Genomic DNA, 57,671 nt, shown 5'->3' with positions numbered 1-57,671 from the left:
CGCGCGGCCGGCGCCACCGAGCGGCCGTCAAGCTGCTCGTGTTCCATGGAAGGCTCCTCCCGGAGACGGACGCATCGATCGGTTCCCACGGCAGGCAGCGCCGTCCCGCGCGCGGACAATGGACGTCCAGAAGGCGGCCGGCTTTCCGTAGGCCGACATCTCCACCGAACAGTGTGGCCGTTCTGCCAGCACGCGAAAACCTCGGTGCCCGTCCGCACGCCGGAGGATGCCCGAACGGGCAGCCACCGGTTCACTCGCGGTGTTCAGCGTGGGATCAGCGGGAAATAAGGGCCGAACTCGTCGGCGAGGCAGAGGCGGCCGAGTTTGCGGTATTCGAGCGCGACCGCGGTGACGATCTCGCGCATGTCCACCACCTGGCCGTTCGCCGCGCCCAGGTAAGCCGCGGTCACCGCCGCGTTCCGGATGTCGCCGCCGGCCAGCCCGAACGCCTTCGCGCAGAACTCCAGGTCGACGTCGGTGGCCAGCGGCACCCCGGCGAGCATCCGCCGCCACAGGGCGAGGCGCTGCTCGGCGTCCGGCCGGGTGAACTCCGCGACCACCGACAGCCGGCGGCGGAACGCGTCGTCGAGGTTCGCGGCCAGGTTCGTCGCCAGGACGGCCACCCCGTCAAACGACTCGATTCGCTGCAGCAGGTAGGCGACCTCGACATTGGCGTAACGGTCGCGGGCGTCGGAGACCTCGGAACGTTTCCCGAACAACGCGTCGGCCTCGTCGAAGAACAGCACCGCGTTCAGCCCCTCCGCGCCGACGAAGATGCGTTCCAGGTTCTTCTCTGTCTCGCCGATGTACTTGTCGACGACCCCGGACAGGTCGATGACGTACATGTCGACACCGAGGGCGCCCGCGACGACCTCCGCGGCCATGGTCTTACCGGTGCCCGACTCTCCGACGAAAAGTGCGGTGACGGCCTCACCTCGCCCACCGCCGCGACGCAGCCCCCAGTCGTCGAGAACCCGGCCGCGGTGGGCCGCCCGTCCGGCCAGATGGCGCAGGGTGGTGAGGGTGCGCGGCGGCAGCACCAGATCATCCCAGCCGACCGCCGGGCTGATCCGGCGGGCCAGCCGCTCCAGCCCGGTGGCGTTCTGCGCCCGTGCCGCCGCCACCAGCCACTCGACCCGCGGCGGCGCGGCCGGCCGCGCCGCCTGCGACCCCTGTCGCTCCGGCGACGGCTGCGGCTCCGGCGGCTCCGGCAGCTCCGGCAGCTCCGGCAGCTCCGGCAGCTCCGGCAGCTCCGGCAGCTCCGGCAGCTCCGGCAGCTCCGGCGAATCGTGCTCCGGGCCGCCTTCCAGGACGCGGGCGGACAGCCGGGAGGCGGCGACCGCCCGGCGCACCTGGCGGGGCGCGAGCCGCAGGGACGCGAGCTCGGCGGGCATCGGCGCGCCCAGCTCGGCGGCCCACACCGCGGCCTGCGCGCCGGCCCCCAGCGCGAGCACGTCATCGATCAACGGCACCGGTCCGGGGGTCTCCGGATCCCACGCGCCCCGCCCGTACAGCACCACCGGCAGCGGCGGCAGCGTCCCATCGCCTCCGGCCGCGGCGCGGACCACCAGCCCGCGCGCCGCGGGGTCGAGCATTCCGGTTGGGCCGGCGACCAGTACGGCCCCGGCCAGTCGTGCCTCCCGGACGGCGGCAGCGAGCGTCGCCGCCACACCGCCGAACCGGTCGGCGGCCGGCACGGCACCGGAGCCTGAGCCACCGCCCGTGCCGATCTCCCCGCCCTCGCCCGCCCCGACGTCACCGCTGCCGGTGGCCCCTCCGGCCGGGTCCGCGACACGGGCCAGGCCCGGCGCGGAGAGATCCAGGCCGAGGGCGCGGCGCCCGGCCCGGCGGCAGGCGGACAGCGCGGCAGCGAGGCCGTCCGCACCGGGCGTGGTCCGCAGGTACACGAGCCTCGGGTCAACAAGCCCGGCGTCAACATGCCTGACGCCGTCCGGCCCCGCTTCGTCCAGCCCGGTGTCGGACGGCCGGGCGTCGGCCGCCGGACGATCCTGGCGCACCGGCGGGTCCGGCGGGCTCGGTGGGCTCGGTGGGCTCGGTGCCGTGCTGAGGAAACGGGCCACCCGCCGGACCACCGGATCGTCGACGTCCGGTGCGTCGGTCAGCACCTCGGCCAGCGCCGGGCCCGGGTCATCCACGCCGAGCAGGTGGGCGGTGACCCGGTCCGGCACGCGCAGCGACCTGGTCAGGAACGGGCGGTCGGCGTCCTCCACGACGAGCAGCCCAGTGGCGAGCAGCGGGGCGCCGGGCGCGCACCGGGCGCGGGCCGCGCCGTCGAGCGGCGAACGCCCGCACAGTTCCAGGGCGAGGCCGGGACTGGCCCGGCGGCGGGTCACGTCGTCGTGCAGATAGCCGTAGAGCTTCTCGAACCGGGCGTCCAGGTCCGGGGCCAGCGCGACCAGCAGGATGTCGACATCGAGCCCGCTCAGCCCGCAGCTGCCCGCGAGCTCTCGAAGCCGCAGCCGGCTGCCCCGCTCCCGCGCCGCCGCGGCGGCCCGCTCCACCTCGGCCGCGAGATCACCCGAACCCGCGTTCTGATCGCCTGGAGCGGGAACGGCCGGGTCGGGCGCTTCCGGCGGAGCTGGCGCGGCCTGGGTCGGGGTGCGGAGCAGGAGGGCGTCGATGTGGCCGTCGCTGAGGTAGAGGCCGCGGAAGGCGTCGTCGGGCTCCGGGTCGACGGCGCGCCGGGCGGCGACGGCGCCGCGGACCCGGGCCTCGACCACGGCGAGCCGGCCCAGCAGATCGGCCAGCGAGTCGTCCCCGTGCACGGTGGCGCTCAGAGCTCCTGGACGCGCCGGGTCCGCGGACCGGCGCCCGCCGGCCTGCTCCCGGGCGGTGGCGGCACGGCCGGCGCGCGCGGGTCGGTGGCCGAGGCGCGCAGGTGCACCTCGGGGTCGGCCGCGACCAGCCTGCGCACCGGTTCGACCCGGGCGGGGTCGAACGGCGCGACCACGACGAGGTCCAAGGAGGGTTTGAGCTCACCGCCGAGGGCGTTCCACACGTCGGCGATGCCGCGGTCCGCGCCGGTGGGCAGCGCGAGCTGCAGCAGCACCGGGATCGGCTGGTCGACCAGTGCCCCGCGCAGGTACTCGGCGGGCACCGCGTCGTGCCGCAGCAGGGCGGCGAGCAGGACGGAAAGGAGCCGGTGCTCGTCCTCCGGGCGGGACGTCCACGCGGTGAGCAGGTAGGACAGCCGCAGCCGGCGCGGCGGCGGCCGGCGCGCGACGATCCGGCCGGCGCCGTCCCGGACCTGCTCGAAGGCGATCTCGCGGCGCGCCACATCCTCCCGGATGTCGTAGAGGAACGCGTCGATGCACGGCCCACCGCGCCGGGCCGCCCATTCCCGGGTCGGAGCGTCGAAGAGGACCTCCGTGTCACCGCCGGCCACGGCTTCGGCGGCGAGCAGCGCGGCGAGCGTCGCGTCCACGTCATGGATCATCGCCTCAGACGGTGGCATCCGGGCACCGACCGCCGCAAGGACGCACCCGGCCCGTCCGCGCTGCCCGTTCGGGCTGCGTCTTCGGGCTGCGTGTTCGGGCAACGAGACGAGGCGAAACATCTGCGCGTGCGACGGTTCCGCCCGCCGCGTGATCGACGTAGCGTCGGCTCATGGCGAGGTACAACGCCGCGGACATCTACGGCTACGCCCGCGCGGCGGGTTTCACCCCGGACCAGGCGGTGACGATGACCGCCATCGCCCTGGCCGAGTCGGGCGGTGACAGCTCCGCCCACGCGACCCGCGGGGAGGACTCCCGCGGCCTGTGGCAGATCAACATGGACGCCCACCGCCAGTGGGCCGACCAGAAAGCCTACGACCCCGCGGTCAACGCGAAGCTCGCCTACGAGGTCTCCCGCGGCGGCCGGGACGTCTCGCCGTGGACCACCACCCACGGCCTGGATGACGCCCGTTACCTCGACTACCGGGCCCAGGCCGAGCGGGCGGCCCAGCTGGCCGGTGAAGGCGAGGCCCACGGCAACTGGGCCGGGACGGCCGGCTACGGCCATCAGCTCACCGCCGCGGGGGACGCCGGCGGCGGCCACCTCGACGAGACGACGGCCCGTTTTCTGCAGGCAGCGCTCGCGCAGGCCGGTGACAAGTACGTCTACGGGGCCGAGGCGCACCTCGACGACTCCGACCCGACCGCGTTCGACTGTTCGGAGCTGACCCAGTGGGCGGCCGCGCAGGCGGGTGTCGAGATCCCCGACGGGGCCGCGGCCCAGTACGAGGAGCTGCGCACCCACGGGCAGGAGATCTCCGTCGACGACGCGCTGCGCACCCCGGGCGCGCTGCTGTTCCGCGCCGACCCGAACGGCTACATCAGCCATGTGGCGATCAGCCTGGGTGACGGCCGCACGATCGAGGCGCGCAACTCGCGCCTGGGGGTCGGTGTGTTCGACAACCGCGGTGACTGGCTGAACCGGGCCGCGGTGCTGCCGGGGCTGTCCGGCCCGGTCGGCGCCGGGGCACCGCCCGGCGGGTACTCGAGCAGCTCCCTGGCCCTGGCCGGCGGGGTCGGCACCGAGGCCGGCGGGGCGGACAACGACGGCGACGGCCTCACCGACGCGCTGGAGAGCCAGCTCGGTACGGACTCCGCTGCCGTCGACAGCGACCACGACAACCTGTCGGACATCTACGAGCTGCTGCGCGTGGGCTCGGACCCGACGTCCGCCGACTCCGACCATGACGGCCTGCCCGACTCGGCCGAGCTCGCCCTCGGGAGCAGCCCCACGAACCCGGACAGCCTCGGTGCCGGTCACCTCGACGGGGCGACCGGGCCGACGGCGACGCTCGACAGCGATCACGACGGGCTCAGCGACGATCTGGAGCGGGTGCTGGGGACGGATCCGAGCCGGATGGACTCCGACGGTGACGGCCTGCTCGACGGTGCGGAGCACCAGCTCGGCCTCGACCCGCTGGCCTTCGACCACCTCGACCCCGCCGGCACCGATGCCGCCTCCGGATCCGGTTCCGGTACATCCCTCACCCATCATGTGGACACGGGTACCGGCGGCCTCGACGGACACACGGTCCTTTGACTCGCCAGTCAGAGCAGGCCCTGGCGGAGGGCGAAGGCGACCGCGTGGGAGCGGTTGCGCAGCCCGAACCGCCGCGTGACGTCCTGCAGGACGTTCTTCACGGTCCGTTCCGAGTAGTTGAGGCGCCGCCCGATCTCCTGGGTGTCGTGCCCTTCGGCGACCAGGCGCAGCACCGTCAGCTCACGTTCGGAGAGCCCGGAGAAGGTGAGCCCGCGCGGCGCCAGCACCTGCGTGGACACCTGCTGGACCTGTCTCAGCAGCGAGCCGAGCATGTCCGGTGGCAGGTAGCCCTCACCGGCGGCGGCCCCGCGCACGGCGGCCAGCACCGCTTCCGGGGTGGCGGTGGCGCGGCGCAGAAGCCCGACGACGCCCGCCTCAACGGCGGCGGTCAGGTCGTGAGCCTCCAGCTCCGCGACGACGAGCACGACGGGCACCCCACCCTGCTGCAGCTCACGCACCATTCGCAGGGTGCGCTCGTCGGTGCCCTGCGCGCTCACCAGGACCACGTCGGCCGCCCTCGGATCACCGCCGGCACCGGACGGGTTCGGCCCACCCGGCGCCGCACCGTCGTGGGCCGGCCGCACCGGTGTGGCGCCATGCTCGCGGCCCCGGTCGGGTTCCGCGGTGAGCTGGACGGGACGCAGGTACGACGGCCGCCCAGCCGCACCCGTCCCGGGGCCGCCGGCGCCGGCCACGGCCACCGCCGCCTCGGAACCACCCCCACCCGCGCTCACGGCGACGGCTCCGGGCAGCCTCTCGACGATCTCGATGTCCGGGCAGCCACCCAGCTGGGCCGCCAGGCCGGCCTGGGTGATCGGATCGCTGGCACGGAGCAGCACTCGGATGCGGTGGGGCATGGTCCGTCCTCCCTGTCGTTGACGACCACGTATCGCACAGCGCACTCAAGGTCGGCTCGTCCTCACGAACCGCTCAAGGAACGCTCATGACGGGCCTCGGCGCGGACTCAAATCCGGCGCGTCCGGCATCGGCGCGTCCGGCATCGGCACGTCCGGCGCACCCGGCGCACCCGGCACACCCGGCCGCCGGCGGGCCTTCGGCCGCGATCCGGCTGCTCGACGCGGTGGCCGCCGAGGCCGGGCGGCGAGGCCGGCCGGACCTGCAGGTGCGGCTTGCCCGGGAACGCGGCCGGCTGGTCACACCGGACGCCCTGGTGGTCGTCGCGGGCGAGTTCAAGAAAGGCAAGGGCACCCTGGTCAACGCCCTGCTGGGGGCGGCGGTGTGCGGCACCGACCCGATCTCGACCACGCTGGTGCCGACCGTGGTCGGCTACGCCCCGCACCCGGCCGCGACGGTGCGGCGCGCCGCCCGATCCTCCCCGGGTGACGCACCGACCGGCGGGTCACCGCCCACAGCGGCACCACCGGCCGAGGCTCGGTCTGTCGAGGAGCCGTCCCTCGAGGCGGTGTCCATCGAGGCGCTGCACGACCTCGTCCAGGGCCCGCCGGCGGCGACGCGCCTCGCGATCGGCTCCAGTTCCGGCACCGGCACCGGCACCGGCCTTGGTACCGGCCTCGGCTCCGACACCGGTCCGGTGAGTTCGGCGCAGGTCGGGGTCCCGCGGCAGCTGTTGGCGCAGGGTCTGACCCTGCTCGACACCCCGGGGCTGAACGGCGGACTGGCCGACGGCCACGCGGCGGCGACGCTGGACGCGGCCGTCAGCGCCGACGCCGTCCTGTTCGTCTCCGACGCCGGGCAGGAACTCACCGCCCCAGAGCTGGACCTGATCCGCCGGCTCGTCCGGCAGGGCGCGACCGTGCTGCTCGCGATCACCAAGATCGACGCCTGCCCGCACTGGCGCCGTGTGGTCGCGGCCAACCGGGAGCATCTGCGGCGCGCGGGTCTGGACCTCACCGTCTTCCCCCTCGGCGCGCCGCTGCGGCTGCGCGCCCTGCGCGACCACCGGCCTGATCTCGACACCGAGTCCGGCTACCCGGCGCTGGTGACCCATCTGCGCCACGAGATCGTCGCACCGCGCCGGGCCCGCCTTGAACGGCTGGCCCGCGCCACCGCCGCCGACGCGCTACGCCAGCTGCTCACCGAGCTGGAGACCGAACGGACAGCACTCGCCGATCCGCGGCATGACGCGGGCGACCGGGCGACCGGCCTGGCCGCCGCCGTCCGCGACGCGAGTCGGATGGGTGAGCCCGCCGCGGTCTGGCGGCAGGAGCTGTCGCAGCAGTACCCGGAGATGACCCTGCGGTGCAGGGACGGCCTGGCGGCCAGCATCCGGACGTTGCACGCCAGAGCGGAGGAGAAGATCACCGCGAGTGATCCGTCCGAGCAGTGGGACGAGCTGCGCAGCTGGCTGTTCCAGGCGGTCAACGAGACCCTGCTGGACCACCGCCAGCAGATCCGCTCCGAAGGCACGACTCTCGTCGACACCGTCACGCAGGCGTTCGAGGCCGCCGCCGGCCCCGTCCGGGAGCTGCTGGCCACGGCGGTCGACCGGCCACTGCCCACGGTCGAGGACGTCCGCGGCCTCGAGTTCACCCAGTCGACCGGTTTCGATCTGCTGGCACAGGGCGCACGCGGCGGGAGTGTCGGGATGGTCATCGTCTCGGCTGGTGGGGCGCTTGCCAGCATCGCCGGGCTCGCCGCCCTCACAACGGTGCTCGCCCCGGTCGGAATCGGGGCGCTCGTGATGCTCGGGCGGCGCACGATCGCCTCCGTCCGCGCGAACGAACGCCGCGCCCACCAGGCACATGCCAAGGAAGCCGCGCGGCAGTACATCGAACAGGCTGGAAGGATCATCGCGCAGGACGCGACCGTCGTCTGCGAACAGCTCCGCGTCAGCCTGCACCAGGCCCTGACCGGGCTGGCCACGGAGCTGACGACCGAGGCGCGGCGCAATCTGGCGGCCGCCGAGCGGGCCGGTCGGGAGACCGAGGAATCGCGCCAGGCCCGGCTCGCCGTGCTGGACAGGGACATCGCCCGGCTGCGCGCCGTGACGGAGGCCGCCGGCGCACCCGGCGCCGGCGACCCGGCCGGCGCCGCCCGAGCGGCCCGAGCGGGCAGAACGGGACGGGCAGGACGGGGAGCTGCCAGGTGACCGGCCACACCGGTCACACCGGTCACACCGGTCCAGGCGACCCCGCCGGCCGCCCTGGGAGCCTGCGTGCGCTGGTTCGCGCTCTGCTCCTCGACACGCTCGACGCCTGTCAGGGATGCCCCGCCGAACCGGTCCTGCGCGAGGAGGTAGACCGCTTCGACGGGCCGCTGCGGGTCGCGCTCGCCGGCCGGGTCAAGGCCGGCAAGTCCACACTGCTCAACGCCCTCGCGGGCGAGCAGATCGCGGCGACCGACGCCACGGAGTGCACCCGGATCGTGACCTCCTACGCCGCCGGTACGCGCGAGGCGGCCTGGGCCTACCTGCGGGACGGGTCGGTGGTCGAGGCCCGGCTAAGCCGCACGGCGGGCAGCGCACATGTCGACCTGGCGGGGCTGCCCGGTGGGGCCGGTTCCGCGGGCACGGCAGCCCCCGGAGCCGGCGCGGCCGGTCCCGGCGTGGAGGCTCTGCGGGTCGAGCTGCCGGGCCCGCGGCTGCACGGCCTCACCCTCATCGACACGCCGGGCATCGCCTCGTTGTCCGTGGAGCTCTCCCGGCGCACCGAGAGTTTCCTGACCAGGGGCGCCCGCCGGCCAGCGGCCCGCCGGCCCGGCGGCAGGCCTGCTGGCGACGTGCCCCCCGGTCTCGGCACGGCCGGCTCCGGAGCCGCCGGCCCCACACTGGCCGGTGCGGACGCGATCGTCTACCTGCTGCGTCACCTGCACGCGGCCGACGTCGACTTCCTGGCCTCGTTCCGGCGGACCGGGCTCGGCGAGGCCACCCCGGCGCATGCCATCGGGGTGCTCTCCCGGGCCGACGAGATCGCTCCCGGACGCACCGATTCCGTGGACGTGGCCCGCCGGGCCGCCGCCGCCATCGGCCGCGACGAACGGGTCCGCGCCCTGGTGCAGACCGTCGTACCGGTCGCCGGCCTGCTCGCCCAGGCCGGCACCCGGCTGTCGGGCGACGAGCTCGGCCAGCTGCTGGCACTCGCCGCCGAGCCCGCCGCGGACACCGACGACCTGCTGCTGTCCGTCGACCGGTTCGTCGCCCCGGCCGCGTCGACATCCGTCGCCGCGCCGGTGCGGGCGCTCCTGATCGACGGCCTCGGCCTCGCCGGCGTACGTCTCGCCGTGGCACTGGCCCGGCTCGGGTACGCCCGTGACCCGGCCGAGCTCGCCGCGGAACTCACCGCGCGCAGCGGCCTGCCCGAGCTGACCGAGCTGCTTCGCGGGCAGTTCACCGACCGCGCCGACGTCCTCAAAGCCCAGCATGCGCTGCGCGTCCTGGACGGAGTTCTCGGCGAAGGCGGCACGGGCGAGGCCACCGGCGCGGACGGGCCGGTGGGCCCGCCGCCCCGACTGCTGGCACTGTTGCGGGCCCGCCGCGAGCAGATCGAGGCCGGCGCGCACGAGCTCGCCGAGCTGCGCCTGATCGGCGAGCTGCGCACCGGCACGGCCGACCTGCGCGGCCTGGACGGTGGGCGGCGCGACGAGATGGAACGATTGCTCGGCGCCGCCGGGGTGGACGTGCGGACCCGACTCGGCCTGCCCGCCGACGCCGACGCCGCCGAGATCCGGCCGGCGGTGCTGGCCGTCCTGGGCAGCTACCGCCAGCTGGCGGAGAACCGCCTGCTCCCCCAGCCGACCCGCCGCGCCGCGGCCATCCTGCGCCGCACCTGCGAGGGCCTGCTGCACGCCACCACCGGCGGCTGATCCGCCGTCGTCCACCCGACGCCCGCGCGCCGTCGGCGTCGGCGACGGCGACGACGGCGCTATTCGACCCGGGGGTTCACCCAGGCAGCCCAGTCCTGTGCGGCGTCGCCGAGCGCATCCACCCGGATAACTATCGCGGTGGCGCCGCTGACACCGGACAGGTCGACGTCGACGGTCGGCATGTAGCCGTCGGACTGGATGTCTTCCTGACTTACCAGCGAGGCCGAGACCCGGCCGTCCGGATAAACGGCTTTGACACTGAACAGGACGCGGCCGACATTACCTTGCTGAGCCTTGACGAATCCTATCTGGGCACGGAATCTCTGGCCGTCGACGATTGCCTGCGGAAGGTCGAACTGACCGGTTATCCAGCCGTCCGAAGCCCAGTTCGGATGCGTTGCCATATAGGTCGGGGAGGTGTTGTTCTCCAACAGGTACCCGCCGTTGCTGACGTTGACATCGCCCTGGGTCTGGCCCTCCTGTCCGAACGCCGGCGTGCCCGCGCCACTGCGCCAGAGTGCGCTGCTGGCGTGTGGAATCAGCTCGAAGGGCTCCGGGCGGGCGACCGTGACCACGACGTCCTGCGAGGTGTCCGTCGCGGTCAGCCCCGCCGTGTCGGTGACCTTGACCGTGACCCGGTAGGTGCCGGCGGCGGGAACCGTGAACCGCGCGGTGTTCACCCCCTGCGGCTGCGCGCTTTCGGGCGATCCCGCGGGGGCGATGCTGAACTCGTAGTCGCGCAGCGCCGCGGTGCCCTGGGTCGCGGCGGCGGTCGCGTTCACCGCCAGCTCTCCTGGCACCGTCGAGGCTGTGACCTGCACCGTCGGCGCCACCGACGCCGCGGTGACCGTCACCGGCCGCGTCACCGAATCACTCCGGCCGGCCCGGTCCGTGACGGTGAGCCGGACGGTGTAGGTCCCGGCGGCGGCATAGCGGTGGGTACCGGTCCGCGAGGTCGCGACCGCGCCGTTGTCGTCGAAGTCGATCCGGTAGTCGCTGATCGGCTCCGAGCCGGCTGTCGATCGGGAGGCGTCGACGTTGACGACCAGCGGCGCACCGCCTGAGGCCGGTGTCACGGCCAGCACCGCCGTCGGGCCCCGTTTCCCGTTCTCCTGCGTCTGCGTCGGGCTGGTGGGGAGGGTTGGAACGGTCGGGGTGGTTGGGATGGTCGGGGTGGTTGGGATGGTCGGGGTCGAGAGGTGCGTGGGTGGGGGCGTCKGGGTGGGTGTGGGCTGCGCCGTGACGGTGATCCCGGCGACCGGTGCGGCCCTACGGCCGTCGGCGAGGGTGACCTGGGCCGAGACCGTGTACTGCCCGGCTCGTGACCAGCTGTGCGACACCGCGGTGCCGCGGCCCCCACTGTCGTCGCCGAAATCCCAGCGCACGGCGCTGATCCGGGCCCCGTCCGCCGCGACCACCCGCAGTGCCACCGGCTTCCCGACCGCGACCACGCCCGCCGACCGCTCGATCGCCACGGCGCCGCTGGCCGGATCTGACGGGCGCCGGGTGGGCGACGGCGTCGAGGGCGGGCTCTGCGCCGGGGTGGTCGGCCCGCCCGACGAGCCGGGCGACCCCGACTGCCCTGACCCCGGCGGCCCCGGCTCGCTCCCCTGACCGTTGATCAGGTCGACCTCCGGCCGGTCGGGGTCGTACTTGTTGATCGAGGTCGTCGTGCCGTCGATGTGGACCACCCCGGACCGTTCGCTGGCCGGATCGTTGTAGAACACGAACAACCCGCCGGGTACGAGCTCGAAGCGGGTGCCGGGCGGCAGGACCTTCGCCCGGCGCGGCTGGTCACGGGGCCGGCTGAGATCCACGACGAAGATCTCGCCGGTGGTGAAGTCCGGCACGAACACCCGGCCCGCCACCTCCAGCGGCGGGCCGAGCTCGTCATCGGCCGCGCCGAGATCGGCCGCGACGTCACAGGACCGCCGGGCCAGGTCGCTGACCAGCAGCACACCACGCCGCCCCGAGGCGGTGTAGAGGCGTGCGCTCTCCGGGGAGCCGGTCACCACGGCCGTCGTGTCGGCGGGGTTCTCCGCCAGGCAGGTCGCCGCCCCGAGGCTGCCGTCGGCCTCCAACGGCCGTACCGAGCTCCCGGCGACGACCACCGCCCTGCCGCCGGCGACCACCAGCCGGGCGCCGTCAGGGTCGACCGCCGCGGCCCGGCGGTCCGCCTTGCCACGATCCAGCCAGACCAGGTCACCCGAACCGGCCTCGATCAGCCACAGCCGGCCGGATCCGTCCACCGCCCCGCCGCCGGGCACGATCCTCGAAGCCAGAGCCTGGCTCGGCCGGGGCTGCAGTGACCGGCTGTCCGCCGCCGTGACCAGGCCGGACTGTTCGGTGAAGGCGAACAGTCCGGCGCCGTCGCCGCTGGGAAAGAGCTTCATCCGCTGGCCGGGCTGGGCGAACCTGACCGGCTTGGACGGCTCGTAGGTGATGCCGTCCACACGTACCACGCTGCCGGTGACGCCGTCGGCGACGAAGGCGTCGGCCCCGGCCTGAGCCGAGGTCAGATCCGCGTTGGCTCCGGCGACCGGCACCTGCGTCACCACCTGCGCGGACGCCCCGTCGATCAGGGCGGCCTGCCCGACCTTCGACGACACGAGCCAGGCCGCGCCGTCCTGCAGTGACACCTTCACCGTGCGGTCACCGCGCCCCGACAGGACGACCGCGACCGCGCCGAGAACGACCACGAGCGCGAGCAACGTCGATCCCAACCGCGCCGGTCCCAACCGCGCCGAGACGACCCGCGCCTGCACAGGCCGAGCCGTCCCCGGGCCGCCGAAGGATCGCCGCCGCGTTGTCATTCTCGGTATCCCCCGAGCGTCAGCAGCATTTGACGTAGATCGACGTCGTCGCGGACTTCTCCCGACCGGAGGCATCACGTACGGTCACTGTCGCCGTCCAGCTGGTGCCCGGCGGGCCCTCCGTGTTGTAGGCGTGCCGCGGGGCCCGCGAGCTCGTGATCCATCCGGTGGAGCCGGTGCCGTCGCCGTAGTCGAAGTTGTACGAGACGGCGCCACTCGACGCCGACGCGTCGAGGACCGCGTAGATCGGGCCGTAGGGTGGCAGCGGCGAGCCGTCGTCCACCCAGCGCAGGGACGCCACCAGCGAGTCCACGAACGTCGCCGTCACGGAACGGTCGCCGCCGGAGAGCGTGACGGTGCAGCTCTGTGTGCCGGAGCAGTCGCCGGACCAGCCGGTGAAGTCGCCGCCGTCACCGGTCGCCGTCAGGGTGACCTGCGTGCCGTCCGCGACGGAGACCGAGCAGGTTCCCGGGCAGGAGATGCCACCGCCGGTCACCCGGCCCGGTCCGTTGGCCGTCACCGACAACGTCCGGTTCGGCGTCGGCTCGGCGAAGGTGGCGGTCACGCTCATATCGGGGCGATTAGGAACGACCGTGCAGGTGAGGCTCTGGCCGGTGCAGTCACCGGACCAGCCGACAAACGTCGCTCCGGAGTTGGGAACCGCGGTCAACGTGACTGTGTCGTTCAGATCCCAGGTGCTTTTGCACTCCCGTGCCCCCGCCACGAGGCACATCTGGCCACGTGAATCCCTGACTCCGCCGGGCCCTTCGGGGGTAATACCAAGAATGAAGGACGAATCCCGGACGAGGATGGTGCGGGTGGTCTCGGACGTAAGGCCGGCGGTGTCGGTCACCCGAACGCCGACCTGATAAGTCCCGTAACCGTAGACCTTGCTGGCTTGCGGGGCCGACTGGGGTGCCCCGAAAGTCCCGGTGAAATTGAAGGCATAGCTGGCGATCTGCTCGCCGGGCACGTTCGATTTCGAAGCGCTCGCGTCGGCGGTGACGGTGCCGGCGTACTCGGTCAGGGAAAGTTCGGCGGTGGGCGGTTCCGACCTCGGTGTTGTCTGGGACGGGGTCGGCCTGGTTGATGTGATGGTCGGGTCGGGTTGGCCTGACCCGCTCGATGTCGGGTCCGGCCGCGATGTCGGATCCGGCCCTGGCGTCGGATCCGGTCCTGGCGTCGGTGTCGGGTCCGGCCGCGGGATGCCGGCGACGACGGTGATCCGGGCGGTGGGGGCGGCCTGTCGGCCGTCGGCGAGGGTGACCCGTGCCGTGATGGTGAACTGGCCTGCCTTCGACCAGCTGTGTGAGACCTGGACGCCGCCGCCGGCGGAACCGTCGCCGAACTCCCAACGCACGGCACCCAACCGTGTGCGGTCGGTTGCCACAGCCCGCATCGTCACCTGCTCGCCGATGGCGGCCCGATCCGCCGACAGCTCGATCGCGACCGTGCCGGGGGTCGAGGGGGTGGGGGTCGAACGGGTCGGGGTCGGCGTGATGGTGGGCGGCGCGGTGGTGGGCGGAGTGGTCGGTGGTGCGGATGACGACCCGGATCCGCCCGGCCCGGAGGACGGGCCCGATGCGCCGCCGCCGGGGACGAGCCCGGCGTCGGGCCGCTCCGGGTCGTACTTCTGGATCTCCACCGTGGTCCCGTCGAGGCGGATCACCCCGGCCCGCTCGCTGGCGGGGTCGTTGTAGAACACGAACGACCCGCTCGGAACGAGCTCGAAGACCGTCTCGTCCCCACCGGCCAGCACCTCGGGGCGGGCCACCACCCGGCCGCTGGCCAGGTCGATCACCGCGACCTCGCCGGTCGTGTAGTCGGGGACGAACACCCGGCCGGCCGCCTCCTGTGCCGGGCCCAGACGATGGCGGGCGGCACCGAGATCCACCGCCCGGTCGCAGGACCTCCGGTCCAGGTCGCTCACCAGCAGCACACCGCGATCACCGGACACGGCGTACACCCGGTCCTGTGTCGGCGAGCCGGTCACCGCCACCTCGTCGCCCTGGCGGACGTCCAGGCAGGTCGCCGGCCCAGGCACGCCGTCGGCGCCCACCGGGCGGACGGTCCGCGCCGCGGCGTCCACCACCGCGACCCGCCCGCCGGCCAGCACGAGGGTGGCCGCGGCGGGGTCGGCACCGGACGGCTTCGGGTGCTTGCCGGAGTCATCGACACGGATCAGGTCACCGGAGTCACTGTCGATGAGCCACAGCAGCCCGGCACCGTCGACCAGCGCGGCACCCTCGCGGACCCGGGCGCCGAGTGACTGCTCGGGTCCGCGGACCTGCAGCGTCGCCGGGTCCGCGACTGTCACCAGCCCAGCGGTCGCGCTGACGGCGTAGAGGGCTGACCTGCCGGGGAACAGGGCGAGCGGCTCGCCGGCCCGCCCGAGCGGCGCGGGCGCCGTGGTCTTGCGGTACGTCGCGCCGTCGATGCGGGTCACGCTGTTCGCGGTGGCGTTGGCGACGAACGCGTCCGCGCCGGAGCGGGCCGCGGTCAGCTCACCGCGCCCCACCGCGACCTGCGCCACCACCTGGGCGGACGCCCCGTCGGTCAACGCGGAGGCGCCGTCGAGCAGGGCTGCCTGGCCAACCGCCGAGGACACCAGCCAGGTGGTGCCGTCATCAAGGGCCACCGTGCGGGCCTTCGGTCCGTCGGCGGCCGTGACGACCACCGCGGCGGTGCCGAGCAGGACGGCGCACAGCGCCCACCAGACGGCGGGTATGCGGACCACCGGCGGCCAGCCGCCCGTTCTGCTCATCAGCGGCGACGTCGTGGCAGCAGTGGCACCGGGCTGAGTGTCGCGGTGACCCGGCGCCGGACGCCGTCACTGCGGCGCAGCTCGCGACTCGCCGCCGCGGTGAGCTCCCAGGCCCGGCGCGCATCGGTGTCGTCCGGCTCGGTCGCGCCGAACAGGGCGGTGCCGACCAGCGGGGCCAGCAGCGCGAGCTGGTCGCCGACCAGCGGACCGCGCCGCGCGGCGGCCAGGTCGGCGACCTGGTCCGCGGACAGTGACAGGGAGCGGGCCAGCCCGCGTTCGGCGAGCCGGTCACGGACCTCGCGCCAGGCACCGGCCACCCGTGCCGCGGGTGGCCCGGCCCGCGCCCGGCGACGGCGGCGCCGGGCCTTCTCCCCCACGATCCCGGCCGGCACGGCGACGGCCACCACGAGCAGCACCAGCAACAGCACCCACCACAGGCTGCTGGCGCCGGATCCGCCGCCGGTGGCGCCGAGGTCCGCGGACCGGTCGAGCTCCGGGCGGACGACGGCGTCCGCCGCCTGGGCCTCGGGGGCCTGAGCCGCGCCGTCGCCGCCGGTCGGGTCGTCGGGGTCGGGCGGGGGAAGCCGATCCTTGAGTTTGGAGATGTCGGTGGGGTCGAAGGCGACCCAGCCGATTCCCTCGAGGGCGACCTCCGGCCAGGCGAACGCCTGACGGGACGTCACGGTGAACTCTCCCGCCTGTGACGAGGTGCGCCCATCGAGCAGATACCCGACGGCGATCCGGCTCGGCAGGCTCTCGATCCTGGCCAGCAGCACGAACGCGGTCACGAACTGCTCGACGTAGCCGTGATGGTCGGCCTTCACGCCGCCTGGATCAAGGAACCTCTTCAGCGCGCCCAGGGAGTGGCCGGGACGGGCGTCGAGGTCGACCGGGAACATCGTGGAGTTGTTCAGGTAGGCGGTGAGCGAGGTGATCTTGCCGAACGCGGTGGTCTCGGTGCCCACCGCGTCCGCTGCGGCGTAGGTGATCTCCTCCGGGATGTTGGCGGGCAGCGCCAGGTAGGGAAGTATCTCCGTGCCGCGGGCGACGTGGGCGTCCGGGAGTCTGGGGTCGTCCGCGACAGGTACCTGGGCGGTGAGCACGTACCGGTCGCCGGCCCGCAGCGGGTCCGTCGCGGCCAGCGACCCGGAGCTGGGCTGGTACGCGTAGCTGACGGTGGCGTCGCGGATGCCCGTCGGCTGGCCGAGCGTGGGCAGGAACGGGCCGCCCGGGGCCTGGGCGGTGACGTCCATCTGGATCTCGCGGCCGGTCGTGGTCACCGGGGTGTCGTCCGTACCGAGAACGCTGCCGGTGCGGACGAAGACGCTGTCGTCCCGCCAGGTCGCACCGTCGAAGTCCGTGAGCACGGCGGTGCGGATCCGGTCGGTGACGACCTTCCCGTCGTTGCTCGGCAGCCGCACCGTGAAAAGCTTCCGCTCGGCGCCGCCGCGTGCGGACTTGACCTGGACGAGCGGGTTGAGCGTCGAGGTGATGTCGACGGGCGGATGCCGGTGGTCGCGCGGGTCGAACCTGTCGTTCCCCTCGGCGATCGGCGACAGGACGGCGAGGCCGGTGCCGAGCGCCGCCATGAGCGCCACCGCCGGGATCCCGACGGCCAGCTGGCCGGCTCGCGGCCGGCGCCAGGACGGAGCACCGGCCAGCGACCGGGACCGCAGGCCGGACGGTGACCGTCCACGGCCTGGCCGGCTGGTCGGACCACTCGCGTCACTGCCCGCCTGGTCCGCCTCGCCCGAGGCCCCGGCGCCGCCTGGAGCACCCGGGCCGCCCGTACCGTCCTCGGTCAGGCCTACCGCGACCGCGGCGATCCGGCCACGGCCGGGCAGTTGGGCCGCGCGCACCACGGCGAGCGCCAGCCCGACGACGGCGATCAGCCCGGTGAGCACGAACAGCGAGCGGCCACGGCTGGCGACCAGCAGCAACGCGACGATGTAGCCGAGCAGCGGCGGAAGGAGCGGGGCAAGCACCGCCTCGGCCCGCACGACCAGCACCGCCGCGCTGAACGCCGCCAGCCACACCAGGAGTACGGGCAGCAACAGCAGATCGCCGTCGGGGGCGGCCGGCAGGCCTACGGTGAGCAGCCGCGCCCAGCCGTCCCGGGCGGCGGCACCGAAGTCGGTGACGACTGACGCCCCGTCCGTGAGCCGGCCCGCGAACAGTACGAGAACGCTGAAGGCGAGCGCGCCGGCCAGCCCGGCCAGGCCGACCAGCGGCGCCGGCCGCAGGCGCGCGCCGGCCAGGCAGCCCAGTGCCGCGGCGCAGGCCGCCGCCGCGACCAGTTCGAGGGCGGCGCGCCCGGCCGGGCCGCCGGCGAAAAGCCCGCCGAACGCGAGCCCGACCAGGGCGGTGAGGACCCCGGCGAGCACGACCTGGGCCGGCCGGAAGGACCTGACGGCCGGCGGCGGCGGACGGAAGGTGGTCCGCCGGGCAGGGCGCGGGCGACGCGGGCGCAGCCCCCGCCGCGCCGGGCCGCCCGATCCGGATTCCTCCGGCGCGCCCTGCTCCGGGGGGACCGGTGGGACTGGCCGATCACCCGGTGGGCCGGGCCGGGCAGGCCGCGCGGCCTGAGCCGGAGCCGGAGGCGCAGAGCCGGCCGGCGCCCCGTAAGGAGCCGGTGGAGCGTACGGCGCCGGTGGGGCCGGTGGGGCCGGTGGGGCCGGTGGGGCGGACGGAGCCGGCGGAAACGCCGGCGGCGGGGCCGATGGCGCGGACCCGGCGGCCGGCCGGGTGGACGGCGGAGCAGCCGGCCGCGGGCGCTGCGGCTGCGCCGGGCCCTGCGGCTGCGCCGGGCTCTGCGGCTGCCGCGGACTCGGCGCCGGCGGAGGGGCCTGTGCCGGCCGCGGGCTCCGCGGGGGCGAAGGCGTCTGCGATTGGCGGGGCAGTGGTCGGGGTGCGCGGGCCGGCTGTGGCGGTGGCGCGGGGGGCAGATTGAGCACCGGGAGTGGCTGGGTCGTCTCGGCTGGTGAGGGCTCGTCCCGCCGCCGGCCCGGTGGCGGGGTCTCCTGGCCGCTCACCGCCGGACCCAGGAGTTCCAGACCGCGGCGAAGTCGTCGCTGGTCCGCACGTTCACCGTGAGCGCCCCGCGGACGGGTAGCCCCGGGCGCCCGTGCTCCTCCCCGACGCACACCACGCTCGCCATCGCGAACCGCGACCGCACGGCGGACACGGCGCCGAGCCTGGCGCCGGGCGGCTGACCGGTGACCACGCCGAGGACCATGCCGTCCTCACCGGGCGTCATCCGGGTCAGTTCGGCGAGCCCCGGGTCGTCGTCGGCGGGCGCTACGGCGGCGAGCAGGTCAAGCAGGCCGGCCACATCGCGGCTGCTCTCGGCGGCACCACGCCGCCCGCCGGTGGTCCACAGCTCCACCGGGAAGCCGTGGTGGGCGCCGGACACCGCCAGTGACGCGGCGACCCGCACCGCGTCCTCGAAGTAGTCGCCCGCGTAGGGGGCGGCGCTGGTGTCGAGCACCACCGTCATCCGCGGTTCGTTGGGAACGACGTTGTGCCGGACCATCATCTTTCCGGTGCGTGCGGTGGACCGCCAGTGGATCAGCCGTAGGTCGTCCCCGCGGACGTACTCGCGCAGGCTGTGGAACGCGACGCCGCCCAGCGGCGAGGTCGCGCTGGTCGGGCCGTCCATGTCCGGCGAGCCGCCGGTCGGCAGCGGGTCCACCGTGTGGATGCGGGGATGCACCCGCAAGGTGGAACGGTCCGGGAAGGCCCGCCCGACGTGCAGCAGGCGCAACGGGTCGGTGTGCCCGACGACGAGCGGGCCGACCTCGAACACCCCGCGTCGGTCGGTCGGCAGCGGGTACGCCGCCTGGAACCGGGCGCCGGGCGCGAGGCTGGGCAGCGCCACGGCCACGGTCTGCTCCCCCACCGTCTCGGCCGCCAGGATCGGCGGGCTGCGCCGCCGCGCCGCGTTGGTGACGGTGACCAGGGCCCGGGCGCCGTCACCCTGGAACACGCTGGGCGGGTGGATCTCCCGGATCAGGGTCACGTCCGGTGTCACCGTCATCCAGCCGGCGGCACACAGCAGCGCCACCCCGGCCACCAGGCCGAGGGCGAGCAGCTCCGGGTAGTCCAGCACCAGCCCGGCCGCGATGAGCACGGCGGTGGCCGCCGCCATCGCGACACCGGACCCGGTGATCCGCGTACTGCCCGTTGCCTGTGAGGACCCCATCGGTTCCCTGCCGGGCTAGTAGGAGGACACGCGCTGGTCGGGAACCGGCATCGAGGTCATGATCGCGCCGAGCAGGCTCTCGCTCGTCGCCCCGGACAGTTCCGCCTCGGGCCGCAGCAGCATCCGGTGCCCCAGCACATAGGGGGCGAGGGCCTGCACGTCCTCGGGCTTGACGAACGACCGCCCGGCGGCCGCGGCGTGGGCCTGGGCGGCGACGGCGAGGGCCATCCCGCCGCGGGGGCTGACACCGAGGCGCAGCTCACCGATCCGCCGGGTCTCCGAGACGATCATCACGATGTAGCCGAGCAGGGCCGGCGCGAGGTGGATCCGGCGCACGATCTGCGTCATCCGCTGGACGTCCGCGATGCTCACCACCGGCGACAGCGACCGGGGGGTCACCCCGCGGGCACCGTTGGCGAGGATCTCCACCTCGGCCTCGTACCGCGGGTAGCCGATGTGCAGGCGCGCCATGAACCGGTCGATCTGCGCCTCGGGCAGGTCGTACGTCCCGCCGTGCTCGACGGGGTTCTGGGTGGCGATCACGATGAACGGCCGGGGCACCTCGTACGGGATGCTGTCCGTGGTGGTGACCTGCCGTTCCTCCATCACCTCAAGCAGCGCGGACTGCGTCTTGGGCGAGGCCCGGTTGATCTCGTCGGCCAGGACGACGTTGCCGAACACCGCGCCCGGCTGGAACTCGAACTCCCGGCTCTCGGCGTTCCAGATCTGCACCCCGGTGACGTCGGTCGGCAGCAGGTCGGGGGTGAACTGGATGCGGCGCATCAGGCCGCCCTCGATCGAGCTCGCGATCGCCTTCGCCAACGAGGTCTTGCCGACTCCGGGGACGTCGTCGATCAGGATGTGCCCTTCGGCGGCCAGGCACACCAGCGCAAGCCTGATGACCTCCGGCTTCCCCCGGACGAAACGCCCGATGTTGCCGTGCAGTGCTTCGAAGCACTCGCGGAACCAGGTCACCTCGGCGTCTCCCGCCGCGGCGCCGGCCGCCGGGGGGCTGGTCATGAGCCGCTCCGAACGATCACGCGGCGAACGCTAGGGGAGGTCGAGCGCCCCGGTAAACGGCCTCGCGGTTGTGGTCCCGAAAGGGCAGCACACCCCGCCCTGGCGGGCGATCTCCGGATACCTGCGGGCAGGCGACGTCCCGCGCCGGCCCCGCTGGCCGTACCGGCCGTACCGTGCGGGACGTCACCGGTGCGGAGCACACCGTACGGACGCGGGCGGAGCGTGATGGATCCGGTTGTGGAACTGCGGGACCGCCGGCTTCAGGTCCGTCCCGGGGAGACGGTGCAGACATCCGCGACGGTGCACAACGCCACCGATGTCATCGCCCAGTACACGTTCGAGGTCCTCGGCCCGGCCGCTGCCTGGGCCGAGGTCGTCCCTCCGACGGTCTCCGTCGTGCGCAACGGGCGGAACACCGTCCAGATCCGGTTCCGGCCGCCGGTCGGGCCGGTGGGGAGCGTGCCGTTCGCGCTGCGCTGCGTCTCCCAGGATCATCCCGACAGCGCGGCGGTCGACGAGGGCGAGCTGGTCGTCGGGGCGATCCACGACATCGTTCCCACGGTTACCCCGACCATCTCGCGCGGTCGCTGGACCGGCCGGTGGACGGCGCGGTTCGAGAACCGGGGCACGGTCGCGGCCCGGCTGCGGGTGACGGCGTCCGACAAGCGCCGCGAGCTCGGATTCGCCCTCGCCCCGCACGAGATCGTCGTCGATCCCGGCCAGACCGGCGAGGTCTACCTGAAGGCGCGGGCCAGCGTGCCGACGCTGCTCGGCACCGTCACCCCCCGACCGGTGCAGCTGACCTACACCAGGGCCACCGGCCCGGACGAGAAGGCGGACGAGGGAACCGTCGAGCTGGTGTTCGAGCAGGTCCCCGTACTCTCACGGGCCGTCGCCGCGGTCGGCGCGCTGGCACTCGTCGGCGGTGCCGCGGCCGTCCTCCTGCTGGCCCGGGCCGCGCCGAGCGACAAGCTCGCCTCGGACAAGGTCTCCCGGCCGGACCAGCCCACCGGGCTGACCGCCGAGCCCGCCGGAGCCGGCGCGATCAGCCTGAACTGGTCGGCGGTGCCCAGCGCGGAGAACTACCTGCTCTACAAGCTGGTCGGTGCGGACGCGGACGGAGCCGCCAACGAACTCCATCCGGTGAAGGCCCCCCTGACGGCGCACACCTGGGAGGGACTGGCGGCCGGGGCCCACACCTGCTTCCGCCTCGTCGCCTCCAACGAGGGCGGTGAATCCAAGGCCTCCGAGATGGTGTGCCAGGACGCCGGGGCCAGCCCGGCCACGCCGGAGCCGACCGGCTCGTCGACCCCACCGACGACGCCCACACCCGACCCGAACGTCACCGGCACCACTCCCACCGACCCGGGCGGGAAGACCGGGCAGGGACGTGAGCCTCAGGGCTTCTACGTCGTGCTCGGCAGCTTCTGGAAGGAGGACAAGCAGGAGCAGGACGCTCAGAAGCCACTCCTGCGCAAGACGGAGATCGACCGGGCGCTCGGCGTCACGACGGTGCTGGCGGACGCGGACGCCTCGAAGCGCCTGGGCAGCCAGTTCCCAGGGCAGGTCATCATCTACCTCGACGGGCAGTTCGCCTCCTGGGCAGAAGCCGACGCCTACTGCACGGAGAAGAAGGCCAGTGGGCTGCTCGGCCGGGACCCGGTCTGTTTCGCTCCGCTGGAGGCCGGCAGCGCCACCGTGCGTCCCGTGCCGTCACCCACCCCGGCAGGCAACGGACCGCCGTCGGGGACGCCCAGCGCGCGGCCGACCTCGCTGGTGTTGGGCCGGTAGCCGATGGCCTACGCCCTGGGCATCGACGTCGGCACGACCTTCACCGCCGCCGCGGTCTGGCGTGACAACAGGGCCGAGACGGTCGGCCTCGGCGACCATTCCCCGGTCATCCCCAGCGTGCTCTTCCGGCGGGAGGACGGGCTGATGCTCGTCGGCGCGGCCGCCGAGGCGCGGGCCGTGACCGAGCCCGACCGGGTCGCCCGCGGGTTCAAGCGCCGGCTCGGTGACGACGTGCCGATCTGGCTCGGCGACACGAAGGTCGACGCGACCGACCTCACCGCCGACATGATCCGCTACGTCGTCGCCAAGGTCACCGAGCGGGAATCCCAGGCTCCGGCACACGTGACGTTGGCCTGCCCCGCGACCTGGTCCACGCACCGCCGCGGCCTGCTGGAACAGGCCGCCAGTCGCGCCGGGCTCGGCGAGCGCACACGTGTGGGCCTGCTCGACGAGCCGACCGCGGCCGCGGTCTGGTACGCGGCACAGCCGGACCGACAGCTCGGCCCCGGCGAACTGCTCGCCGTCTACGACTTCGGCGGTGGCACCTTCGACGCCACCGTGCTGCGGCGGACCGTCGACGGATTCGAGCTGTGCGGGGCTCCGGGCGGCGAGGACAGCATCGGCGGCGCCGATGTCGACGACGCCGTCCTCGAGCACGTCGCCCGAGCCGTCGGCCCAGGCTGGTACGAGCTGGACGTCGCCGACCCGGCGACAGCGCGGGCGATGGCCGCCGTGGCCGCCGCCGCGGTGACGGCCAAGGAGCTGCTCTCCGACGACACCCGGGCCGAGATCCCGGTCATCCTGCCCGGGGTGAACAGGGTCGTCCCGATCACGCGGGACGACCTGGAGGACTCGGTGCGGGTCCTGATCCTGCGCACCGTCGACGCGTTGCGCAGGACGATAGCCGCGGCCGGGTGCCGGGAGACCGACCTCACCCAGGTGCTGCTCGTCGGCGGGTCGAGCCGCATTCCGATGATCGGCCGGCTGCTGGCGGACCACCTCGGGGTGACCGTCACGGCCGATGCGCACCCGAAGCTGGCCGTCTGCCTCGGTGCGGCGATCTCCGCGGGTGCCCGGCTGGCCGCGGCCTCCGTCCCGGATCAGGCAGCAGCGCCGCGCCGAGACCCCGTGGCACCAGGCTGGCACGACGGCGACTGGCACGACAGCGGCTGGCACGACAGCGGCTGGCACGACGGCGCCGAGCCCTCCCGCACCGCCCCACCGGACGAACTCTCCCGCACCGCCCCACCGGACGAGCTCTTCCGCACCGCCCCGCCGGACGACGTCCCGGTGGAATCCACTAGTACGACGACGGGCGGGTGGAGCAGGACCGGTCCCGGCAGCCAGGTTGATCCCCCGGCGGAACAGGAGGCCCGTCGGGCCGCCGACCTGATCGCCCCGGTACACGGCGGCCCGGCACCCGCCGAGGCCGCGCCCGCGGCGGTGAGCCTGCGGGTCGATCTCGACCGGGCTGGTCTCACCGCCGCGACCGACCAGCTGCTGCGCCCCGCCGCGAGCGTCCCGCGACGGGTCCCGCTCGCCGATCGGGACGCGCCGCTGGTGGTGCGGACCGCGGGCGACAGCGACTACCGAAAGGCCGGTCGACGTGGCGCGGTCGTGTACGCCGCCGTCGCGGCAGTGGTGCTCCTGGTCGCCGTCATCGTCGGGGTCGGCATCGGCCTTGGCGGTGCTACGGGCGATCCCAACCTGGCCGGTGGCGCTCCGCCGTCCACCAGGCAGGGAACCGCCGGCGCCGGTGCCGGCACGGCCCTTCCGGCCACCGAACAGGTCGCCCGGCTGACCGGTGGCCCGTTGGCGGGAGCGGGCATGGGCCCAGGCACGGGCTCGGGCACAGGTGCTGGCACAGGCGGACAGGCAGGCGGCTCCGCGCGCGGAATCGCCCCACGGCCGGGCGGCGGCTGGGTCGCGGTGGGGAGCGAGATCGGCTCAGGCTCGACGGACGAGACGCCCGCCGCCTGGTGGACCGCCGACGGGGCAACCTGGCAGCGCGCCGCGACCGCCGGCTCGGGCGGTGGCGTCACCGGCGGCCTGGGTGCCGTGACCGCGACGTCCGATGGCGCCCGGCTGGTCGCGGTCGGCTGGGACGACAGCGCCGCGGGCGTGTTCACCGCCACGGCCTGGACCTCCACGGACGGGCGAAGCTGGCAGCCGGCCTCGGTCGAACGGGCGTCGAACGCCACATTGCGCGACGTGGTGGCTGTCCCCGGTGGCCTGCTGGCCGTCGGCCAGGATCTCGCGCTCGACCGTGAGGGCGACGGCACCGTATGGACGTCGTCCGATGGCACGTCGTGGAGACGGCTGACCGTCACCGGCGTCGACGGGTTGGGCGTCCAGAGCCTCGACCGGGTCGCCCGGCTTGCCGATGGCAGCCTGCTCGCGGTGGGCCGGGAACCATCCGGGGCTGGCTCGGTGAGCCGGGTCCGGCGTTCGACGGACGGCGGGGCGGCCTGGGCCGCCGTCGAGACGGATCTTCCTGACGGGGCCGAAGTCACCGGCCTGGCGGCACTCCCCGGCGGACGGCTCGTCGGCACGGGCTCCACGCCGGCCGCGGGGCACCGCGAGCCTCGCCTCTGGGTGACCGACGCCGGTGCACGGCGATGGACGCCGCAGGAGCCAGTCGTCGCCGGGAGCACCGGAGGCACCGGAGGCACCGGAGGCACCGGAGGCACCGCGGACGCCGAGGTGGACCTGCTCGGGGTGGTCGCGCCCGGGGCGGTCCTCGCGACCGGCACAGTCGCCGGCTCGACGCCGGCATCGTGGACGATCGACCTCGACCAGCCCCGCTGAGCGCACCCGGCGCGGGTTCCCCGCAATCCCGATAGCGGAGTTCCTCGATAATCCCGCCTACGGCCAGCCGACCAGCCGACCAGGGCAAGGCCCAGCGGACAGAAAGGCCCGGACCGCGCATCGGGGTCCGGGCCGGCGGGGCCGGGACGGGTTGCACCGTCCCGGCCTCGCTTTTCATCCGTGGCGGTTCCGGACCGCGCTCAGCGCTGGGTGTAGAAGACGCCGATCTTGTCGTTCTCGGTGGCGGCACGGCCGTGGAATCCAGCGATCTGCCAGCCGGACGGCGCCGTGTACGTGACGCAGGTGGACGTCGTGGCCCCACCGGCGAGGGTGCGCCCGAGGTTGGTGGTGAACCTGGTGTAGAAGACCCGGGTGCTGCTGTCCTTCACGCCTGAGCACAGGTAGACGGACGTCAGGTACTCACCGCTGCCCAGGGTCAGCGACTGGGCGGTTCCGCCGGTGCCGCCGTGGTTCAGTGTGGTGCCGTTCGTCAGGGTCAGGCCGATCTGGTCGACCCGGGAGCCGGAACGCAGCCTGACGGTGCTTACCGTGGCGCCGGCCGGAATGGCGTTGATGTCGGTGTAGGCAGTGCCACCGGAACCACCGAACTGGTCGCTGGCCTGGTAGGCGCTGTTACGGGTCCAGCTGAAGTCGACGGCGATCGGGAAGTGGTCGGAAAGCATGACGCCGGCGGAGTTCAGGAAGTCGGCGTTGCGGTTGGCGTAGCCGGTGGCGTTGAGGGTGACGAAGCTGCTGCTGCGGTACAGGACCTTGTCGACGACCTCGCAGGTGTCGGTGGGCGCAGCCTCGTCGCAGACCAGCGCGGTGCTGCCGGTCGCGGGTGCGACCCCGCCGCGCTCCAGCTTCACCCAGGCGTCGGTCAGTCCGTTCGCCGCGGCGAAGGCGGCGATGGTGTCGCCGGTGCGGGTGTAGCGGGCGTTGGTGTCACCCATCACCACCACGGCGTTGCCGGCCGAGTGCGACGAGATGTACGAGGCCAGCTGGCTCAGGTTCGAGGCCCGGGCGCTGGTGTCCGCGCTGGTGGTCCCGGCGTCCGCGTGCAGGTTGTAGAAGTCGACGTAGACGCCCTCGCCGAGGCGGATCCGCTTGAAGGTGAAGCCCTTCGGCGTCAGGCAGTCGGCGCTGTCGAAGGTGCTGCAGTCATCCCAGGTCACCCGGTCGAGGTCGCTGTAGCTGACCTTCGAGAGGGTGTTGAGCCCGCTGCCGAACGGGACGCCGCCGCTGGTCGGCGTCCGGTACGCGTGGGTGGTGTCGCCGTCGTAGAGGTAGGAGTGGTAGTTGAAGTCCTCCTGCACCTGGACGATGTCGTAGGGGCCGAGGCGCTGGCCGATGGTGGTCGTGCTCTCCGCGCGCGGGGTCTCCGCGCTGGAAAGCGCTTCGGGCAGGCCCGCGATGTTGTAGGTCAGGGCGGAGAAGGAGCCTCCGGCCGGTGAGGCGGCGTTCGCGGCCGGAGTGGCCACAGCTGCGGCACCGATCGCGAGTGGCAGGGCCAGGGCAGCCGCGAGCAGGGCACGGCTCGGGCGGGAAAACAAACGCATCAGTTCTCCGCATCGGCAGATGTCGGACGGAATCTGGCGTCGGAAAACTATGGCCCGCGTTACAGAACGGTCAACGGTCCACAATCGAAACAATCAGGCAACAATTGACAACCCGCCAGCGGCGATACCACACAAACCCGCACCCAGACCTGACGGACGTACTCGTCGAACTCGGGGCACCCGGCGACGGTGAACGGCATTCCGCTTTCGACCTCTATACGCGTTCACCCCGTCACGCTACGCTCATATCACGAGCTCGCCTGTTCCACACTCGCCGCCCCCGGCTCCGGACGGTGCCACCCCCAGGGGCAGGCAGTGGCCGGCAGGAGGAGCTGCAATGGGATGTTGCTGCGGAGGCGGGAGCGAGCCGGTGAAGAATCTGTCCGCCCCTGCCCTTGCCCTGCTACTGCTGCTCGCGCTGAGCGCGAGCGGGATCTCGGCCGGCGACTCCACCGCCACGCGCCCGGCGTCCGGGTCGGTGCACAGCCGGCAACCACAGCCGTCCGGCGAGAGCGGCGAGGCCACCGAGCCCGGCGAGGGCAGGGTCGCCGAGGCCGCGGGTCGCACCGACGAGATCCGGAAGATCGAGCGGATCGAGAACAGGTTCCGGCGGAACCATCTCGGCACCCAGAGCCGATTCCAGGCCGATACGGACGGCTGCGCGGCGCATTCCTACGGCGAGGTCCACGTCTTCTTCCTGCAGCAGCCGTGCTCCGCGCTGAGCCGGGCGCAGTTCACGATCACCGACGGCAGGGGAAACATCGCGCTGGTCGCCGTCTCCTGGGTGGAGATGCCCGATCTTGACAGTGCCCGGGCCTTCCAGGAACTGGTCGACGACGCCCAGGGCACGGGGAACATCACCGAACTCTCGCGAGAGGCGGGCCCCTACCAGGCCGTCGCGTACAGCGGCGACGCCTACGGGTCACGCCGCCGCGGCCTCGTCGTCACGAGCGCTCAGGCCGAACCGGTCACTCTCGGCTGGGCAGGAATCCCACTCGCCACGGTCGCCGCCGACGCCGTCCGCTGACCGGCCATCATTCTCGGTATGGAGCTGTGGGGTGCGGCGCTGTACGGGGATCCTTGTGGCGAATGCCAGTTCGACTGGCGGATCGACATGGTGCACGCTGTCGTGCTGGTAGCGGCGTCACCCGCCGAGGTCGATCGACGGTCCAGGGATGCGGTTGGCGGCGAGCGGCTGTCCGCCGGAGCGTGGAGCGTCGCCGAGTACGTCAGCCACATGGCCGACAACCTGCGGAACTGGGCCGAACGGGTCCAGGGAGCGCGCCTGGCCGGCATCACCGACATCGCGGGGTACGACCCCGATGAGCTGGCCCGTGCCCGCCGGTACGACAGCGTTCCGCTGGCGGCGGCCCGGTGGGCCCTCGGGATCAGCGCGCCCGCCTGGGTTGACGTCATGCGCGCCGCGCTCGCCGAGGGCGTCGTCGTCCGCCACGCGACGCGCGGTGAGCAGCAGGCGGCCGACATCGTGCGGAACAACGCCCATGATGTGTGGCATCACCTGTGGGATATCGACCGTGTTCTCGGCCGGAGCGCCGCCGGGGTCAGTCGCCCGGGGTAGGTGCGGCGAGGCCGGCTGCCTTGGCGGTCAGTTCCACGGAGCGCAGGCGCTGGGCGATCGTCGGGGACTGGTGGGCGACGATGAGCTCGTCGGCGTCGGCGTGGGTGGTGAACCAGTCCAGGTACTCGCCGACCGTGTCCGGGGTGCCGGCGGCGGTGTACTTCATCATCTGGACGAGCTGCTGCCCCTGCGGTGCCGCGAGGATCTCGTCCGCCTCGGCGTCGGTGAAGGTCTGGCCGCGGCCGAGCAGCCAGCTGACCCGCTGGCGGCGGATCGTGCGCTGCTGGTCCTGTGCGTCGTCGGCGGTGTCCGCAGCGATGACGTTGACGCCTGCGATGACGTACGGCTGGTCGAGCTGCGCCGACGGCTGGAACAGGCGGCGGTAGAGGGCGACCGCGTCCTGCAGGGCGTTCGGGGCGAAATGCGACGCGAACCCGTAGGGCAGCCCGAGCGCCGCCGCGAGCCGGGCCCCGAACAGCGACGACCCGAGGATGTACAACGGGACGTTCGTGCCCTTGCCGGGGGTGGCGTCGACGCCGGGGATGAGCGACCGGCCGGCCAGGTAGCCCTGAAGCTCCTGGACGTCCTGCGGGAACCGTTCGGCCGAGCGGTCGTCCCGGCGCAGGGCGTACATCGTCTGCTGGTCGCTGCCTGGGGCCCGGCCCAGGCCCAGGTCGATGCGGCCGGGGTGCAGCGTCGCCAGCGTGCCGAACTGCTCGGCGATGGTGAGCGGCGAGTGGTTCGGCAGCATGACACCGCCGGAGCCGAGCCGGACGGTGCTCGTGTTCGCCGCGACATGCGCGATGAGCACGCTGGTCGCGGAGGACGCGATCCGCGGCATGTTGTGATGCTCGGCGTACCAGATCCGCTGGTAGCCGAGGGACTCGGCCAGGCGCGCGAGCGCGACGCTGCCTTCGAGGCTCTGCTGCGCGGTCTCGTCGACGCCGATCGTCGCCAGGTCGAGGATGGAGAGCGGTACTGTCACCGGTTGAGCCCTTCGTCATCGGCGTCGTCACCGCCGTCGCGGTCGCCGCCGTCACCTCCGTCGCCGGGGCGTGCCCTTCAGGCAGCCCGACAGGTGCAACGTCAGGTGAGCAGGCCGGCCTTCCTGGCCTCGTCGAGCCACTGCGGGTACTCCGCCAGCAGGAGATCGAAGACCTGCCGGTCGTCGAGGGCCTCGATGTCGTCCGGCTCGACGAAGTGCGCGTTGTCCACTGGACGTCCACGCAGGTCGTCGAGGCGGCGCAGGAAGTCGAAGGGGCCCTCCCCCACGCCGAGGAACTTGTAGAAGATGTTCCGCTGCGACGCGGTGACCAGCTCCTGCCTGGCGGCGGTCCGGCTGTTCGGCGCGCCGTCGGTGACGAACAGCACGTATACCGGCAGCCCGTCGGCCGGAAAGTGCTCGCGGACGAGCGTCATCGCGGCGGCGTAGTCCGTCCGGCCCATGCGCCGGCCGGTGCGCAGCCGGTCGATTCCCCCGGCGTAGTCCGCGAGGGTGAGCTCGCCGGCGTGGACGGCGCCGGTGTCGAAGATGAACACGTCGATGGCGCCGTCGTCGTCGAACTGGGTCGCGAGCGCCAGGGCCCGTTCGGCGATCCGCTGGACGACGCCCTTGACGTACAGGGCCCGCATCGATCCACTGTGGTCGACGCACAGCGCGACCTTCGCGCGGGCGGTGTCCAATGCCTGTGCCGACAGCCGAGAACGCGCCTCCTTGACCAGACTGAGCAGCTCAGGGGCCTGGGCCTCGATCTTCTCCAGCGATATCGGCATGGACCACACGCTATCGGGCCGCTCCTGGGCGGCCGGCCGAGCAGCCGGGCGGAGCGGCCCGGTCGCGGTGGGGCCAGCCGGGTAACGCGGGTCAGCCAGGTGAGCTGGCTCAGTTAGGTGAGCTGGCTCAGTTAGGTGAGCTGGCTCAGCGCTTGACGACCAGCTGGGAGGCGACGGTCGGCAGGTCCGCGTAGGTGACGATGCCCGGCCGTGCGGCGACCACGGCGGGAATCGCGTTGACCACCGGCAGAGCTGTGATCATCGAGCCCATGGCGCTGATGTCGTCCATGGTGAGGTTGGTGAGGTCGGCGGGGAGGACCTCGACCCGCAGGTTGATCTGCGGAGTGCCGCGGACCTCCATCAGGTAGGCCATCGCGATGTCCCAGGCTGGTTCGATGTCGGCGGCGACCGTCCAGCGGACCTGCGCCTCCACCAGGTCGGTGCCGGCCACCGAGCCGATCCAGCGCGCGTCGATCCCGGCGACGCTGCCGGCCCGCACCGTGCGGCCGGGGACGTCGGCGTCGGTGGTCGCGTGGGCGAACTCGACCTCGCAGCGGATGTCGTCCAGCTCCAGGCCGAGCTGGTGGGCGATCGACTCGACGGCGTCACCGAACACCGCGGTGGCCTTGCGGATCTCGTCGGCGTGGCCGGGGTCGCCGGCGGGGCGGCCCCAGCCGAGCTCGTTCTGGTTCGCGTCGCCGGCCCACAGCCCGATGTTGAACGACTCGGTGACCCGGATGTAGTTCACCTCCCGGCACGGGCCGGTCGCGACCGCGGCGAGGTAGTCGGCGAAGCCCGGGTTGATACCGCTGCCGAACAGGCTGGCGTTGCCGGCGCGCGCGGCCTCGTCGAGCGCGGCCCGGCTCTCGGCACCGTAGGCGCGGCCGGTGATGAAGCCCGCGCTGGAGACGACGTTGATACCGGCGCGCAGCAGCCGGGTCAGGTGCTCGACGTCGGGGTACAGCGGCATGTAGATCACACAGTCGGGACGTAAGGCGATCAGCGCCTCGACGTCGTCGGTCGCGGTGACACCGAGGTCACGGTCGAGGCCGGCCAGCTGACCTGCGTCCTTTCCGACCTTCTCCTTGCTGAACGCGAACAGCCCGACCAGCTCGAGCAGTCCAGGACGCTCGACGATCGCCTTGATCGACTCCTTCGCGACGTTTCCCGTCGTCCATTGCACGACGCGCACCGGCCGGGTCGCCTCAGTCATTGTTCTTCCTCAGGTACGAAGTTGTAAGGAACCGTGCGCGCACACGGACAAGGCCGCCAGTTCATCGTGGGCGCGAGTGAAAGTGAATTTTCGTTGGGCACTTGCTCAGCTTTGCTGCGAGCTTTCTAACACACCTTTCTCCGGCCCGGCAAGGTACCTCGTTTACCTCGCGGGGCGGGGGGCCGGTCGCCTGCCGCCGGCCACGAACACCCGACCACGGACACGGCCACCGGTCGCGGGCGCCGGGCACGGAGGCCGGACACGGGCGAGGCGCGGTCGCGCCCTGCGTCGTCGYGTTGACGCGGCGCAGGACAGAGGTTCGGCGCCGGGTCAGACGGGCGGCCAGCCTGATCGATGTTCGGGAGCTTTCTGACAGCCATGGTCAGCTTCCAGTGTTCGCATGGTTGTCGCGTACCCACACATAAAAGGCTCCTTGTGGTCTCTCACTCAAGCTTCTTGACGCCCATGTAGCCACAGATTTCGCAAGCCTTCGGGAGCACTATTTTTGATCGGATACCGAGAGCTCTTTACCCCGATTTTGGGCTACCCGCGGATCTTGGCAGGGCCGGGACTTTCTCGCCCGTAGGCCTGAAGTCGCCCCTGGAGTTACCGAAAGCGCTGGTCACGGCGGTAGTTCGGATTTCACCGGCTCCCCCTGTGCCACTTCGGGCCGGCAATACCGGACGGACGGGTCGTCCAGGCGGGATTTCGACACCATTCGACAGCGCACGATCCGCGGCAAATTCATTCAATACATTGATCGAATCCCCGTTTCAGACATTAATGTCACCCTGGCCGCGCGTGGGTCGCACTCGGGGAAGCCGACGACCTCGACGCACGGCAAGGCGGCAACGGCGATGGCGGGCGGCAGGGGCGGGGGCTGGTGCGCGGGTGGTRGCTCGTGGCGGCAGGCAGCAGGGCGGCTCGTGGCGGCGGGTAGCTCGTAACGGCAGGCAGTTGGTGACTTCTGTTGGCAGGCAGCAGGCGGCTCCAGACGGCTGGCGGCCGGTGGCGGCACGCGGTGGATGGCGGCGTGCGGGTTCTCCGTGGCACGGTCGGGTAACGTCGGCCGGCGGCTGGAAGGCATCTGGCAGGCGCGGGAGTACCAGCCCCGTGCCCGGCGGGTCCACCTGTGCCTCCGGCGTTCAGGCTCCGGAGCCAGGGAGGCGTGCTGAGCAGAGTTGTGGTGGTCGGCTCGGTCAATATGGACGTGCTGACCCGCTGCGTGCGCATGCCCCGGCCCGGTGAGACCGTCCCGGGAGGCTCCGTGAGTCTTCTGCCGGGYGGGAAGGGCGCGAACCAGGCGGTCGCGRCACGCCGGGCGGGTGCGGCGACATCCATGGTGGGTGCCGTCGGTGACGACGACTTCGGGCGGATACTGCGCGACTTCCTGAAATCCGAGCATCTGGACCTCGGCCGGCTGACCGCGGTTCCAGGGCCGTCCGGTACCGCGGTTATTCTCGTCGACGGGTCGGGCGAGAATGCCATCACCATTGTTCCGGGTGCGAATGACCGGGTGCTGCCGAATTCGCTCGACGGCCTCCCTCTCACCCCGGGCGATATCCTGCTGTTGCAGGACGAGATTCCCGAGGCAACGAACATTGCGGCGATCGCCCGGGCCGGGGAAGCCGGTGCGGTAACGGTGCTGAACCTCGCCCCGTATCGGCCGACGCCGCCTGGCGTGCTGCGCGACGTCGATTATCTGGTCGTGAACGAGACCGAGTTCGCCAATGTCACCGGTGKCGGGGCGGACCTGGCGGCGGCGATGACGTCCGATCGGGTGGAGGGGCTGCTGGCCGACGGCGCGGGGGTGGCGCCCAACGTCGTCGTCACCCTCGGCGCCGAGGGCCTGTTGGCCCGGCTCGACGGCGCTGTCCTACGGGTGCCCGGCTTTCCGGTGACGGCGGTGGACACCACCGGCGCGGGCGACTGCTTCTGCGGCGCGTTCGGCGCGGCCCTGGCCCGAAGCGAGGAGCCTGAGCAGGCGCTGCGGTACGCCAGCGCCGCGGCCGCCCTGTCGGTACGCAGCCACGGGGCCGGGCCCTCGATGCCCACGGACGCCGCCATCAACCATTTCCTCGGCTCACCGGCTCGGTAGCCGAGGGCTGCGGCCTGTTGGGGAACGAACCAAAGGCGGCCGTGCGACGCCCCGGGCAGGCCAACGGACACGTACCTGCGGCGGACATGCCCGTCAGGTCACGTTCCTTGATCGGAAGGGCAGCACTTCATAGGCTGTCGGGCGGCGTGATGAAGACCGGGTCAACAGCATCATGTCTCTGTATTGGCCTGGTTGATGAACCGGGGGTGGCGTGACAGACAACGGGGGAAGCGGCGATGGCGGTGACCGTCGCCTGCGGCTTGGCCTGGAGATCGCAGGCCTTGTTGTCGCCATTATCGGCGTAATCGTCGGGATCAGGGCGTACCAGAACGGGAGTCCACAGGCATCGCCTCCCGGCGGCCCGGCCACGGTGCGAACCACCGCGAGCCCAGATATCACCGACCTGCTGAGCGGCGGCGGCCAAACGCAGGGCGCTCTGCCGCCCTATCTTTCTCCTTCGTATTCTGCACTTCTGGGCGTACCGACCTACACGGGGCCCACGGAGACCAGGCCAGAGCTTCTGAGCGTTCCCGAGTCCTTCATCGGCCGGTGGCAGGGCGTGGTTTCATCGGCCAGCTCGAGATCTCCCGTAAATATTACGATCGCCGGCGGTCGGCTGGGCACGACGGTGGGCACCGCCGACTATCCGAAGTTGCAGGCCGCCGACGGTTCACCCTGCGTCAAGACCCTGGTCCTCCTTGCAGCTTCACCAGACCAGCTCGAAGTATCGGAGGAGCTCAGGGACTCCCCCTACTGTTCCGACTACAGTTTTCTGTCAAACAACATCATCATATCCCGGTCCGGATCGACGCTTTCGGCCAGGTGGTACCCAGGCGGATTCGCCCCCACGGGGAAAGCAGTCAGAGAAGCCGTCATACAGAAGGTCAATTCATTCTCGTAGCCGATGACGGCCGCCACGCCGCAGGCGGCAGCGCAACAGCGAGAGAACGGGCGAAATCCAGCCAGCATTCGCACTGCAGGTGCAGAGCAGTCTCTCCACCGAGGGTTTAAGCCGTCGTTCGGACCCACATTTCGTCGGCCTTTTGCCAGGCGGCTCGGTGCGCGACCACGATTGGGGCGGCGGCTGTCGAGAGGTGATGACCGGGTGCTATGACGTCCGACCGCCGGTGGTCGGTGCCCAGCCGAGGCGCGGGGCCACGGTTGTGGCGATGTCCTCCAGCAGGCGCAGGTTCTCCCGGAGGCCGAACGCGGGCGGCAGGAAGGCGATCAGGTCGTCGGCGAGCGCAACGCTGGGGTCGGCGAGAAGCTGGTCGACGACCTCGTACGGATCACCGTGGTGGACCGGGCTCATGGTGAACCTGGCGGACGAACCCGGCGTGAGCTGCGTGGAAACCGGCGTGAGCTGCGTGGGAACCGGCGTGCCCACCCCACCGGCCCGGGAAGCCGACGGAGCCAGCAAGGTCGACGAGGTCAGCGAGGTCGGGGTCGGCCGCGCCAGCGGGGTCGGCCGCGCCAGCGGGGTCGACGGGGCGAGCGGGGTCGCCCGAGCCAGCGGGGTCAGTGCGCCTGGCGGGCGGGATGCCGCCGGGCCCTGGGTGCGTCGTTCCTCGTCGTAGGCGGCGTAACGGCGGCGGAGCTCGGGGGATGTGGCCGGCAGAACGGAGCGGGCCACCGCCACCTGCGCCGGGGACGTCGCCGGGTGGACGGAGCGGTAGGCCCTGATCGCGCGGGCGAGCTCGGCACCGTAGTCGTCGATCTGGCCGCTCAGGATGGTGCTGAGCAGCAGCCGCAGCCCCTGGCGTCCGACCCGTTCGGCGGAGGCCACCGAGCCGGCGCCGTACCAGACCCGGTCCGCGAGGCCGGGGCTCGTCGGCCGCACGGTCAGCTCGGTGCCCGCGGCCACCATGCCGGCGAGGTCGCCCACGACTCCGACCTGTTCACCGCGGACGGCGCGCAGGAAGGCGGCGAGCCGGGTCTGGGACTGTTCCCGCCCGTCGTTCGGCTCCTGGCCGAAGACGCTGTCGAAGCCGCCCTGGCCGGTGCCGAGGCCGAGCTGCAGACGTCCGGAGCTGAGCAGGTCGGCGGTCGCGGCGGCCTCGGCGAGCAGGATCGGCTCCTCGTAGCGGACGCCGATGATGGCGGTGCCCAGGCCGATCCGGTCGGTGTGCTGTGCGACCGCGGCGTGGAACACCAGCGGGGAGGCCAGGTAGTTGTCGAAGTGGCGCTGGTAGACCCAGCCGGTGTCGTAGCCGAGCTGTTCGGCGACGCGGAACAGCTCGATGCCGTCGCGCAGGGCCTGCGCGGCGCCGCCGGTGGGGAAGGAGATCCGCGCGTTGAAACCGAGCCGCGCCGATGTCATCAGGTGCTCCTGTCGTTCCGGAGGGTGTGGCGCGACGCCGATTCGCGGTGCTCGTCGCCGTCGCCTTCCGTCCGTTCCTCCCGTGGGCGGGGGACGTGGTCGGCGGCGACGGTGTGGTCGACCCAGACGGCGTGTAGGTCCGCGTAGCGTCCGGGACGTGTGACGAGGTCGGCGTGGCGGCCGTTCTGGACGATTCGGCCGTCGTCGAAGACGAGGATGCGGTCGGCGCGCTCGGCGGTGACCATGCGGTGCGCGATCGAGATGGTGGTGCGGCCGACGGTGAGCGCGTCGAGGGCGTGTTGCACGCGGACGTCGGTGGCCGGGTCGACGCCGCTGGTGGCCTCGTCGAGCACGAGCAGGTCCGGGTCGACCAGCGCGGTGCGGGCGAGCGCGACGAGCTGGCGTTCGCCGGCTGACAGCCGCGCGCCGCGCACCCCGACGCGGGTGTCGATGCCGTCGGGCAGGGTCTCGATCCAGGGGCGCAGGCCGAGCGAGTCGACGATCTCGTCCAGTGCTTCCCGAGCCTCGGGGGCCCGGGTGTCACCGTGGACTCCGGCGAGGATGTTGTCGGCGATCGTGGCGTCGAACAGGAACGGGTCCTGCGGGACTATGGCGATCCGGCGTTGGAACGACCGGTCGCCGACCTGGGCGATCGGGATGCCGCCGAGCAGGACGCGCCCGCGCCGCGCCGAGAGCTGGCGGGTCAGCAGCCGGGCGAACGTGCTCTTGCCGGATCCGGTCTCGCCGACGACGGCGACGTGCTCCCCAGGGTCGATGCCGATGGTGACGTCGCGCAGCGCGAGCAAGCCGTCTCCGGCGGCGACATCGCCGACGTTGGCGGCGGAGTCCCCGCCAGCCGAGCCCCCGCCAGCCGAGCCCCCGCCAGCCGAGTCCCCGCCGGCGGCGAGGCCGGCGTTGGCAGTGACGCCGACGTTGGCGTCCCCGTAGGAAGCGGCGACGCCGTGCAGGTCGACGGCGATCGGGCCGGGTGGGAGCTCGCGGGCGCCCGGCCCGGCGACCACCGCGGACGGGGTGGCCAGCACCTCGATCGCCCGCCGCCAGCCGGCGACCGCGCTCTGCACCTCGCCGAGCATCGTCACCAGCAGCTGAAGCGGGCGGACGAAGAAGGTCACCAGCAGCAACAACGCGACCAGCTCACCGGCGGACAGCTCCAGCCCCGGCTCCCACCAGGTGTTGTCCACGGACCACCGGACACCGGCGATGACGATGAAGGTGGTGATGAACGAGATCGCCACCTCGCCGAGCGCGGTGTTGGTGTGCAGCGGGACCAGGGTGTGGCGCTGGGCGGCCGCGACCTGTTCGATCGACTCGTCGGCGGCGGCGCGGCTGCGCCGCTCGGTGCCGGTGGAGCGGATGACGGCGATGCCGATGATGGCTTCGCCGATGACGGACTGCATCGCCGACACCCGCTCCCGCACAACGCTGAAACGACGTCCGACGACTGCCTGGATGCGTCGCATGACGACGAGCAGCAGCGCGGCCGCGGCGAGCACCGGCAGTGCGAGCTGCCAGGAGTAGATCGAGATGAGAACCGCGGCAATCACCATCTGGGCGGCGTTGACCAGCAGCAGGACGCCGCCGTTCTGGACGAAGGTGGTCACCGTGTCGAGATCGCTGGTCAGCCGGCTGACCAGGTCGGCGCTGGGGATCCGGGCGAACCGCTCGTAGGAGATCTCGTGGATGCGGGCGACGCCGTCCGCGCGCAGCTGGGCGAGCGCGGCCTCGGTGCGCCGGAAGACGCGCCGGTTGAGCCACCCGGACGCCGCCGCTGCCAGCACCGTGGCTCCCGCGCCGACGCCGACGGCACGCAGGACGACGTCCGCGGTGCCGGTGTGCGGGTGGAGCAGACCATGGTCGAGGGCGTACTGGACGGTGAGCGGGGTGACGATACGCCCGGCCCCGGCGACGAAGGCGAGCAGCAGGGTGAGCGCCAGGCCGCTGGTCAGCATCGGGGTGGTGGTGCGCAGCAGGTGGATGAGGGTCCGTCCCCGGGCCCCGGCGAGATCAGCCAGCCGGGCGGGAGCGGGGGCCGAGGCCGGGTTGGTGCTACTCATCGCCCGAGCCGTGGTCGTTGCCGAACCCGTGGTCGGGGTGCCAGCCGTGGCCGGGATGCGAGCTGTGGTCGGCGTAGGCGTGCAGGATGCGCCGGTACTCGGGCTCGGTGGCCAGCAGCTCGGGGTGGGTGCCCACGGCGGCGAGACGGCCGGCGCGCAGGAAGGCGACCCGGTCGGCGACCAGGACGGAGCTGGGGCGCCCGCCGACGATGAGCACGGTCACCCGTCCGCGCAGCTCGGCGATCGCGGCGAGGACGTCGCGTTCGACGGCCGGGTCGAGCGCGGAGGTGGCGTCGTCGAGCAGCAGCACGCCCGGCTCGCGGACCAGCGCGCGGGCCAGGCACAACCGCTGGCGCTGGCCGCCGGACAGCCGGGCACCCCGCTCCCCGACCCGGGTGTCGAGGCCGGCGGGCAACGCACGGACCACGTTCTCGGCGCCGGCGGAGGCGAGTGCCCGCCACAGCTCGGCGTCGGTGTACGGGCGGTGCTCGCGGGGATGCCCGTCGAGCTGCAGGTTCTCCCGCACGCTGCCGGCGAACAGCCACGGGCTCTGGGAGACCACAGCCAGCCGCGCGGCGATCTGCCCACGGCCGAGCTCGGCGGCCGGGACACCTCCGATCTCGACCACACCCTCGGACGGATCGAGCTGGCGGCCGAGCAGGTCGACGAGGGTGCTCTTGCCCGAGCCGGTCGCCCCGACCAGCGCGACGATCTCCCCGGGGGCGATGTCGAGGTCGACGTCCGAGAGCAGCTGGGTCCCGCCGACCGCGTAGCCGGCGCCCCGCGTCCGCAGGCCGATCCCACCCGGCTTCAGGGGGCTGGCCAGGGTTCGGTCGCCGTGCTCGGTGGTTTCGGTGGAGTGGATGACGGCGGCGACCCTGGTCCGCCCGGCGGTCGAGATCGGCAGCATGGACAGGAAACGGCTGATGACGTTGAGCGGGATGGAGATCGTGAGCAGCAGGTAGACGACTTCGACGAGCACGCCGACGCTCAGCTCTCCGGACTCGACCTGGTGCGCGCCGACGGCGAGGACGCCGAGCACGGCCACCGTCGGCAGCAGCTCGATGACCGGGTCGAACACCGAGCTGACCAGGCCCATCGCGAGGTTGGCGTCCCGCAGGCCGTGCGCGGCGGCGCCGACCCGCGCGCGCTCCCGGTCGGCGAGGCCGAGGGTCCGCACGACCTGGCCGCCGTCGATGCTCTCCAGCGCGAGCGCGCCGAAGACCCCGCGCTGCGCCTGGGCGGCGGCGGCCCGCGGGGCGAGCACGCGCTGGTAGAGCAGGTTGAGGCCGAGCACGGCCAGTACCAGCGCGACGCCGACGAGGCCGAGGGCGGCGGCGCGCAGGACCATCTCGATGATCGCGACGACGAGCATCACGACCATGCCGACCGTGAAGTAGAAGTTGAGCATCGGCAGCCACAGCGCGTCCACGTCGGCGACCGCGGTCGACAGCAGCTGGCCGGGGGCGTGCCGGCGGTGCCACGACAGACCGAGATGCAGGTAGCGGTCGACGACCGCCCGCCGGACGTCCGCCTGGGAGCCGTGCTGGACGAACCCGGTGGCGATCCCCCGGGCGATGATCGTCATCCAGCGTACGGTGGAGACGCCGACGATCGCCCCGGCCGCGATCCACCAGGCGGCACGCCCGACGTCGTCGCCGGCCAGTGCCGGGACGATCAGGTGGTCGGTGGCCCAGCCGATCGCGATCGCACCGAGGATCATGGTCGTGCCGTTGATGATCCCGGTGACAGCCGCGAGCAGGGCTGGCACCGGGTGGGCGAGGGAGCCGTCCAGCATGGTCCGCAGTCCGGGCCAGACCGTCGCCTCCCCGCCGCGGACGTCCCGAGCAGGGGCGGCGCTGGGACCGGCGGCGCTGGGACCGGCAGCGCTGGAGCCGGCGCCGCGCCGGTCAGGCATGCACGGGCACGCCGGCTCCGGCCGAGAGGGCGGCGCTGCGCTGGCCGGGGATGGCCTCGATCAGCTCCCGGGTGTATTCGCTGCGCGGCGAGCCGAAGACCTCGGCCACGGCGCCCGACTCGGCGACCTTCCCACGATTGAGCACTGTCACAGTGTGCGAGATCTGGGCGACGATGGACAGATCGTGCGAGATGAACAGGTAGCTCAGGCCGAGGCGTTCCTGCAGGTCACGCAGCAGCGCGAGGATCTGCTCCTGCACCGAGACGTCGAGCGCCGAGACGGGCTCGTCGAGCAGCACCACCTCGGGTTCGAGGGCGAGCGAGCGGGCGATCGCGACCCGCTGGCGCTGCCCGCCGGACAGCTCCGCGGGCAGCCGGTCCAGGTATGAGGCGGGCAGCGCGACCTGGTCGAGCAGTTCCACCGCGCGGGCGCGGCGGCTGCGGCGGTCACCGATCCCGAACGACGCAAGCGGCTCGATGATGCTGCGGCCGATGCTGAACCGCGGGTCGAGCGAGGCGAACGGGTTCTGGTGGACGAGCTGGACCTTGCGCCGCAGCGGACGGGTCTGCCGCCAGCCCTGGTCGGTGATGTCCACGCCGTCGAGCAGGACCCGTCCGCCGGTGGCCTTCTCCAGGCCGAGCGCGAGGCGCAACGCCGTGGTCTTGCCAGAACCTGACTCGCCGACCAGCGCATGGGTGCGCCCGCGGGCGACCTGCAGCGACACGTCGTCCAGGGCCAGGAAGGACCCGGACTGCCGGCCTGGCAGCGGGTAGCGCTTGGTCAGGTTCTCCAGCCGGATCACCGGGTCGGGCGTGGCGACCTCGTCGRGACGCAGCACCAGGCGGGGCACGATCCGGCCGCCGTGGGCGAGGCCGGGGGCGGCCGCGATGAGCCGCCGGGTGTACTCCTGCTCGGGGTTGACCAGGATCCGTCCCGGGACGCCCTGCTCGACGATCGAGCCATCCTGCAGGACGAGCACCCGGTCGCTGCGGTCGGCGGCGACGGCGAGGTCGTGCGTGATGATCAGCAGCGAGATCCCGGACTCGCGGACCAGCCCCTCGATGTGGTCGAGGATCCTGCGCTGCACGGTGACGTCCAGGGCGCTCGTCGGCTCGTCGGCGATGATCATCTGCGGCCGGCCGGCCAGCGCGATGGCGATGAGCACCCGCTGGCGCAGGCCACCGGACAGCTCGTGCGGATACTGGCGGGCCCGCAGCTCGGGGTCGTCGATGCCCGCCTGCGTGAGGAACTCCAGCACCTCCGCACGGACCTGGTCACCGCTCACCCCGCGCAGCCGGATGCCCTCGGCGACCTGCGCGCCGATCCGGCGGGTGGGGTTGAGGCCGACCATCGGGTCCTGGGGCACCAGGCTGACCACCCGGCCGCGCAGCCCGCGCAGCACCCGCTCCCGCGCCCCGACCACCTCGACCCGCCGGGCACCGTCGCCGTCGCCGCTGTCTCCGCTGTCGCCGTCGCCGCCGCTGTTGCGGCCGAGGTCGAAGGTCACGGTGCCGCCGGTGACGCGGGCGTTGTCGGGCAGCAGACCGATGAGGGTGTTGGCGATCGTTGACTTGCCGGATCCGGACTCGCCGACGAGTGCGACGGTCTCACCGCGGGCGATGGTCAGGCTGACCCCGCGCACGGCGGGCACCGTCCGGCGCCGCCGCACATAGCCGACCTCGAGGTCCGTCACCGTCACCAGCGGACCGGTCGGCGCCGCGGAACCGCCTAGTACGGAGGAACCCGGTTCCTCGGAACCGCCGGCCAGCGCCGCGGAACCGGCCGGTACCGCGGAACCGTCCGGCCCGGCCACCGCGGCCGACGCGAGTGCGTCGTCCTGCGTCATCGTTCGCGCTCCTGGATGGTCTTCGAGACGTGGTTGAGGCTCAGCACTGCCGCGGCGACGAAGAGCCCGGGCAGCAGTGACACCCACGGGGCGGTGACCAGGTAGTTGCGGCCGGCGGAGATCAGCGTCCCCCACTCGGCCGCCGGCGGCGTTGCCCCGAAGCCGAGGAAGCTCAGCGAGGCGATGTAGAGGATCGCCACGCCGGTGTCGAGGACGGCGAGCACCCCGACCGGTCCCCACGAGTTGGGCAGCACATGGGTCAGCAGCACCCGCGGCCACGACGCCCCGCCCGCCCGGGACGCCTCCACGAACGGCAGGGTCTTGACCCGCAGCACCTCGGCGCGGGTGGTGCGCGCGAACGCCGGCATGATGCCGACCCCGACGGCGATCGCCACCGGCACGGTGCCGAACCCGAGGGCGGTGACGATGGCCAGGCACAGCAGCAGCACGGGTATCGCGAGCTGGACGTCCACGATCCGCATGAGCAGGGCGTCGAAGAAGCCGCCGGCCAGCCCGGAGAGCACCCCGAGCGCGAGGCCGACGACGATCGCGATGCCCACCGCGATGAGCGCGGCCTTGATCGTCAACTGGGAGCCGTAGAGCATCCGGGTCCACAGGTCACGGCCGAGCTCGTCGGTGCCGAACAGGTGGTTCAGGCTCGGCGAGTCCAGCCGCTCCGCCGGCGCGGTCGCGTACGGGTCGCGGGAGGTGAACAGCCCCGGCGCGAACGCGGAGACCACGACGAACGCGATGAACAGCACGGCGAGCACGAAGCCGGGCTTCACGGCGAGCGTGCGGGTCGTCGCGCGCAGCCCGACCCAGCGGCCGCCCGGCTCCGAGTCGGCGATCACGCGCTCGCTGAGCAGCGTGTCGCCCGCACCCGATGCCGCCCGCCCCGCGGCCGGCTTCGCAACCGCGACCGGAGCTGCGGCGGCGGGAGCTGCGGCGGCGGATACCTCCGTACCGGTCGCCTCCGGAACGACTGACGTGGTCATATCGTGACCTCCTTCCGCTGGCCTTGGACGATGCGCGGGTCGAGCAGCGGGTAGAGCAGGTCGACCACGAGGTTGACGACGACGAAGACCGCGGCTGACAGCGAGACGATCGCGAGCACGACCGGGACGTCCTGGGCGAGCACCGCCTCCTGGGCGAGCTTGCCGACGCCGTTTCGGGAGAACACCGTCTCGACGACGATCGAGCTGGTGACGGTGAGGCCGACGAGCACGCCCAGGACCGTCGTCGCAGGCAGCAGCGCGTTGCGGAACCCGTGATGCCACTGCACGGCGGCGCGGGAGAGCCCCTTCGCCCGGGCCGTGACGATGTAGGGCTGGCGCAGCGTGTCGTCGAAGCTGCGCATCAGCACCGCGGCGAGCTGGGATGACACCAGGATCGAGATGGTGATCGTCGGCATCACCAGCGACTTCCAGCCCCTGATACCCGTGGCGGGCAGCAGGCCGAGCTCGAACGAGAGGAACTGGATCAGCACCAGCGCGATGAAGAACTGCGGGAAGGAGGCCCCGAACGACGGCAGCCGGGTGAGGACCAGCCGGGCCGGCCGCCACCGCACGTAGGAGGCCAGGTAGGCGAGCGCCGTCCCGGCCAGCAGTGCGACGACGGCGGCGGCCAGGCTCAGGGTGAGGGTCGGGGCCAGCCGGTCGCCGATCAGGCTGGCGACCGGCTGCTGCTTGGCGATYGACTCTCCGAGGTCGCCGCGCAGAAAGCCCCACAGGTCGGAGAAGTACTGCTCCAGGATGGGGCGGTCGAGCCCGTACCTGGCCTTCGCCGTGTGCAGTTCCGCGGGGGTGAGGCTGTCGGTCTCGATCCCCGCCGCTCCCAGTTGCAGGGCGACCGGGTCGCTCGGCAGCAGGTAGAGGACCGCGAAGGTCACGGTGTAGGCAGCCCAGAGCACGCCGAGTGCCTGGACGAACCGACCGAGGATGTACCGCGTCATGACTCTCCTCCCCCGCGGCCCGGCTACTGCTGCTTCCAGACGTCGTTGAGCTTCAGGAAGCTCTCGGACGTGAAGGCGAAGCCGTGGACGTCCTTGCTGACGCCGGCGAACTGCACCCGCTCGTACTGCGGGAAGGCGACGCCCTCGTCGATGAGCAGGGCCTGCAGGTCGGCGTAGGCCTGCTTGCGCACCGCGTCGTCGGTGGTCTCACGGGCCTTGGCGAACAGCGCCTGGATCTTCGCCGTGGTCTCCGGGGCCGCCGCGTTGGTCGCCAGCGCCTTCGAGGTGGCGTACTTCGGGTCGAGCAGGAACTGCAGCGCGCCCGGGTCGGCCCGGGTGAAGTAGCTGCTGGCCAGGTCGTAGGCGCCGTTCTTGTACGTCGCGGGGAGCTCGGCTGCGGGCTTCACATCGATCTTCAGCTCGATGCCGACCTTCTTCAGCTGGTCCTGGATCAGCTCGGAGCTGACCGACAGGGAGCTGGTCGGGAACACCACGGTGAGGCGCTTGCCGTCCTTGTAGCGGTAGCCACCCTCGCCCGGCTTCCAGCCGGCCTCCTCCAGCAGCTTGATCGCGCCGTCGGGGTCGTAGGCCAGCTTGCCGGCCTGGGAGGCGTAGAACGGCGTCGTGTTGTCGAAGGCCCCGCCGACGACCGGGTAGTCGTCACCGAAGCTCGTCTTCGCGTACGTCGCGAGGTCGATGCCCTTGTAGAGCGCCTGGCGGACCTTGAGGTCCGACAGGACGTGGCCCGCGCTCGCGTTGGGGTAGTACGCGGAGGCCACACCGGGCAGCGACCGTGACTCGATGACGCCACCGGACTTCTTGATCAGCTCGCGGTCCTCGACCGTGATCGGGCTGCGCGGCCAGGAGATGTCGATCGCACCGCTGACCAGGTTGCCGGTGCGGACGCTGTCCTCGGCGACGTAGCTGAACTCGACCCGGTCGAGGTGTGCCTCACCGGTGTTCTTCGACAGCGCCGAGCCCCAGGTGTAGCCGGTGCGCTTCTGCAGCACGGTGAGCTCGTTCGGCTTGTAGCTCTCCAGGGTGAACGCCCCGGAGCCGACGTACTGGCCGAGGCAGCGCTCCTTGGCGGTCTTCCTGTACGAGTCCGGCGAGATGATCGCCAGGTTCGTGGTGGAGCTGGCCTGCAGGAAGGACGAGTTCGGTGCCGAGAAGACGACCTTGACGGTGAGCGGGTCCACCACCTCGGTGTGGTCGAGGCCGAGGATGTAGCTGGACCCGTAGGCGGTGCCGCCGGTCTCCTTGACCACGCCCTGGGCACCGTCGAAGTTCGCCTTGACCGCGGCGGCGTCCAGCTTGGTGCCGTCGCTGAAGGTCACACCGTCACGCAGGTGGAAGGTGTATTCCTTGCCGTCGGTGCTGACCTCCCAGCTCTTGGCCAGCCAGGGCTTGATCTCCCCGGTCTTCGGGTCCTGGTCGGTCAGCGAGTCCGCGACGTTGCGGATCACCGTGCGGTGCTCGATCCAGTAGGTCTGGAACGGGTCGAGGCAGGTGAACTGCGGGTTGTCGGGGAAGAAGGCGACCTTCAGGGTCCCGCCGGCGACCGGTTCGGCCGCCGTGGAGGTTGCGCCGCCCTCGTCGTCCGAGGAGCCGCACGCGGTCAGGCCCAGCGCTGCCGTGACGGCCAGGGCTGTCGCGGCAATGCCGCGCCGGGACATACGTCTCGTCATCGAATTCTTTCTTTCTCGTCTCTCGTGGGAGATGAACTACGAACCCGGGGTGAGTTGAGGAGCTAAAGGCCGAGCAGGCGGCGGCCGGAGGCCAGCAGGGCGGTGTCCTCCTGGGGCGGATGAACCCGCACGCACAGGACGTCCCGCAGCAGGCGTTCGAACGGCAGATGCCGACTCAGCCCCGGATTTCCCAGTACGGCGACAGCGGTGTTGACCGCCGCTATCACCGAACGCGCGATCTGGACCTTCAGCACCGAAAGCTGCGGCAGATGGTCGGTGTCACCGCTCTGCGCCCGCAGCAGCACACCGAACAGCAACGTCTCGGCCTGCGCGATCTGCGCGTCGATCTCGCCGGCCGCCGCCTGGATCCGGTCGGTGGTGGCGATCGGGCGTCCCAGTGCCGTCGRCACCCGCTCCTGCGCGTACCGCACGAACGCGCTGCGCGCCGCCCGGGCGACCCCGATGTACAGGGCCGGATGCCCGAACAGGCCGATCGAGGCCATCGCCGCCGGGTCGCGGTAGACCCCGTCCGGGCCGCGCGGGATCTCGACGAAGGCGTCCGCCGGCAGCTCGACGTTCGTGTACTCGACGTCGTGGGTGTTCGACGCCCGCAGGCCCAGGTGGTCCCAGGTGTCGATCCAGGTGATGCCGGGCAGGTCACCCGGGACGACCACGTGGCCGACCCGCGGCCGCTCCGGGTCGCCACCCGGTTCGTCCGCCACCACCCACACCACGTGGTAGGCCAGCGCGGTGCCGCCCGTCGCGTACGCCTTGCGGCCGTTGAGCACCCAGCCGTCCGCCGTGCGCGTCACCGTGGTCTTCGGCAGACCACCACGTGCTGGCGCGCCCAGCTCCGGTTCGGCCCGCACCGAGTTCGCCAGCGCCACGCCCGCCACGCTGCGCCGCAGCAGATCGGCGTAGTAGGCCGGCGGCCAGCTGGCGGCCAGGCCCTGAATCTGATGGGTGCCCAGGTTGTTCGCGGCGATCAGGCCGACCGAGGCGTCGCCCTCGCCCAGCGCGATCAGGATGCGCGCCATGTCGACCTGCCCGACGCCCGGCCCGCCGAACTGGGGCGCCACCGTCGCGGTGAGCAGCCCCGCCCGGTGCGCGGCGGTGAGCCCCGGCAGGGGAATCTCACCGGTGCGGTCGTACGCGCCCGCGGTGGACGCGATCTCGGCGGTGACCGCGGCGAGCGCCTCCGCCGACAGGTCCGGCACCGGAAGGCCCGCAACCGGAAGGCCCGCGCTCGCCGCGCTCGCCGCGCTCGGGGCCGGCTCCCCCACCACCGCCGTCATCGGGAGGCCGCCGAGGTGGCGAGGTCGAAGCCGGGAGCGAGCGCCCCCGGATGGTCGGCCTGCAGGGTGCCGCGTTTCCCGGTCGCGGCCCGGTGGGCCAGCTCCTGGCGGACCAGCGGCAGTATGTAGCGGCCGTAGTCGATGGCGTCGGCGAGGGTGTCGTAGCCCCGGATCGACACCAGGCTCGCGCCCTGGTCGACGTAGTCCAGGATCGCCGCCGCCACCGTCTCCGGGCTGCCGACCAGCGCCGTCGACGCGCCCGCACCGCCGGTCGCCGCCGCGGTCCTGGTCCACAGGGCACGGTCGTAGACGTCCGACTGTGCGGCGAACTCCAGGGCCCGCTGCGAACCGACGTTCTGCGGGCCGGTGGCCGTGCCGAGGTACCGCTTGTGGTAGTTCCCGCCCTTGAACGTACGTTCGATCTTCGCCACGTAGTCGTGGGCCTTCTCCCAGGCCAGCTTGTCGGTCTGGGCGATGATCGGCCGGAAGGTCACCCAGATCCGCGGGCGGTCGGCCCGACCGGCCGCCGCGGCGATACCGTTCACCCGGTCGATCTCGCTGCGCAGGTCGGCGAGCGGCTCACCCCAGAAGCTGAAGATGTCCGCCTTGGCTCCGCCGACTTCGAACGCCGCGTCCGACTGGCCACCGATCGAGATCGGGATCGTCTTCCCGTACGGCGCGAAACCGGGGCCGAAGTCGTCGAACTTGTAGAACTCGCCGGAGTGGCTGAACGGGCTGGTTTCCGTCCAGGCGCGGCGGAGCAGGTCGATGAACTCGCTGGTGCGGTCGTAGCGGCGGTCCTTGGGCAGGTAGTCGCCCTGGCGGGCCTGCTCGGCGTCGCTGCCGCCGGAAATGAGGTGGACGACGGCGCGGCCCTCGGTGAGCTGGTCGAGCGTCGCCAGCTGCTGGGCGGCCACCAGCGGGAAGGCGGTGTTCGGCCGCACCGCGACGATCGGCCGCAGCCGCTCGGTGAGCTGCCCGACCGCCGAGGCGATGACGAACGAGTCGGCGCTGTTCGAGCCGTACGGCAGCAGCGTGTAGTCGTAGCCGGACTCCTCCAGCCAGCGCACGTACCGGCGGAAGTAGGCCAGGTCGATGCCGCGGCTGGGCACCGGGTTGAGCTCCGTCGACGGGTTCAGGTGCGACAGGCTGATGAACTCGACCTGCGGCGACGCGGTGGCGGGCAGCTCAGTCGAAGAAGGCTCGGTCATCGGGCGCTCCCGGTGGTGTCAGCGGATGCCGCGGCGGCGAGCTCGGGCGCGCGGTGGTAGCCGGCGTCGGTGGGGACGATCTCGCCGCGCCGTCCGGTCGCCTCGCGGTGCGCGAGCTCCTGGCGGACGAGCGGAATGATGTGACGGGTGTAGTCGAGCGCGTCGTTGAAGTTGTCGTAGCCGCGGATGGAGATCAGGTCCGCGCCGAGGTCGACGTAGTCCAGGATCGCCGCGGCCACCGTCTCCGGCGTGCCGACCAGGGCCGTCGAGGCGCCGCCCGCGTTCGTGGCGATCGCCGGCGCCGTCCACAAGGCCCGGTCGTGCAGGTCACCGGCGCGGGCCGCGGCCAGCAGCCGCTGCGACCCGACGTTGGGCGGCGGTGCCTTCAGGTCCTGCCGGAGCCCAGGGGTCCGCGCCACGCCGGCGTTGGTCCGCAGCGCGTCCAGGACTCGGGCGGCCTTCTCCCAGGCCAGCTCCTCGGTGGCGGCGATGATCGGCCGGAAGGTCACCCAGATCCGCGGCCGGTCGGTGCGCCCGGCGAGGCGCGCCTGCTCGCCGACCGCGTCGATCTGCTCCTTCGTCTCCCGCAACGGCTCGCCCCACAGGCCGAAGATGTCGCCCAGCGCGCCACCGACCCGGTACGCCTCCGCCGACGAGCCACCGACGGACACGGGAATCGTCCCGTTCGTCGGGCGGACCACCGAGACGAAATCCTCGAACGAGTAGTAGGTGCCAGAGTGGTCGAACGGTGTCGTCGAGCTCCAGGCCTTGCGCAGGATCTCGATGTACTCGGCCTGCCGGAGGTAGCGCTCGCTCTTGCTGAGCCGGTCCCCCTCGCGGGCCTGCTCCTGGTCACTTCCGCCGGCGATGAAGTGCACCACCACCCGGCCGCCGCTGAGCTGGTCGATCGTCGCGAGCTGCTTGGCGGCGACGGTCGGGTACATGGTGTTCGGCCGCAGCGCGATGATCGGCTTGATGTGCTCGGTGAACTGGGTGAGCGCCGCCGCCACCGTGAAGGGGTCGTGGCCCGCCGAGTGGTAAGGAACCAGCGTGTAGTCGAAACCACCCTCGTCGAGCAGCCTGGCGTACCGCTTCAGATAGGACGGGTCCAGCCCGCTCAACCGAAGCTGGTTCAGCTCGTTGGACGGATTGACGTTGATGGCGCTGATGAACTCGACGGTCACGAAATACCTCCGCGAGGCGGGACAGGCGTCCACGCCTGGACTGACTGCCAGAAGCGAGGGCTGAGGGCGCACGGTTGGGGGCGCAGGGCTGAGGGCTGAGGGTTGGGGGCGCGGGCCGGGGGCTGACGGAGAGACGGGCTGGCGAAGAAACGGCCGGAAGGCGGGCACGCCTGAGCGCGCTTGGACGCGGGCAGGCCACCGGCCTGATCTCGGCCGCGAGGCAGCCCGATCGGCTTCCGGGGCACACCGGTCTGCCTGACGCACGCGGCTTTCGCGGCCTGGGCCCGTGCCGGGCCCTCGGCCTCGACCCGTCAGCGGCGAATCGCCGGGTGCACTCCAGCGATGGCGGCGGACGAGCGATGGTGGCGGGCGAGCGATGGTGGCGGGCGAGATAGTGGCGGACGAGGTCGATGCGTTCGGTGTGCGCGGCATCGGCGGCCGGTGCGCCTGGCCGCTCAGCAGGGACGACAGCAGGCCGAGGTGAGAATTCCGAAGTCGACGAACCGCCGCCGGGTCAGCGCCCGCCCGACAACCGCCGGACCTGTCGGACGATGGACGGCAGCACACGCACGACGCGTCCCGCGCGTTCCCCCCTCAGAGCTCCCCACCATGTCCACCAGAATGGTGGGAAATATGTGCGGTGTCGAGATCGGATTCCTGATCACACCGATAAGGAATCGCGATAGATCGTTCCGCGGAGCGCTCGGCGCCCGTCGGCCGTAGCACTCGCCGGCCTCGCCACCCGCGGACCACACTGCCAACCGATCCCACCGCCCGCCGCCCGCCGACACCACCCATCTCCACCCCGCAGCCCCTGGCCGTGCGCCGCAGAGCACACAGCAAGGTCCCGGGCTTCGGGCTGCGACTGCCGGCTGCGACCGCGGGCCGCGACCGCCGCCAGGCAGGAGTTGAGGATCGCGGTCATTCTGGTTTCTGGATCCGGTCACGGATCGGCACCGATCAAGATCGCCAGCCGGTTTGCGGGGAGGTTCGCACTCCATGAACTCGGCCGGACCTCCGGTAGCCCAGCCGCCCGGCAACCCCGGCCGCCCGGTTTGACGAGTCGCAAGAGTCCGCCCGGTTTGACGAGTCGCAAGGGTGAAGGATTCTGGTCGTCGGAACGACCAGAATCCTTCACCCTTGCGGGCCGCCAGGCGAATCTTTGCCCCTTTGGCCCCTCTTGGGATGAATTGCCGGTGCCGCGTGGCAGTGCGGGATCCTCGGTGGGTGGTCGTGCGACCGCACGTCGCCTCGCTGGACCCGTCGTCACACCTGCGCGAACGGGAAGGCGTGGCGCGATGCGGTGTCGACTCGGCCACACGACGGAGAGGGGCGAAGGACGCATGCCCGCCACCCCTCTCCGCAATGGTTAAATCCGGCGGTGGCTCTCCACCGGGCCGTTTATGTCGTCGCCGGCGTCTCAACTACCGAAACGAGTTATCGCCGGCAGTTGATGTTGACGGCCGTCGTGGTGAGCTTGCGAGCGTCGTCGGCAACGCCGATGACATCGACATCGACGATGCTGCGCCAACCGGTCAGACCGGTGGTGATACAGCCGGCGCGCTTGTTCGCTCGCCGGTAGGTGCCGGAGGCGAGCGTGGCGCTGACGGGGCCTCCCACGTTCCGCCACTTTCCGTCGCTGTAGAACTCCTGCAGCTGGATTGTGACGACCGCCCTGGTGGCCTTGCAGCTCCGGTTGACCCACCAGCCGTGCCCGGAGGCCTCACCGGCGGTGACGTGGACCCAGTCACCGCGCGTTTCGAATAGGCAGATAATGGAACGGCCGCCGTCAACAATCGTTGATTCGTTCACGATGTCGGTGCCGCCACCGCCGGTCGGCGCGGGCCCGGGGGCAGCAGCAGCCGCGTTCGCCGCCGTCGGCGATATCCCCAGCAGCACAACCACGGCCGCCGCCACCACGATCGACAGCTTACGGAAAAAGCGTTTCAAGACCTACCTCTTCCCAGACCCGCCCAAAGAACACGGTCGTCGCTTTCGCCGAAAACGAGAACGCAATGCGCATTCTGTGGTGAATTCTCGATGTCGGCATCATTTCGCGAGCGTTCAGCGAGAGTCAAGCAGAAAAATTCAGTGCACGGACTACAAATCAGGTAGGCGAGATGCGCCGCGACAGTTCTTTGCGCTGTGCCAGAAAATCCCGCCGAAGGCCAGATGAACGGGCGCGAGCACCGTGGTGAGGCCCGACACCGGGTACCAGCAGGGCAAATGGTCTACGGTCGACACCGTGAACGCGACGGTGACCGGCCTGGGAGCCTGGTGCGACTACGTGCCCGAAAACGATCCCCGGGTCCTCCGCTTCCAGGTCGAGGAGTTCGCGGTCCTTTCCGACGGGCGCCGCCTGACGCTGACCGCGGACCGGGGCTGGAGCAGTTCGCTCGCGGGCAGCCCCACCACTGACGACGCGTGGAGCTATCTGACCCTCGCCGAGGTCACGGAGACGGTGCTCGTCGTGGTCGGGCCGGACGAGGGCGACGAGGCAGCCGGCGCGCACCCCTGGGTGCTGTTCGCGCAGCGACTACGTGCCCAGGATGTGGACACCACCCCGGAGGCCCTTCGGGACCTTCCGTACGAGGTCGTCCTCAGCGAGCGTCTGCAGGCCAGGATTTCGGGCACCTGACCGACGCCCTCCCCCGCGTGATCTGGCGGCCGGAGCCTTCGGCGGAAGACGTCGGCCTCGATAATCGCCTCCACGTCGAGGACGAACCAGTCGACATCCTCGGGCCACGCATCATGGGCCGCGACCGCGCGGCGAGTCGTCGCCCATCAGCGGGCTGCCTTGGCAAGGGCGGCTTCGAGAAGTCTGCGCTCACGTTCGCCGGTGACACCCTCGATCTGGGCGCCGGCGCACTGGAGGGTGAGCGCGAGGTCGCGGGGATCCGACGGCTCGGCGAGGTCGTTCAGGTCGAAGACCGACAGACTTCGGTCGGCGCTTCCGGACACGAGGTACCGCGGGCCGTGGAAGAGAACGGCGGTCACCGCGGCACGGTGCTGCTGCTTCGACCAGAGGAGGGTGAGCGGTGTGGCGTCGGGCCGTGAGTCGATCCGCCACACCTCGACGGTGCCGTCAGCCTGGCCGACGGCGAGCAACCCGGATGCCCCGCCTCGGGTCGGTGTCACGTCGAAGCCGGTGATCCGCTCGCGGGGCAGGACGGTGACCTGGTGTGTCGCCCCGTCCGCAGCCCGCCGGGCGAGCGCGAGACGGCCATCGCCCCAGCCGACCACCGCGGTCGAGCCCGCGTCGACGAAGGCGCCGCCCGCAGTGCCCCTCGAGGCCAGGGACGTCGCACTCGACCGGCTGGCCGGGGAATAGCGCAGGACGCGATGCCCATCCGGGCGTTCCAGGCTGAGCAGCAGATCGCCTTCTGAGCCGCGCAGTCCCCGAAGGTCCAGGCGTGGGCGGAACTGGGAGGCCAGCACGAAGTCACCGTCGATCAGAAGGTAGACCTCGAGCCGGCCCGGCGAGAGGACCACGAGATCTCCGAACGGTCCCGTCGCGACGCCGTGGATCTCCTTCGGCAGGTCGGGCAGGAAGGTGCGGACATCCAGCCTGCCCCGCACGTCGAGCCGCCACCGGCGGACCTTGCGGTCGCTGTAGACGGCGTAGACGGCGCTCATGCCGCTGGCGGCAGTCCCTTGTGACAGGGCAAGCACCCGCGCCGTCTCCTCCAGCCGGACACCGGTCAGGTCCGCGCCCCGCAGATCCGTCTCGCGAAGGTCGGCGTTGTCGAGGTTCGCGAGCCGCAGGGACGATCCGCGGAAGTTCATGCCGCGCAGATCCGCGCCGGCCAGATAGGCGTTGTCGAGGTCGAGGCCCGACCAGTCGACGCGAGGCAGCGAACGCTGCAGGGCGAACAACAGCGAGATCGCGTTGCCGCCGCTGCTGCTGCGTGCGCCAAGGCGCACGGCCCCGCGCGCCAGGCCCGTCAGGCGCGTCAGAAACAGCGCCCGGTCCGGCTCGGCCTCGATCAGCAGCCGGACGAAGTCCATGACCTCCGGCTGAAGCGGCGCGGCCGCCAGCAGCTTCGTGGCATCACCGTCCCGCAGCGCCCGCAGGATCGCCCGGGCGAAGAAATACTCCCGCATCGACCGGTGGCAGAAATCGACCGGCCACCGGTCGGGATCGATGCCGGCGCCCTGGACCGGCTTGAGTAGCGAGCGGATGCCGACGCGCGCCCTGGCGTCGTCGGCGGCGTCCGAAGGGAGCGTGGCCACCGCGCCGTCACTCATCCGCCAGAGCTTCTCCGCCAGGTCACCGTCGGGCAGACGCAGCGAACGGAGTTCGATATGGGTCTTCTCCTCGAGATACAGCCTGGCCGCTATCTCCTCGAGGATTGTCTGGAGGTTCTCGATTGTCTCGGCGCGGGTGAGCTCCGCCTGGTCGTCGGCCAGATACTCGATCTTGCGACGGATGCTGCGCTCGACGTACGTCCGGTACAGCACCAACTCGTCGAAGTGGTCGTCCGGCAGCTCCGGCAGCGCCTCTTTGATCATCTCCAGGAACAGTGGCTTGCGGGCGACCCCGATCGGGTCGTAGAGGTGCGCCAGGCGGGCGAGTTTCTCCTCCGCGTCCACCCTGCGCGCGTAGGACTCCAGATGTTCGACAATCTGATCGCGTGGGGCGTGCGCCACCCTCAGGATCCTCGGCCCGCCGACACGGTCGAGGAACCGTTGCTGGTCACGCTGGCGCTCGAAGAACTGCGTCCGAGAAGTGATCAACAACTTGGAGCGCGAGAACAACGCGTGACAGTTCTCGAGCGCGTTGATGTTGTCACGCAGCGATGCGGGGTCCAGACGCACCGACATCTCGTCGAATCCGTCGAGGATCACCAGCGTCCTGTGACGGTCGCACAACTCCCACCAGTCGGCCACGCTCACGCCGATCTCGGCCAGGCGCCGTTCGAGCAGTTCCCGGGCATCGCGGACGTTGCGCAGTTCCTTGAGCGCGAGCCGCAACGGGATCCAGCCCGCGTCCGGATCACGCAGCGCCTCGGCGGACAGCCGCCGGCTCAGCAGGTAGGTGAAGAAGCTCTTGCCCTCGCCGAACTCCGCCAGCAGCAGAAGCGAGCCGGCCTCCCGGCGCCGGTTTTCCAGCCAGTCCCGGATCTCGGCGTCGAGCGCGCGCCCCAGCGGGGTCCCACGCTCATCGGCCGCCTTCGGCTCGACGAACTCCCCGAGCAGTTCACGAAAACGGTCGCGGTCCTCCTGACCGATGCAGTGCGGCGCGTCGGCGTGCAGGTAGTCACGCCAGACCGCCGGAAGCCGGACCGCCTTGGTCAACTCCGCACCGAGCCGGCCCACGACCGCTTCACGCGTCCCGGGTGAGCTGGGCGACCGCTCGCCGTAGACCGCCTCGTAGACGGCGGGATCGAGCGCAAAGAAATCCCGGACGCCCTTTCCGGGGCTCCAGATCCGGACGTCATACGGGTACCGGTGGGATTCGTTCCACGTGTCCACCCGGGCCCGCAGCTCATCCGTCGGCTCAYCTCGCGCCGAGATGACGACGAACTGGTCGATAGCGCCGTCAGCCCCTTCCTCGATCTCGGCCAGCCGGCCAGCCACGTCGCGCAGCGTCAGCGGATCTCCTGTGTTGCTGAGCTGCACATGACAGCGGACACCGCCATGCCCGGAGGCCACGGCGTCAAAGCTCGCGTCGTGCCCAAGCCACGGCCCGGACGTCCGCAGCCGCAGCCTGGCCAGCAGGTCGTCAGCCTGATCCGGACTGATCGTGAACAGCGACCCCAGCAGCCTGAGCAGGCGCTCCTCGACCGAACGGCTGGCAATCCCGTCCGACGGTCCGGCGCCGGTGGGCCGCACCCGCTCCCACTCATCCTGAGCGGACGGCTCGCCCGACCCACCGGACGTCCGCAGCTCGACTGCCCGCACGTCGAGCGCGAAGTCGTTGCCCGTCGCGAGCGCGGCCCAGACCCCCAGCAGCCACCGGCGTCGCTCGTCATCGGCCCACAGGATCTCCCGGAGCCCGTCGTCGAGCACGAATCCGAACTCGGCCTCCAGCGTGCCGGCGGCATCCCCCTGAACATCGGCCAGAATCTGGGTGATCTCCGCACGCACCGCGGCGGGATCGGGAAGCCTTCCGCCCTCGATCAGGCGCCGGCGGAAGGCCACCTCATGCGCCCCCGGGTCCGGTCCACCGCGGGCACCGGCGCTCTGCCCGGCCAGGGCGTATTCGACGCGGTCATCTGGCAGTGCCACGCTCAGCCACGTCGTGACGAGAATCCGGGTGGGTGCGGCGATCGGCAACGAGTCGAGCCCGAGCACCCAGCTGTCGTCGACGACCAGCAGGCAGGCCGCCCCCGCCAGCAGCAGGCCGAGCCTGCGCTCCCCATCCGCCTTGTCGTCAACCGGGCCCGTGTCACCGAAGGCGGCGAGAACGGCACGCGTGAGCGCCGCGAGGTCGCGGTCGGGGCCGCCCGGAACCCACACGATTCCGTCCGGGAACGCAGCACGCACCGCCGCGTCGTGGATGAGCGCGACCGCCAGCGTGGTCTTGCCCGATTCGGCCGGCCCCAGAATCGCCACCACGGGAGGCGAGGTCTCGTCGATCAGCAGGTCGAGAACCGACGCCACGTCCTCGCCCCGCGGTACGTAGGAGTCAGGGAGAGCAGGAAGATCCGTCAGCGATGGGATCGTCCGCACTCGTCCGCGCGGACCAGGCCCGGAGGCCGCATGGCGCATGGGCTCGGAGGGAGGGAAGGCCGGTGCCGCGGTCCCCGGGAACTCCGGAGGGTGCACCGGCCGTGCCGACCCGCTGACAGTCGCCTGGATGCGTTCGACGAGCACCCTGCGGGCGTCGTCCTCGGGCCGACCAAACAGGTCGATGGAGATGACACCGGCCAGGAACCCTGTCGGCTCGCACTGCTCGACGCGTACGGGCACCAGCCGGCGGCCATCCCCGGACAGGTCCGTGCCGAAGACCAGCTCCCATTCGGCCTGCGCGGAGGCCGACGCCAGGTAGCTGTCCGAGAGCAACACGATCGTGTGCCTGGCACCGCGGACGGCCTCCTGCACCATCCGCGTCCACCGGTTGCCGGCGACGAAGTCCCATGACTGAACCCGCACGCGGAAACCCGCCTGCTCCAGCTGCCAGCCCGCCCACTCGGCCCAGCCACTGTCGGCCGCGACATGCGAGACGTAGAAGTCCCAGCCCTCTTCGGGATCTCCGTCAGCACCGTCGTCAGGCGAATCCGCCTCCGCGGTCGAAGGCACCTCGACCTGCTGGATCACCCGGGGAGGCACACCAGGCGTGACCGTGGGAGGCGTGACCGTGGGAGCTTCGATCGGCTTCTCGGCCTGGTCTCGCGTCGGCGGAGAGTCTCCCCGCAGCCAGGCCCTGACCTCGGCCGCCTCCCAGCCCGACTCGACGTCGAAGGGCAACAGACCGCAGCACAGCAACCGCAGCCGCTCGTCGGCAACCGCCGCGAAATCCGGACGTCCTAGGGCCGGCCGACCATCGATGATCTTCTGTGTGTGCCGTTGTCGGTGCAGCTCGTGACCCGTGGCGGCGTGAAACACCATTTCGCCCAGCATCCGCCAGTCGCAGAGGCGGTCCATTCGGGCCGACCAGATGTTCGGCCAACGGCCACTCGGCAACATCCTGCTCCGAACAACGGTCGTATTGCCGAGCCAACCTGTCAGGACAATATCCAGGTCGTCGCCTGGTTCGTACCGATAGACGACGTTCCTATCGCGGAAAATTATGTTTCCCGGCTTGATTTCTGCACCGGTAAGGCCGTGGTCATGCAGGCTGACGAGCGCCGTCGTAACCTGGTCCACGATCCGCGTAATGGCCTTGACCGGCAGGAAGTCGTCAACCCGGGGATCGATGGTCAGATCCCTGAGGACATCGGCAAGGCTCACCCCGCGGACGAGCTCCTGCAACTCCCAGAATCGCTCGCGCGTGTCGAAGCCGAACTCGCGGACCGCGACGAGATGGCGGTTTGGCCTCACTCCTCTGGCCCGACCCAAAGCCGCCCTATTAACCTCGTGATATTCGGCTTGAATCTTGAGCAGCTGTTCTTCGCCGCCCTCCGACCGGACGACAAATAATTGCCCCGACCCGCGGCTCGGCAATCGGCGGGCTGCGGGAAACCGGGCTGCGAGTTCACCCGGCAGCATATCGGAAGCCGACGCATACCACGCCGACCTTGACGGTCCAACGTTGACGTCCATGGACCGTAGCTCGCCAGCCGCCGGGAGAACGTCCGTACCCGAAACCGACGGCCGTCCCGCCGGGAGCCGGCCTTCCGCAGCTTCGCGGATCTCCGGGTCCAGGTCGACCGCGATCCCTGCCTGCGCGAGCCAGCCCGGCCCGAACGCCGCCCCGGCCGCGAACGCGAGTTCGAGGGCGAACGCATGGGCCGTCCGCTGGCGGTCTCCGGGGTCGAACGCCAGCGCGCGCAGTACCACTTGACCGATCTCATTCGGCAGTTCAGCCAAAGGTGGCGGCATCTCGTCGCGGGAGCGAATCCACGCCCCAGGCAACGTCTCAAATGGAAGGCGTCGCGCAAGCATCTCGTAGACGGTGACACCGAGCCCGTATACGTCGTCAGTCGGACGCGGCCCAGCGCCCCGAAACTGCTCGGGCGCCATGTAGTTCGGTGTGCCGGCCAGAAGGCTTGGGCTGCCGACCACCGTCACGATCCCGAAGTCGATGAGCTTTAACTGACCGTCGCCGGCGAACAGGACATT

At 71.9% G+C, this 57,671-nt stretch carries 35 protein-coding genes (2 of these 35 running past the window's edge); 10 read left to right on the top strand and 25 right to left on the bottom strand.

Features of this window, described 5'->3' with window-relative positions:
* The 3 genes from CcI49_RS26970 to CcI49_RS26960 all read right to left on the bottom strand — a co-directional run.
* Nucleotides 1-47, bottom strand: the start of a protein-coding gene (locus tag CcI49_RS26970) for a DUF4157 domain-containing protein (protein WP_054564464.1). It extends 592 nt beyond the left edge of the window; only the first 47 of its 639 coding nucleotides appear in the window; the start codon lies at nt 45-47; the stop codon falls past the left edge of the window.
* 216 nt (nt 48-263) lie between these two features.
* Entirely contained in the window at nt 264-2,786 is a 2,523-nt protein-coding gene (locus CcI49_RS42695) for an ATP-binding protein (RefSeq protein WP_076830527.1), read from the bottom strand.
* Between the two features lie 8 nt (nt 2,787-2,794).
* A complete protein-coding gene (locus CcI49_RS26960) occupies nt 2,795-3,475 on the bottom strand; it encodes a DUF4255 domain-containing protein (RefSeq protein ID WP_054564466.1) in 681 nt (226 codons plus the stop codon).
* Between the two features lie 152 nt (nt 3,476-3,627).
* Between CcI49_RS26960 and CcI49_RS26955 the strand changes: the two genes are divergently transcribed.
* Nucleotides 3,628-5,055 (top strand): NlpC/P60 family protein, encoded by a 1,428-nt coding sequence (locus tag CcI49_RS26955; RefSeq protein WP_076830524.1) that lies wholly within the window; start codon nt 3,628-3,630, stop codon nt 5,053-5,055.
* An 8-nt stretch (nt 5,056-5,063) separates the two neighbouring features.
* Here the strand turns inward: CcI49_RS26955 and CcI49_RS26950 are convergent, their stop codons facing one another.
* Nucleotides 5,064-5,912 carry a response regulator transcription factor gene (locus CcI49_RS26950; RefSeq protein WP_076830521.1) on the bottom strand — a complete coding sequence of 283 codons (849 nt, stop codon included), beginning with the start codon at nt 5,910-5,912 and terminating at the stop codon, nt 5,064-5,066.
* 86 nt (nt 5,913-5,998) lie between these two features.
* On the opposite strand from CcI49_RS26950, the gene CcI49_RS26945 reads away from it, so the two are divergent.
* Together CcI49_RS26945 and CcI49_RS26940 are read left to right on the top strand one after the other, a co-directional pair.
* On the top strand, nt 5,999-8,125 hold the full coding sequence (locus CcI49_RS26945) for a dynamin family protein (RefSeq protein WP_076830516.1): 2,127 nt from the start codon (nt 5,999-6,001) through the stop codon (nt 8,123-8,125).
* Nucleotides 8,122-9,837 carry a dynamin family protein gene (locus CcI49_RS26940; RefSeq protein WP_116437511.1) on the top strand — a complete coding sequence of 572 codons (1,716 nt, stop codon included), beginning with the start codon at nt 8,122-8,124 and terminating at the stop codon, nt 9,835-9,837. The genes CcI49_RS26945 and CcI49_RS26940 overlap by 4 nt, the downstream gene beginning before the upstream one ends.
* A 59-nt stretch (nt 9,838-9,896) precedes the next feature.
* Here CcI49_RS26940 and CcI49_RS26935 read toward each other — a convergent pair whose 3' ends face one another.
* From CcI49_RS26935 to CcI49_RS26915, 5 genes are all read right to left on the bottom strand, one after another.
* Nucleotides 9,897-12,650, bottom strand: a complete 2,754-nt coding sequence (locus tag CcI49_RS26935; RefSeq protein ID WP_131831193.1) for a PKD domain-containing protein — start codon at nt 12,648-12,650, stop codon at nt 9,897-9,899.
* A 19-nt stretch (nt 12,651-12,669) separates the two neighbouring features.
* The gene (locus CcI49_RS26930; protein ID WP_131831192.1) at nt 12,670-15,414 is read right to left on the bottom strand and encodes a PKD domain-containing protein; all 2,745 of its coding nucleotides are present in this window, start codon (nt 15,412-15,414) and stop codon (nt 12,670-12,672) included.
* Nucleotides 15,414-17,798: a transglutaminase domain-containing protein gene (locus CcI49_RS26925; protein ID WP_076830506.1), complete on the bottom strand. Its 2,385-nt coding sequence runs from the start codon at nt 17,796-17,798 to the stop codon at nt 15,414-15,416. Before CcI49_RS26925 ends, CcI49_RS26930 begins: the two co-directional genes overlap by 1 nt.
* A 644-nt stretch (nt 17,799-18,442) precedes the next feature.
* Nucleotides 18,443-19,615 (bottom strand): DUF58 domain-containing protein, encoded by a 1,173-nt coding sequence (locus CcI49_RS26920; RefSeq protein ID WP_076830502.1) that lies wholly within the window; start codon nt 19,613-19,615, stop codon nt 18,443-18,445.
* Between the two features lie 15 nt (nt 19,616-19,630).
* Nucleotides 19,631-20,635 carry a MoxR family ATPase gene (locus CcI49_RS26915; protein WP_054564474.1) on the bottom strand — a complete coding sequence of 335 codons (1,005 nt, stop codon included), beginning with the start codon at nt 20,633-20,635 and terminating at the stop codon, nt 19,631-19,633.
* A 237-nt stretch (nt 20,636-20,872) separates the two neighbouring features.
* Between CcI49_RS26915 and CcI49_RS26910 the strand changes: the two genes are divergently transcribed.
* The gene (locus CcI49_RS26910; RefSeq protein ID WP_241840255.1) at nt 20,873-22,426 is read left to right on the top strand and encodes a fibronectin type III domain-containing protein; all 1,554 of its coding nucleotides are present in this window, start codon (nt 20,873-20,875) and stop codon (nt 22,424-22,426) included.
* Between the two features lie 3 nt (nt 22,427-22,429).
* Nucleotides 22,430-25,234 (top strand): Hsp70 family protein, encoded by a 2,805-nt coding sequence (locus CcI49_RS26905; protein ID WP_076830499.1) that lies wholly within the window; start codon nt 22,430-22,432, stop codon nt 25,232-25,234.
* 200 nt (nt 25,235-25,434) lie between these two features.
* Here CcI49_RS26905 and CcI49_RS26900 read toward each other — a convergent pair whose 3' ends face one another.
* Nucleotides 25,435-26,793 carry a jacalin-like lectin gene (locus CcI49_RS26900; protein ID WP_076830496.1) on the bottom strand — a complete coding sequence of 453 codons (1,359 nt, stop codon included), beginning with the start codon at nt 26,791-26,793 and terminating at the stop codon, nt 25,435-25,437.
* A gap of 370 nt (nt 26,794-27,163) precedes the next feature.
* Here CcI49_RS26900 and CcI49_RS26895 point away from each other — a divergent pair, with 370 nt between their 5' ends.
* Together CcI49_RS26895 and CcI49_RS26890 are read left to right on the top strand one after the other, a co-directional pair.
* Nucleotides 27,164-27,820, top strand: a complete 657-nt coding sequence (locus tag CcI49_RS26895) for a hypothetical protein (RefSeq protein ID WP_054564480.1) — start codon at nt 27,164-27,166, stop codon at nt 27,818-27,820.
* Between the two features lie 18 nt (nt 27,821-27,838).
* A complete protein-coding gene (locus tag CcI49_RS26890) occupies nt 27,839-28,372 on the top strand; it encodes a DinB family protein (RefSeq protein ID WP_054564481.1) in 534 nt (177 codons plus the stop codon).
* Here CcI49_RS26890 and CcI49_RS26885 read toward each other — a convergent pair.
* From CcI49_RS26885 to CcI49_RS26875, 3 genes are all read right to left on the bottom strand, one after another.
* Complete coding sequence (locus tag CcI49_RS26885) at nt 28,356-29,357, bottom strand: LLM class flavin-dependent oxidoreductase (RefSeq protein ID WP_054564482.1); 1,002 nt, start codon at nt 29,355-29,357, stop codon at nt 28,356-28,358. The two genes, CcI49_RS26890 and CcI49_RS26885, sit on opposite strands and share 17 nt — an antisense overlap.
* Before the next feature lie 101 nt (nt 29,358-29,458).
* Nucleotides 29,459-30,145 (bottom strand): VWA domain-containing protein, encoded by a 687-nt coding sequence (locus CcI49_RS26880; RefSeq protein ID WP_054564483.1) that lies wholly within the window; start codon nt 30,143-30,145, stop codon nt 29,459-29,461.
* Between the two features lie 145 nt (nt 30,146-30,290).
* A complete protein-coding gene (locus tag CcI49_RS26875) occupies nt 30,291-31,358 on the bottom strand; it encodes a dihydrodipicolinate reductase (RefSeq protein ID WP_054564484.1) in 1,068 nt (355 codons plus the stop codon).
* A gap of 1,132 nt (nt 31,359-32,490) precedes the next feature.
* Between CcI49_RS26875 and CcI49_RS26870 the strand changes: the two genes are divergently transcribed.
* Together CcI49_RS26870 and CcI49_RS41665 are read left to right on the top strand one after the other, a co-directional pair.
* Nucleotides 32,491-33,456: a ribokinase gene (locus tag CcI49_RS26870; RefSeq protein WP_347280143.1), complete on the top strand. Its 966-nt coding sequence runs from the start codon at nt 32,491-32,493 to the stop codon at nt 33,454-33,456.
* Nucleotides 33,457-33,667: 211 nt separating this feature from the next.
* Nucleotides 33,668-34,357 (top strand): hypothetical protein, encoded by a 690-nt coding sequence (locus CcI49_RS41665; RefSeq protein ID WP_131831191.1) that lies wholly within the window; start codon nt 33,668-33,670, stop codon nt 34,355-34,357.
* Nucleotides 34,358-34,564: 207 nt separating this feature from the next.
* On the opposite strand, the gene CcI49_RS26865 is transcribed toward CcI49_RS41665, so the two are convergent.
* The 11 genes from CcI49_RS26865 to CcI49_RS26815 form a co-directional block, all read right to left on the bottom strand.
* Nucleotides 34,565-35,776 (bottom strand): LLM class flavin-dependent oxidoreductase, encoded by a 1,212-nt coding sequence (locus tag CcI49_RS26865; protein ID WP_241840254.1) that lies wholly within the window; start codon nt 35,774-35,776, stop codon nt 34,565-34,567.
* Nucleotides 35,776-37,851 (bottom strand): ABC transporter ATP-binding protein, encoded by a 2,076-nt coding sequence (locus CcI49_RS26860; RefSeq protein ID WP_076830492.1) that lies wholly within the window; start codon nt 37,849-37,851, stop codon nt 35,776-35,778. The genes CcI49_RS26865 and CcI49_RS26860 overlap by 1 nt, the downstream gene beginning before the upstream one ends.
* Nucleotides 37,844-39,769, bottom strand: coding sequence for an ABC transporter ATP-binding protein (locus CcI49_RS26855; protein WP_347280142.1), 1,926 nt, complete (start codon nt 39,767-39,769; stop codon nt 37,844-37,846). Before CcI49_RS26855 ends, CcI49_RS26860 begins: the two co-directional genes overlap by 8 nt.
* On the bottom strand, nt 39,762-41,615 hold the full coding sequence (locus tag CcI49_RS26850; RefSeq protein ID WP_241840253.1) for an ABC transporter ATP-binding protein: 1,854 nt from the start codon (nt 41,613-41,615) through the stop codon (nt 39,762-39,764). The genes CcI49_RS26855 and CcI49_RS26850 overlap by 8 nt, the downstream gene beginning before the upstream one ends.
* Nucleotides 41,612-42,610, bottom strand: a complete 999-nt coding sequence (locus CcI49_RS26845) for an ABC transporter permease (protein ID WP_054564488.1) — start codon at nt 42,608-42,610, stop codon at nt 41,612-41,614. The genes CcI49_RS26850 and CcI49_RS26845 overlap by 4 nt, the downstream gene beginning before the upstream one ends.
* Nucleotides 42,607-43,566: an ABC transporter permease gene (locus CcI49_RS26840; protein WP_054564489.1), complete on the bottom strand. Its 960-nt coding sequence runs from the start codon at nt 43,564-43,566 to the stop codon at nt 42,607-42,609. Before CcI49_RS26840 ends, CcI49_RS26845 begins: the two co-directional genes overlap by 4 nt.
* Before the next feature lie 23 nt (nt 43,567-43,589).
* On the bottom strand, nt 43,590-45,254 hold the full coding sequence (locus tag CcI49_RS26835) for an ABC transporter substrate-binding protein (protein WP_235497532.1): 1,665 nt from the start codon (nt 45,252-45,254) through the stop codon (nt 43,590-43,592).
* Between the two features lie 62 nt (nt 45,255-45,316).
* On the bottom strand, nt 45,317-46,549 hold the full coding sequence (locus CcI49_RS26830; RefSeq protein ID WP_083749730.1) for an acyl-CoA dehydrogenase family protein: 1,233 nt from the start codon (nt 46,547-46,549) through the stop codon (nt 45,317-45,319).
* Complete coding sequence (locus tag CcI49_RS26825) at nt 46,546-47,760, bottom strand: LLM class flavin-dependent oxidoreductase (protein ID WP_076830488.1); 1,215 nt, start codon at nt 47,758-47,760, stop codon at nt 46,546-46,548. Before CcI49_RS26825 ends, CcI49_RS26830 begins: the two co-directional genes overlap by 4 nt.
* Nucleotides 47,757-48,944 carry an LLM class flavin-dependent oxidoreductase gene (locus CcI49_RS26820; protein WP_054564492.1) on the bottom strand — a complete coding sequence of 396 codons (1,188 nt, stop codon included), beginning with the start codon at nt 48,942-48,944 and terminating at the stop codon, nt 47,757-47,759. The genes CcI49_RS26825 and CcI49_RS26820 overlap by 4 nt, the downstream gene beginning before the upstream one ends.
* Nucleotides 48,945-50,381: 1,437 nt before the next feature.
* On the bottom strand, nt 50,382-50,864 hold the full coding sequence (locus tag CcI49_RS26815) for a hypothetical protein (RefSeq protein ID WP_131831190.1): 483 nt from the start codon (nt 50,862-50,864) through the stop codon (nt 50,382-50,384).
* A gap of 325 nt (nt 50,865-51,189) precedes the next feature.
* Here CcI49_RS26815 and CcI49_RS26810 point away from each other — a divergent pair, with 325 nt between their 5' ends.
* On the top strand, nt 51,190-51,582 hold the full coding sequence (locus CcI49_RS26810; protein WP_131831189.1) for a hypothetical protein: 393 nt from the start codon (nt 51,190-51,192) through the stop codon (nt 51,580-51,582).
* Nucleotides 51,583-51,728: 146 nt separating this feature from the next.
* On the opposite strand, the gene CcI49_RS26805 is transcribed toward CcI49_RS26810, so the two are convergent.
* Nucleotides 51,729-57,671: the 3' portion of a TIR domain-containing protein gene (locus CcI49_RS26805; RefSeq protein WP_076830479.1), read on the bottom strand. The gene runs 408 nt beyond the window's last position; 5,943 of the gene's 6,351 nt are visible here — the last part of the coding sequence; its start codon lies off the right edge, out of view — the gene reads right to left on this strand; the stop codon is at nt 51,729-51,731.

Source organism: Frankia sp. CcI49 (assembly GCF_001983215.1).
GTDB classification, from domain to species: Bacteria; Actinomycetota; Actinomycetes; order Frankiales; family Frankiaceae; genus Parafrankia; species Parafrankia irregularis.
This window is presented reverse-complemented; position numbering and strand designations above follow the sequence as displayed.

What these genes read in the sequence shown, in the direction of transcription:
- CcI49_RS26960 (WP_054564466.1), bottom strand. Translation starts at nt 3,475, where the DNA reads ATGCCACCGTCTGAGGCGATGATCCATGACGTGGACGCGACGCTCGCC.
- CcI49_RS26955 (WP_076830524.1), top strand. Translation starts at nt 3,628, where the DNA reads ATGGCGAGGTACAACGCCGCGGACATCTACGGCTACGCCCGCGCGGCG.
- CcI49_RS26950 (WP_076830521.1), bottom strand. Translation starts at nt 5,912, where the DNA reads ATGCCCCACCGCATCCGAGTGCTGCTCCGTGCCAGCGATCCGATCACC.
- CcI49_RS26945 (WP_076830516.1), top strand. Translation starts at nt 5,999, where the DNA reads ATGACGGGCCTCGGCGCGGACTCAAATCCGGCGCGTCCGGCATCGGCG.
- CcI49_RS26930 (WP_131831192.1), bottom strand. Translation starts at nt 15,414, where the DNA reads ATGAGCAGAACGGGCGGCTGGCCGCCGGTGGTCCGCATACCCGCCGTC.
- CcI49_RS26920 (WP_076830502.1), bottom strand. Translation starts at nt 19,615, where the DNA reads ATGGGGTCCTCACAGGCAACGGGCAGTACGCGGATCACCGGGTCCGGT.
- CcI49_RS26915 (WP_054564474.1), bottom strand. Translation starts at nt 20,635, where the DNA reads ATGACCAGCCCCCCGGCGGCCGGCGCCGCGGCGGGAGACGCCGAGGTG.
- CcI49_RS26905 (WP_076830499.1), top strand. Translation starts at nt 22,430, where the DNA reads ATGGCCTACGCCCTGGGCATCGACGTCGGCACGACCTTCACCGCCGCC.
- CcI49_RS26900 (WP_076830496.1), bottom strand. Translation starts at nt 26,793, where the DNA reads ATGCGTTTGTTTTCCCGCCCGAGCCGTGCCCTGCTCGCGGCTGCCCTG.
- CcI49_RS26890 (WP_054564481.1), top strand. Translation starts at nt 27,839, where the DNA reads ATGGAGCTGTGGGGTGCGGCGCTGTACGGGGATCCTTGTGGCGAATGC.
- CcI49_RS26880 (WP_054564483.1), bottom strand. Translation starts at nt 30,145, where the DNA reads ATGCCGATATCGCTGGAGAAGATCGAGGCCCAGGCCCCTGAGCTGCTC.
- CcI49_RS26875 (WP_054564484.1), bottom strand. Translation starts at nt 31,358, where the DNA reads ATGACTGAGGCGACCCGGCCGGTGCGCGTCGTGCAATGGACGACGGGA.
- CcI49_RS26865 (WP_241840254.1), bottom strand. Translation starts at nt 35,776, where the DNA reads ATGACATCGGCGCGGCTCGGTTTCAACGCGCGGATCTCCTTCCCCACC.
- CcI49_RS26860 (WP_076830492.1), bottom strand. Translation starts at nt 37,851, where the DNA reads ATGAGTAGCACCAACCCGGCCTCGGCCCCCGCTCCCGCCCGGCTGGCT.
- CcI49_RS26855 (WP_347280142.1), bottom strand. Translation starts at nt 39,769, where the DNA reads ATGCCTGACCGGCGCGGCGCCGGCTCCAGCGCTGCCGGTCCCAGCGCC.
- CcI49_RS26845 (WP_054564488.1), bottom strand. Translation starts at nt 42,610, where the DNA reads ATGACCACGTCAGTCGTTCCGGAGGCGACCGGTACGGAGGTATCCGCC.
- CcI49_RS26835 (WP_235497532.1), bottom strand. Translation starts at nt 45,254, where the DNA reads ATGACGAGACGTATGTCCCGGCGCGGCATTGCCGCGACAGCCCTGGCC.
- CcI49_RS26825 (WP_076830488.1), bottom strand. Translation starts at nt 47,760, where the DNA reads ATGACCGAGCCTTCTTCGACTGAGCTGCCCGCCACCGCGTCGCCGCAG.